This is a genomic window from Paenibacillus sp. FSL H7-0943, assembly GCF_037963265.1.
GTDB lineage: Bacteria > Bacillota > Bacilli > Paenibacillales > Paenibacillaceae > Paenibacillus_AQ > Paenibacillus_AQ odorifer.
In genome coordinates this window covers 1,384,115-1,441,785 of the sequence record NZ_CP150148.1, presented here as the reverse complement: position 1 = coordinate 1,441,785, position 57,671 = coordinate 1,384,115, and the positions used below count along the sequence as shown (strand labels likewise).

Below are 57,671 nucleotides of genomic sequence, written 5' to 3'. Positions count from 1 at the left end.
CTCCCTAAAATCATTAGATTTTTTCAAGGTAAACCTTCGATTAGGGAAAACCTCCCTGAAAATCACTCGAATATGGCTATAACCGTGCTTATTTAGGTTTTATTAGGGAGGAAATCCCCAATAACCTCAATTTCGCGCTCTAACCGGTTAATTTCAGGGAGTTTTTCCCTAATTAATTCCTGATCAAGATTTTTGCAGCACCAAAGGCAACTCGCTAAATTCCTTATAATTCGTGAAAATATAACTAGGCTTATCATCCGTAGCCGGCTGTCTGCCTCTCGGATTATACCAGCAGACCTTCCAGCCAGCCGCAAGCGCTCCTACTACATCATTAGCCCAGGTATCACCTATATAAAGTGAATGGTCTGGTGAAGTACCAGACTTCTGATTTACATGCAAAAAGAGTTGCGGATCTGGTTTGGCCAGACCTACAGCGTCAGAAATAAAAATCATCTCCTCGGGGATCATCTGATCCAGACCTAATCCGCGAATCTTTTTCATTTGATGATCCTTGGGTCCATTCGTAATGATGCCTACTTTATGACCAGCAGTAATGAACCTTTCCAATTGCTCCCGGACTCCATCTATCATTTGAATGGTGTACTGACGGCCAATGTAAGCCGCTTGTACCGCCGTGGCTTGATCACGATCGAGCTGTAAACCATACTCTGCAAAAGCAAGCTCCAATCGGCGTACCCTAGTCTCCTCCAACGGAATTTCTCCACGTAAATACATAGGCCATAATACATCACTATGATGTCTTACTTTATAAAATAATTCCGCAAAGTCCAGACTGCTCTCATCCGGTTTAAGTACTTGACGCACCGCTTCTTTAAAAGGAATCAAATGATCATATAAGGTATCATCAAGGTCAAAAAAGATTGCCAGCTTATTACTTGTATCCACTTTAACGCCCCTTACTCGTCTTTCTCTCTAGCTTTAGAAAAAAAGGTTATAGGTATAAAAATCATCATCCCGAATGTAGCCATGCGCTTCATATAAACGCTGTGCCCCCACATTCGCCGTCATTGTTGTCAGGGACAAGCCCTTCGTATTCGTTGCGAGCGCATGAGCTCTGGCACTTTCCAGCAGCTTGGAGCCGAGCCCATGACCTCGCAGTTCCGTAGTTACATATAGATCATTCAATATCCAGAGACGCTCCATAGAGACCGATGAAAAAGAGGGATAGAGCTGGGTGAAGCCCCACGCTCGTTTCTCCTCGCCTTCTCCCTCCACCGCAATAAAGATTACCGAATCGTTCAGCTTCAATCGATCTGATAAAAAAGCACGTGCACCATCCAGATCAGAGACTGCCCCATAAAATACCCGATACTCATCAAACAATGGGATAAGCCGTTCCAAATCATCATAGATCACACGTTCAATACGATAGTTGTTCATCCTCAACGCTCACTTTCCGGCTTGGGCCGTTTTAACGTTATTGTATATTTCAGCCGTACCGTGCACCATGGAGCGAACGCCAGATCATTTGGACAATTATTCTTATTCTTTGGAATCGTAGAACACATGCCGGGCACTGACTTTACCCACTTCGATATCCAAAATTCCGAAGGAATACAGTTTCTCACGTCGTTTATCCGTTGGCGATCCTGGATTAAAGAGCAGAATCCCATTCTCTTCCCGCAATAAAGGCTGATGCGAATGACCGAATAAAATACAATCCACCTTATCGTTCGCAAAAGCAAGCAACGCATTCCCGTCCGTTCCTTTGCGGGAGTGTGGCGTATGACCATGGACCATTCCGATCCGGACTCCCTCAAGCGTTAGCAGCTTACGCTCCCCGAAACGCTCGATGATCTCTATTCCATCGTTATTCCCAGCAATCCCTTCCACTGGAGCCAATTCAGCCAACAAATCGTAGATTCCCATACTCACCCAATCTCCAAGATGTAGAATCAAGTCTACATTCCGGAATTCAGCAACAAGTGCTTTGGGCAGAGACTTAGCCATTCTTGTCATATGTGTATCTGATACCACGCCTACTTTCATATAACTCAGCTCCTAATCTATCATACTCATCTCATATTCAAATAATTGTACGATTTGCTTAAACGAGAAGCAAGTTCTGTGACTTCTCCCACATAGAAAAGCCGGGTACACCCCACTAACACAGGGCATATCCGGCTGCCATTAAGTAATTCCAAAGAAATCATTTATGCTTACTACCTTCTACAGTATTTAGCATCCCAACTCAGTTCTCTCTATCCTGCCAATTCCATAATCTTACTTCTTCAACATGAATATTACTGACCCATTTTTCTTCCTTTAACTTGAGCAACTCTTTAACCGGACCGGTTACGACAGCTCCATACAGCCTAACTCCGTTCTTCTCCAGATAACTAATGGAGTCATCCAGATCAATAAACGGAATTACCTTGTTGGCGATCGATTTATGCTCCTGCATTAAGTGCAGTGTCTTAAGGAAGTTCGCATTACGAAGTTCACCATCCCCATATGAGTCAACAGATGGAGAAACACTCGTGCGGCTAGTCACCCCTCCAAACCAACCCCACTTTTTCTTTGACTCTTGTGTCACCTTCATATCATCGGCATGCCAGATGGGCGTACTTGGAAATCCTAAGGGATCATTTATTACTGGCTCTTGTGTCCTTGGACCTGTATCTGCTGCGAACCATAAAAGCTCAAGATTTTTATGCTGAAACTTCTTCAATAGCTCATCTGTCGTAAAAAATTGTTCAAAAGACAAATAGGCTTCTCCTACCGTACCTTCAGGGAGCTTTTCTAGTTTTTCCCACTCACTGCTGTCATCCATCCTATTTTCTGCAGACTGGTTCTCAGTGGGATAGATAAAGTAATTACCTGTCCCACTGCGTTCATATGTCCATGAATAACTATATATTCTGGGCCAGCCCAATAGAAACTTCATCGAATAATCTCCAACATTAATCCGCGCATCACCAATTTGTTTTATTATTTCACCCTGCAGATTCATACTAAAAAACGGTCCGGAATCGCTACTCAAATGGACGATTGTATTCGGCTGTGAAACAGCAATTGCGGAAGAAACGACATCACGGTAAGTCTCTCCTCTTTCTCCAGTGCCATAAAATACCGCTGTGATGATACTGCTGACGATCAAAAAAATCAAAAATGCAGAAATCACCGTCAAAGTATTTGATATGCGTGCTTTCCACTTGCCCCGGCGGATGATCTTTTTTTCTTTGCCGGGTCTGTTTCTTTTACCCTTTCCGAATTTTATGCTCTTCTCCTCATCTGAAGCCGGCTTTTCTTCACTCATGAGTTCATCCAGATAAGCCTGGTAAGCTTCCATCTTCTCTAGCTCACGTTCAACCTCATCCCTATCCTTATCAGCAAGAGTGCCTTCACCATACCTTCTTAACTTCTCCTTAAACTCTTCACTCATGTTCATTTCTCCTCCGCTCTGCCTCACGCAGCTTCTGTCTGGCCCGAAAGATCAATATCTTATATTGGGACAAGCCCACATCCATAATGTCCGATGCTTCCCGATAACTCAGCCCATGAAAATCATGCAGCAGCAGTGCATTTCTCTGATTGTCCGGTAGCTCACCTACTGCTATCCTCATCTCTTCCCAACGTTCCTGATGAAGCAGTGTGCTTTCTGTGGTATCTGGATGAGCAAGCTTTTTGAAATAATCCTCACTCTGAACTGTACTGCGGCCTTCCTTTCGCTTGTAATCTACGAAGGCGTTATAAGCGACACGGAACAACCATGGCTTAATCTTCTCTTCTTTACAATCCTCCAAATGTAGATAAGCGCGATAAAAGGTTTCTTGCATCAAATCTTCAGCCGCATAATGATCACCACAAAGGGAGCGCAAATAGCGGTAAATATCCATCACATACATCTGATATATTTCATCCAATGACTTTCGCTTCATGCACTCCCCCCTTAACCTAACCACGTATCCCAGCCTGAAAAGTTACAGATAAATTTAGCAACTAGTATGAATATACCAGTAATTCCATGGAAAAAAGCGAAAAAAAGCCTGCTGGCAGGGAGTATTACTCCTGCCAACAGGCTTTTTAATTCACCAAGTTACTCTGCTTACAGAACAACTTCAACTTCTTTGAGCATTTCGCTAACGGATATTAAACCGCCACCGGACAAATACCAGTAGTTAGGATCCAAGTAAATGATTTTACCGTTTTTAAAGGCATTTGTGTTCTTCACTAGATCGTTTTCAACTGCTTTTTTAGCTGAGCCGGCTTCGCCGCCATCACTCTTCACAGCCGCATCTCTGTCCACTACAAACAGATAATCCGGATTCTTATCCGCTACATATTCGTAGGATACGCTTTGTCCGTGAGTGGATACTTCAATTTTATCATCAGCCTGTGCAAATCCGAACACATCATGGATAATCCCAAAACGGGAACCTGCACCGTAAGCACTGATTTTTCCTTCATTCGCAAGAATAACAAGTGCTTTTTTGCCATCAGCTGTTGCCTTCGTATTCAAAGCTTTGATGGAATCATTGATAGTCGCAAGCTCAGTTTCTACTTCTGCTTCTTTTCCAAAAATTTGACCCAGCATTTTCACATTATTCGTAAAAGATTCCATGTAGTTTGCATTATCTACAGCCACATACAGAGTAGGTGCAATTTTGCTGAATTCTTCATAAGAATCCTGTTGTCTGCCGGAAATGATGATCAGGTCCGGAGAAAGACTGTTTATTTTTTCGAAGTCAGGCTCTTTCAAACCCCCAACATTCTCATATTTAGCATCGTTATATTTAGAGAGATAAGCCGGTACATTACTTTGAGGCACTCCAGTCACCTCTACACCCAGTTTATCCAGCGTATCCAGTGTACCGAAGTCAAAAACAACCACTTTTTGCGGATTGCTTTTGATAGTTGTTTCGCCAAGCGCATGCTTGAAAGTAAGCTCTGTCGGTGCTGTAGTAGCTTCCGTTGTTGGTGCAGTAGTAGCCTCCGAATTGCCTGCCGCTGCTGTGTTGTTATTTGAAGTTGCTGCATTATTGGAGCCACAAGCCGCCAAGATTACCGCAAGAAATACTGTCATAATCAGTAAAGATAAGTTCTTCTTCAATGTATTCACCCCTAATTTTTATAGTGAAGCTATTTGAATTATTCGCGTATGCGTTAAGAAGCTGGCGCCTTTCACTTCTTACGTTACGTCATAATAATATCCACATAGTAATAGTTACCTTTTTAGAAATAGACACCGATTTTTCGGCCTCCTATAGTTTCAATAGGAATGTCCATGTCATATACCTCTTTAAGAACTGCAGAATCTATAATTTCATCCGCTGTACCCGAGGAAGCTACTCTTCCATTTTTAAGCGCAACAATGTAGTCAGAGTAACAAGATGCAAAGTTAATATCGTGGATAACGAGCACAATCGTCTTCCCCTTCTCGTCCACCAAACGGCGAAGCACCTTCATAATTTGGACGGAATGCTTCATATCAAGGTTGTTGAGCGGTTCATCGAGCAGAATGTACTCTGTATCCTGAGCCATAACCATGGCAATATATGCCCGCTGGCGTTGTCCTCCACTGAGCTGATCAATATATTTATCCTGCATCTCTTGGAGATCCATGTAAGCAATCGCTTCGTCAACGAACGCCCGATCCTCCGGACTCAGCTTCCCCTGTGAATACGGGAATCTCCCAAAAGAAACGAGCTCCTTCACAGTGAGGCGTACGCTAATATGATTGGATTGCTTTAACACCGATATTTTACGAGCAAGCTCATTACTTTTGCAGGTACCGATTTCCTTACCTTCGATCAGCACCTCTCCCGCGTCTTTGGAGATAAGTCTGCTGATCATGGAGAGCAGTGTACTTTTACCCGCACCATTTGGTCCGATAAACGAGGTGATTGCGCCTTTTTTGATGGACAAGGACACATCATCAACGACGGTTACTCCGCCATAACGTTTGGTTAAATTTTTAACTTCTACCACGACTTATTCTCCTTTAACAGCAGATAGACGAAGTAGACGCCGCCTGCAAAATTGATAATCACACTAACCGTAGTATTGAATCCAAAAACACGTTCGACCAGGAACTGCCCGCCGACAAGCGCAACAATGCTCAGCAGAATCGTTCCAGGAATCAGATAGGCATGCTTATAGGTACGGAACAGCTGGTGTCCCACATTAGCTACCAACAAACCTAAGAAAGTGATTGGCCCCACTAGAGCCGTCGAGATCGAAACGTAGATAGATACAATAACTAGCAGCCTTTTGACCACATAGTCATAATTGATGCCCAGATTAATGGCTTCATCTTTTCCAAGCGAAATAACATCCAAATACTTAACAAATCGCAAGAAATACAACGTAGTTAGCGTCAGAACAATGGTGGAAAGAATCAATAGGTCACTGCTGACATTGTTGAAGCTGGCGAACATTTTCCCCTGTAGAATCAGGAATTCGTTCGGATCAATAAGCACTTCCATAAAAGAAGACGCGCTCTGGAACATCGTCCCCATGATCAGCCCTACCAGCAGCAGGAAATAAATATTTTGTCCTTCCCTACGGAACATTAGCTTATACAATACGCCTGAAAACAGGACCATGAGACACGCAGAGAACAAGAAGTTGATGTTTTTATTCATAAAGGTCATATTCGATGAACCTAAGGCATATACACCGAACGTCTGGATTAACATGTACAGGGAATCGAGCCCGAGAATACTTGGTGTCAAAATACGATTGTTCGTGATGCTCTGAAAAACTACGGTAGAGACAGCTATCACAGCTCCGGTAATCAGAATGGCCGCCAGCTTTCTTCCCCGGCTGGGCAGAACGTAGTCCCAATTTCCCAAAGCATGATACGTCATAAACAAGACGATGAGGGCAACAGCACTTATAGATAATATAGTTAGTTTTGTCTTCATCTCTAGTTCGCCTTTCTTCTCATCAGCAAGTAGATAAACAGACCACTACCGATGACGCCTACCGTGAGACTGATTGATATTTCATATGGATAGATAATGAGCCTGCCCAGAATATCGCAGAACAGGAGGAACACCGCTCCGAGAATGGCTGTATGCGCCAGACTTTTTTTGAGGTTATCCCCTATGTACAACGTTACAATGTTAGGTACTACCAGACCCAGAAATGGAATCGTACCTACGGTTAAAATGACAACAGAAGAGATTAACGCTACAATTACCAATCCCACGTTGACAACCGCTTTGTAATTCATGCCAAGATTAACGGAGAAATCCTCGCCCATACCGGCTACCGTAAATTTATTAGCGAAGAGATACGCCAGGATGACAAGTGGAATGCTGATATAAATCAATTCGTATTGGCCTTTGATAATCGTTGAGAAATCTCCAAGCATCCAAGACGAGATATTCTGAATCAAATCATTTTTATACGCAAAAAAAGTGGTAATCGAGCCTACAATGTTGCCGAACATGAGTCCGACCAGCGGGATAAAAATACTATCCTTGAACTTGATCCGATCCAAGATTCTCATAAAAATAAAGGTGCCCAATAGTGCAAAAACAAAAGCAACCAGCAATTTCTGCATTGGCGTTGCGCCTGTGAATAACATGAGGGATACGAGAATACCAAATTTCGCGGAATCCATCGTCCCTGCCGTAGTCGGGGAGACGAATTTATTGCGTGACAGCTGTTGCATAATTAATCCGGCAATACTCATGCTGACTCCAGCGATAATCAATGCGGCTAACCGGGGAATCCGGCTTACCAGCAAGGTCTGTGCTTGAGATTCCGTAAGATGAAAGAGATCTAATGGGGATATATCTTTAACGCCTATAAACAAAGATATAAATGAAAATACTATTAGAAGTAGGGACAAATATTTTAGTTTCATGAGTTGTTCCTTATCTGTTTAATAGTTTACACATGCGATTTTATGATAATGATTTTCATTCGCAATGTTTTAAATTATACCTAAGCCCACTTTGAGGGTCAACCCTTTCATATACTTAAATTTAAAATAATTAAGACTTAGGCTTATCTGCTTAAGTTACATAAAAAAAGACACCCTAACGGGTGCCTCTTTAATCTCTGCCATATTTTTAGCGCTAAGCTATAGGATTTATTTATATTTCTTCCAATCCTGATTACTGTTCTCCAGCAGATGTGCAAAATCATTATCCAACCGCTTCTGCTCAGCCTTGCGCTGATCTTCCACTGCCTTACGGGCAGCTTCTTTACGGTCATTTTCCTCCGCTTTCAACGCATCAGATTGCGCCTTCAGCTTTCCTAGAACATCACTGCTTAGCAGATCTTTTAACGTAGCAGGGCCATCATTCGTAGCGGCTCTTGGTGTGGTAGGCATTTTCTTTTTTTTAGCCACTGTCCATCATCCTTTCTAGTACTGAATTAAATTGGAATTTGTTTAAGTTATTGGTCTTTTCGTTTATAATGTTTACTAAGAGGTGAGCCCTATGAAGTCCAATGATTTATGTCCCCGGCTACAAAAAAGTATGGATATTATCGGCAGGCGTTGGACTGGTTTAATTATCTACCAGCTCCTTCAAGGACCCCAACGTTTCAATGTAATTGAAGCGGCATTGCCCATCAGTGGAAGACTGCTCTCCGAACGGCTCAAAGAGCTGGAACAGGAAGGGATCGTTCTTCGAGAAGTGTTCCCAGAGACCCCCGTGCGGATCCAATATTCTTTGACGGATAAAGGTCTTGCCCTGGAATCAGTCATCCGAGACTTACAGAGTTGGTCCAAAGAATGGGTCGATTGTGACACCGATAATCTAAATTCAACTCTCAAAATGTAAGCGTTTTATATGAGGCATTAGATTTTAAGGCCGACAATGACTAAATCACGCTCTATACCGTCAAGTTCAGCCACACCAGGCAGCATTCCCCACTCTTCAAAACCAAACTTTTTCAACAAACCAAGGCTTGGATCATTATGTCCAAACACAAAGCCGACTAGATTCTTAATTCCGAGACTAGGGGCTTTCTCAATGGCCTCTGTCAGAAGAATTCTGCCCGCACCACCACCACGGAACTTTTCATTCACGTATACACTGATTTCTGCTGTTGCATTATACGCTGGACGACCATAGAAGGATTGAAAACTGAACCATGCAGCAATTTCATCTCCTTGCTTCAGTACCCATAAGGGACGGTGATGGCTATTATGCTCAAGAAACCATTTCTCCCGGTCTGCAACAGTAACGGGTTCCAGATCTGCAGTTACCACCCTCCCAGCAATCGTTGAGTTATAAATATCTACAATAGCTGCTAAGTCTGCAGATGTTGCATCTTCAATTCTGCTGTTCTCCCAATTCATCCCTTAATTCCTCCAAATGTGTTAATTAACTCAGGCCGACCTGCTCCTGGCTCCATTGCCACAGCCGTTCGGCCTCTATTGTATTCTGCGCTCTGGGAGACAGTTGTTTAATCTTTCTTCGATAATAATATTGACCGGTTACCTCTCCAAGATCGGGATCTGTAGCCAAATAAATCGCTGTATCGGCACCTTGTTCAGGTGTTAAGAAAAAGTATGAGAGTAACTTAAGTACCGACTTGCCAAAACCAGTCTCCCGGTTTACACCTATATTCGTCCCCACTGCTCCTGGATGCAGGCAATTCACCGTCACCCTTGTTCCGTGAAGACGCGAAGCCAGCTCCCGCGTGAACAGAATATTGGCTAGCTTGGATCGGGCATAGGCTTTTGCAGGATTAAAACGGCGAGCGAGGGTTGGATCTTCATAATGGAGCGCACCTATCTTGTAAGCACCGGAGGCAACCACAATGATACGGCCTTGCTCTGCTGCCTGCAACGACTTAAGTAACAAATTGGTAAGTAGAAAATGCCCCAAATGATTTACGCCAAGATCCATCTCAAAGCCGTCCTTCGTAAGCTGACGCTTAATCGTGACTACCCCGGCGTTATTGATAAGTATGTCTAGCATCGGATATTTCATAGTGAATTCCTCAGCAAAGCTGCGAATGCTCTCAAGTGAAGCCAGATCACACAACATGAGCTCGATATCCTCGGAGTGGCTCTTTTGTTTGGCGGCAGCAAGTGCTTCTTCTCCCCGCTGGCGATTACGACAAACCATAATAACTTTAGCTCCCTTGCGAGCCAGTTCAACTGTTGTGGCCAGCCCCATACCGGAATTCGCTCCGGTAACAAGTGCGATTGTTCCTCTCATTGCAAGAATCACTCCTCTCTCAACAACCGTACCCGAATAAGCTTCAGCCTAACCTTAGGAGAAGTATATTTAAAGATATGTTACACCAACTAGTAGGGTTAAGAAAAGCTTCATGTCATGATTAGCCAACGATAGTTATAGTTCGTCAGGTGCGTCTGGTCTATTTTTGATCTATAATAGGAATATTGCAGTTCTAATCGTGAAGTTGAAAGGGGAACACCAACTATGAATAATGCTCTGACAAGCCTAGAGCAGCAAATGGCGGGCGAAGGTCTGGATGCCCTGCTCGTAACAGATCCCAAGCATGTCTACTACTTAACCGGCTTCGCCAGCGATCCGCATGAACGTTTTCTCGGTCTGCTGCTGATACGCGGAGAAGAGCCTATGCTCATTCTGCCTGCATTGGATGCAGAAGCAGCTCAAGCAGCCTCTTCGGTCACCAAAATCCTAACTCACACTGACACTGATAATCCCTATAACCTGCTAAAAGATTGTTTCGGCAGCAGTAAGCTAGGTACTCTCGGCATAGAAAAAGAACATTTCTCAGTAGCCCGTTTTGAGCACCTAACCGCTGCTGTTCCAGCTGAAAGGTTTAGTGATATTGGTCCATTGCTGCGCAGCATGCGCTCCAAAAAGACCCCGGATGAAGTTAAGCGCATGAAACATGCCGCTGAGCTAGTTGAGGAAGCCTTGCGCCGCGTTCTTACCCACGTAAAAACAGGCGTTACAGAAAACGATCTAGTAGCGGAGCTAGAATATCTAATGAAAAAGGTTGGCGCTTCCGGCCCTTCCTTCGACACTATGGTGCTTTCTGGTCCGAAAACTGCCCTGCCTCACGGTGTTCCGGGCAACCGGGTCATTCAACCCGGCGACTTCCTGATGTTTGATATCGGGGTGTATGCCGATGGTTATGCTTCTGATATTACACGTACCTTTGCTATTGAATCCGTAGACGACAAGCTAGTCACTATCTATAACACTGTGCTGGCTGCCAACGAAGCTGGGATCGCTGCCTCCAATCCTGGAGCACCTTTCGGCTCAGTCGACAAAGCTGCACGTGATGTAATTGAAGAAGCTGGATTCGGAGAATATTTCTTACACCGTGTCGGACACGGACTGGGCATGGATGTTCATGAATATCCATCACTTCACGGACAGAACGACGACATTATCGAAATCGGCAATGTGTTCACCGTTGAGCCGGGAATTTATGTGCCTGGACTAGCGGGTGTACGTATCGAAGATGATCTGATTATTACAGCTGAAGGTGCAGAGACCTTAACAAGCTTCCCTAAGGAACTGACTATTCTTCATTTGTAGAAAAGAATTACAAGCCATAGCCAAAAACACAGAGCAGCGATTCCTCCAATAATGAGAGAATCGCCGCTCTGTGTTTTTTTAAATTCAAACCTGTGTTCCCCACATCCCGCGAACCAACTTAGCCTCTTTCACCATCCTGCCGATCAGCTCCGCGACTGTAGGAATATCTTGGATCATTCCTGTCACTTGACCTGCCCAGCCGATGCCCTCTTCTTTGATATCATCATAGATCCAGCGCTTGTTGGCTGCACCACTGATATACTCTTTTAATGCTTCATAGGTCGGTGTCACGCGCTCGATTTCAAGAATTTGATCAATGTAGTCACTACGTAACACTCGTGCGGGTGCTCCAATAGAACGTTTGATTACAACCGTATCCGACTCTGAGCTTTCTACTAAAGCTTTTTTATAAGAAGCGGCCGCATGAACACATTCCACTGTAGCAACGAAACGAGTGCCCATTTCGATTCCTTCAGCCCCAAGTGCATGAGCAGCCATCCATCCACGGCCATCTCCGATCCCTCCGGAAGCAATCACAGGAATATTAACCGCATCAACCACTTGCGGAACGAGCACCATGGTTCCAACATCGTCACGCCCTAAATGGCCCCCTCCCTCATGCCCAACAACAATAACCGCAGAAGCCCCTAATTGTTCAGCTTTTTGGGCTTGTCTGCGTGAGGAGACGAGCACAAGTGTTTTAATATCGGTGGGCTGTAACATTTCCAGTATAGGGGCTGGATTCCCTCCAGTGAGGCTCACCACGGGAACCTGCTCTTCGATGGCGACCTGCACCCGGTCTTCATAACCAATCCCATGCATGCCGATAGCAAAATTAACACCAAATGGTTTGTCCGTTAGTGTTCGTACCCGACGTATTTCTGCACGTAAGGCCTCCGCATCCGGAAGACTCATTGCCGTGACCTGACCCAGTCCACCGATATTTGAAACCGCAGCCGCAAGGTCTGCATAACCTAAATAAGCAAGTCCTCCTTGAATAATAGGATATTCTATGTGTAATAACTCCGTAATACGGGTATTCCATTTCATCTTCATCTACACCTTTCCTATCTTTAAGCAAAGTAGAATCACGGCAATTAAAAGGGCAGCTCCCCCTGCCAGATAATCTATTTGCTGAAATTGCAGTCTTTTAAAAGAAGTCCTTCCTTTACCATTCCCATAAGCACGCGCATCAATTGCATAGCTCAGCTGTTCAGCACGTTGAATCGTTGTGAAGAGCAGAGGAATAATGATCGGAATGTACGCATATATCCGTTTAGGCAGTGATAATACTGTGAGATCATAACCTCTAGCCTTTTGTGCGAGAAGGATACGATCAAGCTCCTCCTTGATGGTAGGGATAAAACGGATCGCAATCACTATCATTAAAGAGAACTGCTCTACGGGTACCCCCAATTTGGACAGAGGGGCAAGCAGCTTCTCCAGACCATAAGCTAAGTCTAGCGGTTTAGTAGTTAATGTCAGAATTGAGGCTAACAAGATGAGCAATATAATCCGCCATACAAAACGTAATCCTATCCGCAATCCCTCTTCAGTCACCTCGATAAAAAACCATGACCAGAGAATCGTCCCCTTGGTGAACACAGCATTGTAAACAAAAGTAAATAATAAAATAAATAATACCGGCCGTAGCCCTCGCCAAAAAAAATGCACAGGAACTTTAGACAGTAGTAACAATCCCAATACAAAAAAGGTTGCAACAACATAACTAAGCCCCGTACCAAGCATCATAAAGCTAAGCATGAGCATCACGATACTTACAAGCTTTGTACGAGGATCTAAACGATGAACAATCGAATGCGTCTCCACATATTGACCGACTAATACGGAATCAGCCATGCCCTTGCCCCCTCGAATGCCAAATCGGCAAAATCGCTTCGAAGATATCCTGCTCTTTACAGCTGGCAACTTCAATCTTCTGACCAGATAATTCCTCCACTAGCTTCAAGAGCTGTACGGGTTCAGGCAAGGATAGTCCAAGTTCCAGCAGTAATTCTTCCTTTTCCAGAAACAATGTTCTGGTATCATGATGCCCTTTTAACTGACCTTCATGAAAAACCATGACCTCATCTGAGAATTCGGCAACATCACCCATCTGATGCGAAACGAAGAGGATGGTGCGATTGTCTTGTTGCTGCCATTCCTTTAGTAGCCTCAGCAAAGACACTTGGCTAGCTGGATCGAGACCCGCTGTCGGTTCATCCAATATCAGCAGCTTCGGATTTGTCATCAGCACGGAGGCAATGGCCACACGGCGCTTTTCTCCACCGCTTAATTGGAATGGATTTAACGGGAGAATCCCCTCTGGCAAACCCACTTGCGGCAAGATCATTTCAATCGCCTCTGTAATTTGCTGACGTGAAGCACCCTGCTGATTCAGAGCAAAAGCAAGCTCCTTATGCACCGTTGTTTCGAATAGCTGATGCTCCGGATATTGAAAAACGAAACCCAACTCGGGGACAACCTTTAAGCGTCCTTTAGCATCTCTGCTGGCAGGCTGCTGGTTAATCCAATAATCTCCTTTTGCGGTGGGAATCAAGCCCTTCAGCACTTTGACAAAGGTAGACTTTCCTGCGCCTGTTGGACCGATAATAGAAATCCATTTGCCTTCAGGAATAGTGCAGTTTATATTGCGCAAAGCCACATGATCGGCATAGTTCACACTTAGATTTTTTAATTGGTAGACCATTGTGATCGAATTATCCCCTTCCAATCGGCTGTTAGCGGTGCTGCTGAATGGAGCAATGTATGTACACGCACTGCGAAGGGCAGTTGTAATTGATAGTCCGCAACAGGCATGGTTTCAAAAAAAGTCAGTGGATCGCCATCAAACTCAAGTCGTCCTTGGTGCAGGAGCAATACGCGTTCTGCTGCAAACACTTCCTCCATATGGTGGGTGATATGAATAAGCGTCAGGCCTTGACGATGCAGCTCTTGCATGATGGAAAGAACCTGCTGTCTTCCCTGGGGATCAAGCATTGAGGTAGCCTCGTCAAAAATAATGACTTGCGGGCGCATCGCCAATATAGCTGCGATAGCGACACGTTGCTTTTGGCCTCCAGATAGCTGATGTGGCATAGCTTCCAGATAATCCTCCATATGAACGGCCTGTAAGGCATGATCCAATCGGCTGCGCATTTCCTCCCTCGGCACACGGATATTCTCCAAACCAAAAAGCACCTCATCCATAACGGTTGTGGTGATAAATTGATCCTCTGGATTCTGAAAAACAAAACCGATTTGCTGATGAATCTCCGCAAGATCCGTTGGTTTTGCTGTGTCCAAGCTCTTAAATTGTACAGTCCCTTTTCGCGGCAGCAGCAGTCCGTCCATGAGCTTTGCAATAGTGGATTTGCCAGAACCATTCGCCCCGACTATCGCCACAAACTCCCCTGCGTCTATCGTAAAGCTAATATCCTCCAGAAGAGGTTGTCCTTTTTTATAATAAAAACAAACTTGATCGAAGGTAAGCATTTATTCAGTCCCCTTTTGACGGTGCCAAGCAGCAAAAAATGCCTCAATGCTACTCTCGGAAAATGCAGGTGCAGGCTTCTCCCATTTTGTCACTTTTGATCCATTCACAGCAAAGATTTCACCGGTTAAATCCGCGTCGGACTCCCTCAACAATGCAGTCACGAAGGAAGCAATAGCCTCAGCGTCACCTATTCTCCAAAAATCAGGCAAAGGTTCATTACGACTGGCATGTTTCTCCTTCAAATGGTCAATTATAGGTCTGGTCATATCCGTTAATGCCGCTGGAGAAATCGCATTGACCCTAATCTGGTCACGTTTCAGCTCTGCTGCGAGCGTCCACATCATGCCCAGTATTCCAGCCTTGGCTGCACTATAATTCACCTGACCTACGGAACCTGCTAGTCCAGCAGCAGAGGTCATCAACAGGATATCCCCACCTGTTTCACGCATATGTGGTAATACTCGTTGAATGCAATAATAAGTGCCATTTAAATGCACATCCAGAACATTCTTCCACTGTTCATCCGTCATACGTTGACATTTCTGATCCTGCACAATTCCCGCGTTAGCTATCAATACCTCGATACGACCGTATCGGGCAATGACCTCATCTACCATGGCAGTGACTGCGACGGAATCGGCTACATTAGCAGCGTACCCTAGCGCCTCTCCGCCTGCCTGGCGGATCTCGCGCACAACCTCATCAATTAAGACTTGTTTCGTACCATTTACAACCACTATATAACCTGACTTGCCAAGCTGCATGGCGATACTACGTCCGATCCCTCTTGTTGCTCCAGTAATTAAGGCCACTTTATTCATCGCTACACCTCTTTCACTGCAAAAGCTCCCGCAGCAATAACATCGCCAGCTTCTGTTGTAAGGATCACTTTCACAAAGCAATCGTCCGCTGCAAAATCAAAAATCACGACACTATCGACCTCTATTGGCTTATGAAATTTCATATCATATTGAGTGATCCACTGTGTAGGGTGCTCAGCAATATACAAAGATTGGGCTAATCCCATAAGATACATCCCATGTGCGATGGGTCGCTCCAAACCAGCCTTGGCTGCGGCCTCTGCATCTAGATGTATAGGCTCCAAATCTTGGGAAGCAGCTGCATATTGCCGGATAGCCTCAGCTGTTATGCACTTTTTCATCATGATCATCACCTACCCGAATTAACACCGTTTCTGCGGTGACTATTAGCTTACCCTCACACCTACAAACCAGCGTATGTGTGTAAAAAGTCAGTTTACCCTGTCTGCCTTCTTTTTGCACCTCGCCCGTTAACGCTAATTCACAATCCAAAATCATCCCCGCCGTAATCGGAGCTTGATATGAAAATTTCTGAGTGCCGTGAAGCAAGGGTTCACCGATGATTAACCAAGGAATATCGAAGTCTTGCCAGAAAATAATAGGCATCGTCGCAGGAGCGATCAGCTTTCCATTTATCGTCTGCAAGGGTGCTTCAATACTCTGTGCGTAGTCCGAAATCCATTCAGCAGTCATATGGATCTGATGTCGGACACTGTTCATTCTATAACCTCCACGAGTGTTGCCAGACCTATCCCGCCGCCGATTCCCAGAGTAGCAAGCCCTCGTTGGTAAGGGGCATGTTGCATTTCAGCACATAAGCGAGTCATTAAAATAGCCCCGGAAGCTCCGTATGGATGGCCTATTGCTAATGCCCCCCCGCCAAGATTGACCTTTTCCTGTGGAATTTGAAGCTCGTTCAGTGATGCCAATACTTGTGAAGCAAAAGCTTCGTTAAACTCTACGATATCTAAATCGGCAACGGTAAGCTTTTGGCGTTTTAACACCTTTTGCACAGCTGGTACAGGCCCCATACCCAAATAATTCGGATCTACACCCGCAGCTTGCGCATCCACGACCCGCAAAATAGGGGTAAGCTTAAGCTGCTGGCATTTCTCACGAGACATCATTAATAGAAGCGCTGCGCCATCATTAATAGGACAGGCATTTCCAGCAGTGACGGTACCCTTTTCTTCAAAAATTGGCGGCAGCTTTTGCAGCTTGTCCAGACTCGTATTTGCCCGAGGACATTCGTCGGTGCTCACCCACTGCCCCTCTACCTGAAGAGGTACTATCTCCTGCTGAAACCGGTCACTTTGCTGAGCATGAACCGCCTTTTGATGGCTTTTTAAGGCATATTGATCCTGCTCTTCTCGAGAAATCCCGTATTTCCTAGCTACATTCTCTGCAGCAATTCCCATATCCGGATCACCGTAAGAGCTAGGCGTAAAATGTGCACGGGTATACAGCTGTGGAACCCCCATTAACGTCTGTGGTTTAGCCATTTTCCATGGAGCACGGCTCGTACTTTCGACACCACCTGCTAAATAAATCTCACCAGCGCCGCTTTGAATCAGTCTTGCTGCTATATTAATTGCCTCTAGCCCAGATCCGCACTGACGATCCACGGTGACACCCGGAACCGAAACAGGCAGCCCCGCTTCAAGCGCAGCTACCCGGGCAATATTACCTCCTGGGCCCACAACATTCCCAATAATGACATCATCAATCAGTTCTTTAGGCAAGTTCGTTTCGGCTACAATATGCTGAATAAGCGGCGCCAGTAATGCCTCCGGCTCAAGTGTACTTAATAAGCCACCCATTCTGCCAACCGGTGTACGTTTTGCCATGACAATTACTGCTTCTATCATATCATCGCTCTTTTCACATAGTCTTTCATCGCTTGCCGGGCAATTTTCCCGCTACTTGTATAGATAAATTCATCCACGGTTAGCAGCTGCTTCGGCGCTTTGTAGCTCGCTAAATACTGGCGGCAATAATTCTTAATTTCTTCGACAGATAAATGCTGTTCTCCGCTCCACTTCACGAGGGCTATCAGCTGTTCTCCCCAGTAATCGTCAGGCACGCCAAGCACCATCACTTCATCTATTTCCGGAAGAAACTCCAGCACCCTCTCTATTTCTTCCGGATAAACGTTCAGCCCTCCGGATATGATTTTATTCTTCAAACGTCCCGCCATATATAAATAACCAGCTTCATCCTGATAAACATAGTCTTCTAAAACAAGCCATCCCTCTCTAAAAGCTGCTGCTGTCTCATTAGGCAATTGATGGTAGCCTAAAAATATCATATCACTACGCACATATAGCTGCCCAATCTCCCCAGGAGGGACTTCCCGGAACTGGTCATCACGAATGGAAATTTGCACCCCGGGATAAGGTTTGCCTACAGAGGTCGGATTATGCTCGGTCAGAACATCCAAATAACTAATATAGCTCGCTTCTGAAGAACCGTAGGATTCATAAAGCCGCGCTCCACCAAACACTTCCATGCCCCTTTTCTTGGACAACTCCGACCACTTTGCACCTGAGCTAATAATCGCATCAATCTGTATCTGCCCAGGTACAGCCTGCTGCATCATGGATTCGATCATTGTTGGTACGACGAACAGCACCACGCCCGCAATTTGCTGGCACAACTCTAACACCTGCGTGGCACTAAATTTTTGTGTGATATGAAAGGTTGCTCCACCATATAGACTCTGCATTACGGCGAATAAGGATAGGGAATGCACAAATGGACCTGGTGCCAAAACATCCTTCATAGCGTCCAATTCAAAAGCAATATTCGAGACCTCAAAGCTTTTTAACCATGATAAATGGGTACGCATATAACCTTTGGGCAATCCGGTTGTGCCTGAAGTAAAGCCAATAAATAATAATTCATTCGTCTCATCCAACTCAGCCTCCGGCTTCAGGGCAGCCAGCCACTGATCATAGGAACCTGTTCGTTCATTTGAGAAGGTCAGAGTTGGGATCGTTTGATCCTTGAAAACCAGATTCTTTGCGGCTTCCGGCTCGGCAAAAATCATTGTCGGCTGGCACTGCTCTATAATAACCTGCAGTTCATTAGCACTCCATTTGGGATCTAAGGGAATGGGAACACAGCCCGCATAAATCGCCCCCAAAAAAACCTCAACAAATTCAATACGATTCGTAGATAAAATCGCGATTTTGTCATGCCTCAGACCCTTTTGCTGTAAGCCATTCGCGATTCTCCGCATCGTTTTTACTAATGTGGCATAGGTATGACTTGCTTGGTCATGGGTTAAGGCAATGCTGTCGGGCTGCTGTGCTGCATGACGCAGTATAGGAATTACTAGATTCATCCTGATCACACCTGTTCGTAATTTCTGTGACTACCGATTATATACATTCTCTTCAATCGGACTGCCCCGCAAGTCCAGCCCAAACTAAAGGATATGTGATAAGCGCCATCGCAGGCGCTCCTGTTAAACTAACCCGCTAGAATTGTTACGATAGCTTATTTTAGCTTTATATTATTTTTATGTACACATCTTTCATGTAACGATTAAGTCCATCTTACAACGAAAAAACAGCCAGCACGCATCGATTATGATCGGTACGCGCTGGCTGTATTGTTGTTTAGTCCTTCTTTTGAACGGATGATGGTGAACCCTCTTCAGCAAAAGTAAAGGTTCGGGCGATATATAAGATAGGTGTGCTTACTGCGGTTAGTAAGAACTTCGCTAGATAAGTCGTAAGCAAAATTTCAAGCCATACATTCCAGTCATACAAGCCCGCAAACGCAATGGTACAGAAAATAAGTGTATCCACAAAGGAGCTAATCATCGTACTACCGTTGGAACGAATCCACAGCTGACTTGAGGTGCTGTAATATTTACGAATCCAAGAGTACAACCGAACATCTAGGAACTGACTAATGAAGTAAGCAGTAAGACTACCCAAAGCTAGTCGAGGCATCAGCCCAAAAATCGTCTCCAAAGAAGACTGAGCGATATCGGTCTCCTGCGGCTTAAATACTAATACCATCTGCATAATGACAGTAGTCATAAGCAAGGTGAAGAAACCAAACCAGACCGCTTTACGTGCTTCCGCTCTTCCGTACTTCTCATTAAGTAAATCGCTGGTCATATATAAAGTGACATACATCGTATTTCCGAGTGTCATCACAATATCAAATGGCATAGCAATCGTCTTAGCTACCTGAATGTTAGCAATTACAGTAGCAATACCTACCCAGGCATACATTCCACTTTTCCCGAACAAGCGGTAACAGAGTAGAAAAAAAGCAAAATTGACAATAACAAATAAAACTCCCCACAGCAAATTAAACATATTACTGAAATTCCTCCTAGTTTTGTTTACGCGGGATGGTTACGAACCGCGGCTTACAATATTAAATTTTCGGAACAAAACATTAATACTCTATCACAATAGCGCTTAACAATCCATAAAAATAATATTTTTATATGAAATTGGTAGTTCCATTTCTTTTTTTTCGCCAATTATCTAAAATAGTCAGCAATAATTCATTTTTTTCAGAAAAAAATGCTCTATAGGACAAAACTTTCACTATTCATCCAGAGGTTAATTCTATAGAATAGTATCAAACACCTTATTCCCGATCCATTTAGTAGAAATATGACATAACTATGGAATATATCTCGGGTCGCCAATTTCCAGCAGTTGGCATGGAGTATCTAGTGAAGACCAAAAAAGAAATGACCTCACCGTCCATAAAAAAAGGAGAGAACGATATGTTTCGTATCAAGCATTCGATCAGTCGCAAATTTACGCGTTTATTATTTGTTGTTCTGTTGCTCACGTCTCTTTTGTTAAGCACCAGCTTCTATTTTATCTCTATCAGTATCTTCAACAGCTATGTTATGCCGCAGATTAACAAAATCCTTACTGCCGCTGCTCAGGACGTATATAAGAATCTCAACGTAATGCACGCCCAGCAAACCCTAAATAAGAACGATCAGTCTGCCACCAATCTCGAGTTCTATTTTCAGGAAAAGAGGAAACAACATGGAGTGGAAACCATTTTTCTGGTCAATCTGAAAGGGAAAGAAGCTGAGATTCTATCCGCAGATCACGATGCAAAATTGCAACGGGCAGAAAGTGTCACCGTATCCTCTGCAATGCAACAAGCCTCTAAAGGAAAAACTGGACTAAGCGATACATATAGCGACGCACATGGTATACATAAAACAGCTTATATCGGTATTCCCGGAAGTACGATGGTTATCGGTGTAAGCAGTGACGTAAGCTTCATTCAAGAAAAAACAGACAGTATTCTATGGACAAGTGCCGGAATCACACTTCTGACGTTGATCATCGGCCTAACTGGTGCATGGTTCATGAGTGTGCGTATAACACGTCCAATCTCAAAACTGGCAGCTTATAGTGCCCGGCTCGCAGAGGGAGATTTCACCGAAGAATTATCAGTTAAAGGAAATGACGAAGTTGCACAGTTGTCCGTAAGCTTCCAAGCGATGACCCAACGCCTGAAAGAAATGATTGGACATGTACTGGTAACCTCTAATACTGTCGTTGCGGATTCCAACTCTTTAAAAGAACGTGTTGAGGTTCTCAATGATATGGCGGAACACTCCAGCTCATCGGTAATAGAAATCGGCAAAGGTAGTACGACTATCGCTAGCAGTGCATCAGATAACTCGAGAGCAATGGAAGAAATCAATTTAGGCATTCAAAGTATTGCCTCAGCAGCGAATGAAGTCACGGAGCAAATCAGTGAGGCTTCCGCTGAAGCAAGTGGCGGTAATGAAATTGCTCAAAGCGCTGTGCTGCAAATGCGCCAGGTTGAACGTGCTTCCCTACAGTCGCTGGATCAATTACAAATCATGAATGAGCGTTCAGTAATGATCGGAGAAGTCGTTCACAGTATTACTGAAATTACGAAACAGATCCAAATGCTGTCGCTGAATGCTTCAATTGAAGCTGCACGCGCAGGAGAGCATGGACGCGGCTTTGCTGTTGTTGCGGGAGAAGTACGCAAGCTGTCTGAACAATCCCGTAACGCAAACGAACAGATCCGTGACTTCCTACTTGGGCTTCAAGAAGATATGAGCCGCTCCGTTACCGAGATGAACCACGTGAATTCTGAGGTTGCCTCTGGAGTCGGCAAAGTAGCAGAAGCAGGTGATGCCTTTAATCACCTCCTGATTCTTATCCAAAGCATCAATCACAGCATCCAATCCGTATCTGCGGCTACACAGCAAATCTCAGCAAGTACAGAAGAAGTCAGTGCTTCCGTCGAAGAAACTGCACAAATTACATCAAGATCGCAAGAAAGTGCGGACACACTCGCTGCTAACTCAGAGCGGCAGCGCGTCGAACTGGAAGGCCATGCAGAAACCGTTAAACATCTGTATGAGCAAGCCAAGAAACTCCAAGAAGCTGTGCAGCAATTTAAGATTTAACGCTTGTAAATTAAAACCCCCGTTCACACGAAAGTGTTGAACGGGGGTTTTTAGTTTGCGATGGCTCGCTTAGACTTGGGGGCATACGCTAGGCTTGCGCGAAGCTCTCGCTTAGAATCGGCGCGTCATGTGCTGCTGGCTTGCGCGATACTCTCGTTTAGACTCGGCACGCCATTTGCTGCTGGCTTGCGCGATACTCTCGTTTAGACTCGGCGCGTCATTTGGCGTTGGCTTGCGCGATACTCTCGCTTAGACTCGGCGCGTCATTTACTGCTGGCTTGCGCGATACTCTCGCTTAGACTCGGCGCGTCATTTGCTGCTGGCTTGCGCGATACTCTCGCTTAGACTCGGCGCGTCATTTGCTGCTGGCTTGCGGACTCAGATGCCGCTATTACTCGAAAAACTGCCATTTGGAGACTTTTTCGGACTCGAGAGACGCTATTGCCTCATAATCAACCCAGACTCAGCCTATTTCGCTCAAATAGCGCCTCTGGTGTCCGAAAACGCTCCAAATTAACCCTTTTATCGCAAATAAGATCTCCTGAGTCCGGAGCCAAGTTACCTACAGCAAATTACTCAAAGTTCCTCCGTGGCGCTACCAACAGCAAATTACTCAAAGTTCCTCCGTGGCACTACCAACAGCAAATTACTCAAAGTTCCTCCGTGGATGCTACCTACTGCAAATTACTCAAAGTTCATCCGTCGATGCTACCTACAGCAAATTACTCAAAGTTCATCCGTCGATGCTACCTACAGCAATAGACTCGGCTACATGCGCTAGCTTGCGCGAAGCTCTCACTTAGACTCAGCACGCCATTTGCTGCTGGCTTGCGGACTCAGATGCCGCTATTACTCGAAAAACTGCCATTTGGAGGCTTTTTCGGACTCGAGAGACGCTATTGCCTCATAATCAACCCAGACTCAGCCTATTTTGTTCAAATAGCGCCTCTGATGTCCGAAAACGCTCCAAATTAACCCTTTTATCGCAAATAAGGTCTCCTGAGTCCGGAGCCAAGTTACTCACTTAGTAAAAACTAGGTTACTCAGCTTTTTTCAGCTTTTATGACTAAGCAAACCTCACTCAACCTAGTGCCGCGGTGCCCAGAGGATAACCGATACACCGATCACACAAATAACAGCTCCGACCCAGTCGTATACGTCTGGTGTCTTCTTGTCTACAAGCCATCCCCATAAGACCGCGAGTACGATAAACACCCCGCCGTAAGCCGCATACACTCTACCGAAGGAAGGGAATTTCTGCAACGTAGGGATAATCCCATACGCTATCAGAATCAAAGACCCCACTAAACCGTACCAAAGTGGCCGTGATTCTCTCAACCATAACCATACTAAATATCCGCCACCGATCTCAGCAAGCCCAGCAATTATAAACAGCAGAATGGCAAATAACATGTCATCCCTCTTCCCTATCTATCTCATAAAAACGCAAAGGTTGCTCACAACAAATTGTACTCAAGGTTCACCCGTAGAGCTCCTACAACAAACCACTCAAGGTTCCCCCGTGGAGCTCACATTAAATTGTGCTGGAGCAGCAATAACACTAGCAGCAGCACAACCTCCAGCAGCTCGTTCAGCGCGCCGTACACATCGCCGGTGAGCCCGCCGAGCCGGCTGCTGATCCGCCGTGCAGCCGCGGTGCCGCAGGCCAAGGCCGCGACCGGCAGCAGCAGAGCTGCCGCCAGATGCAGCGGCCACGCGGCTAAGCCAGCGCCGAGCGCCAGTGGCGCAGCGGCGGCGGCCAGCGAGAGCAGCGCGGCGACTGCCAGCGCGCGCCGCTCATGCGAGGAAGCTAGGCCGGCGAAGTTCGCGGCCAGCCCCTCGTCTCCACGGGCAATGGGATAACGCACCATTGCCCGTACCATATACCAGCGGCTCCAGACCGCTGGTACCAAGAGCAGCGGCAGCTCGTAGTAGGCGAGGCCTTCGATTAGAGCTGCCAACAAAGATGCTTTAAACAGCAGGAGCAGCACGCAGGCGAGTACGCCCATCGCACCCACACGGCTGTCCTTCATAATCTCCAGGGCTCGCTCCCGTGGCCGATAGCTGAGCAGACCATCCGCGCTGTCCATCCAGCCATCAAGATGCAACCCGCCAGTGAGGCCTACCCACAGAATCAGAGTGAGCACAGCTGCTGGCCAAGCAGGTAAAAGCAATCCCGTCAGGGCTGCTCCAGCAGCTACACACAGCCCAATTGCTGCGCCTACCATGGGATAGAAGATTACACTCCGGCGCAGCAGTTCAGGAGAGAATCCCGGATCACCTTTTACAGGAAATCGGGATAAGAACTGAAAGGCAGCTACGGCTGCATCCCTACGCTCCCTCATAAACGATACTCCCTGCTCTTCAGCTCAATTGGAATTCCAACAGTTACTAGAAAGACCTGTTCGCATTGCCGAGCGATCAGGGCGTTCATTCGTCCCGCCAGATCACGATACAATCGGCCAAGCGCATACTCCGGAACAATCCCGTCGCCAACCTCATTAGTGACCAGAATAAGCGTCCCTTGAAAAGAACGCACACTGTCTTCAAGCCTTGTTATTTCACTCTCAACAAGCTCTTGTCTATTTTCAAAACCTTCCACAGCCAATAATGCATTGGATAACCATAAGGTTAAACAATCTACGAGCACCGCTTTTTCACCCGATAATCGCTTTAGCAGATCTGGTAAATCATACGGTTCCTCAAGCGTCTCCCAAGCGTAACCACTTTCCATTCGTTGATGCTGATGCAGAGCAATCCGTTCCTTCATTTCGTCGTCAAAAGCCTGTCCGGTTGCTACATAGAAGGCCTGATCTGCCAGTGACTGTATCAGTTTTTCTGCAAAACCACTTTTCCCGCTACGTGCGCCTCCCGTTACAAGAATGCTCATCGTTGACCAGCTCCAGAGATGCCTGCACTTTCAAAGGTTGCCATTTCGCTCAAAATGCGGCAGATCGCCTCGATTAAATGAAGGCATAATACTCCCCCTGTTCCCTCACCCAATCGCAGACCGAGGTTAAGCAGCGGTTCAAGCCCAAGCTGCTCCAGCATTAACTTGTGTCCCCGTTCTCCTGATACATGAGACGCTATCATATAAGCGATGGATTCAGGTGCAAGGGCTTTTGCCACAAGCGCTGCCGCCCCCGAAATAAAACCATCCAAAATGATAGGTGTCCGATTAGCAGCGGCACCAAGAATCAGTCCCGCCAAGCCAGCGATTTCCAGTCCGCCAACTTTAGATAACACATCCAACGGATCTGCTGAATTCGGCTGATTTACCTTTAAGGCGCGTTCCACCACTGCAATTTTATGTAGTAAACGTTCATCATCAATTCCCGTTCCTCGTCCCACAGCTACTTCAGGGGCTATTCCTTTGAGAACACATAGAATGGCAGCACTAGCCGTAGTATTCCCAATGCCCATTTCGCCTGTTATAAAAATCTCCGTGCCGTTCTTAACCGCTTCCTGCGCAACTCTTATCCCAACAAGAAGAGCATTCATGGCATCCTCACGACTCATCGCAGGTCCCACAGCCATATTATCCGTTCCCCGGCGCACTTTACGATCAATCAGATCGACATGACTAAGATCGCCGTTTATGCCGACATCAACAAACTGTACCTCTGCCCCAGCTTGACGTGCCAATACATTCACAGCCGCTCCACCGCTGAGAAAGTTATGGGCCATCTGTAGCGTGACTTCCTGTGGAAATGCGCTAACCCCTTCGCAGCACACCCCATGATCAGCAGCCATCACAACAACTGTTCGTTTGGTGAAACTAGGCTGCTCCGTACCCGAAATTCCAGCGAGCTTAACGGCCAGAGGTTCCAATTGTCCCAAACTGCCCGGAGGTTTGGTCAGAATGTTCAGCCGATGCTCCGCCTTGAGGATGGACTGATCATCAGCCGGAGTGATTTGTTTAATTACGTCTTGAATATCTGAAAGCATATAATTACGACCTCCTATTAAATGTATCCGTATAACCTATTCTATCTCATATTCGCAGAAAAGCCCCCATCTATGATAGAGGGGGACTTCTAGAATTACAACTTCACTTTCATAAAATCTTCGATTCTCTCCAGCGCCTCCGTCAATTTTTGTAAGGAAGCGGCATAGGAGCAGCGAATATAACCCTCTCCGCCTGCTCCAAACACATGACCCGGAACCGCAGCGACACCGACCTCCCTGAGCAGCTGCAAAGCGAAGTCTTCTGATTTCATTCCGGTGTGAGCGATGGAAGGAAAGGCATAAAATGCACCCGCAGGTTCATGGCAAGGTAGTCCTATGGATCGAAATCCACTAACCAGCAGCTTTCTCCGCTCATCGAAGCATTGCTTCATATGTTCCTTATGCTGCATTCCATTGCGCAATGATTCAATCGCAGCAATTTGACCGAGCACTGGGGCACACATCGCAGTGTATTGATGGATTTTTAGCATCGCAGCAATTAATTCTCGATCGCCACAAGCATAACCCACTCTCCAGCCAGTCATTGCAAAAGCTTTGGAGAAGCCGCTAATCACAATCGTCCTTTCCAGCATCCCGGGAAGAGAGGCGATGCTGACATGCTGACTGTCATACGTAAGCTCGGCATAAATTTCATCTGAAATGACCAGTAGGTTATTCTCTTTTACAATCTGTGCAATAGGCAGCCAATCTTCATAAGTCATTACTGCACCTGTAGGATTAGTCGGAAAATTCACCATAAGAAGCTTGGAACGCGGAGTAATCACCTTCCGTAACGCTTCAGCAGTAAGCTTAAACCCCTGCTCGGCCGATGATTCTACCTCCACCGTAACCCCCCCGTTCAAATGGGTAATCGGCGAATATGCGATATAGCTCGGAGAAGGGACGATAATCTCATCCCCAGGTGTAATGAAAGCTCGTAATGCCAAATCCACAGCCTCGCTGCTTCCCACCGTAACCATAATCTCATCGTTTGGCTCATAGCGAAGCTTGAAACTTGTGTGCAGATAAGAAGCGATCTCCTCTCTAAGCTCCAGTAAACCGGAATTTGGCGTATACATCGTTTCCCCATTATTCAAGGCACGAATACAGGCAGCTCTTACATGCTCCGGTGTAACGAAATCCGGTTCCCCTACACCCAGCGATATAATATCCTGATTCCCCGCACTTAGGTCAAAAAAAGCCCGAATCCCCGAGGGTGCAATCTCCCGCACACGTGGAGCAATCCATTCATTATGCATGGCTGTACACCTCTTCTTTTGCACTCTTTTCCGTTAGGGAAAGGGAGATGATTTCGTCCAGCAGTCCGCTGAAGGTGTAGCCTGCCGCTTGCGCGCTTTTGGGTAAAAGACTGGCCTTCGTCATGCCTGGTAACGTATTCACCTCCAGCACATAAGGAATCCCCTCTTTAAGCAGCATATCAACCCGTGCATACACGCTACATTTTAGTGCTTTGTAACAGCTCAAGGCAGCCTCGCGTACCCGCTCATGCACCTCAGCAGGCAATTCAATGACCCGTTCATCTGCTCCGCCTTCTTCATACTTAGCACTGTAATCGAACCACTCGGCATTTGCTGAGGTTATTCCCAGAATAGGCAGCAGCTCTCCGTTTAGAATAGAACAGGTGATTTCTTGGCCTTGAATGTAGCTTTCAATCAAAATCGACTGATCACAGGCAAAAGCCTTCTGCACTGCGCACAACAGCTCCTCGCTGCTGCTCACTTTTTCCATTCCGATACTCGAGCCGCCTGAACATGGCTTCACCATAACAGGATATCCGAGCCGTTCCACCGCTTCAGCCGAATAATCCTTCATGCTGTCCCAGCATAGCCAATCTGCTGTATTGACGCCTGCGCAGCGCATAAGCTTTTTGGAGAGATCTTTATCCATGCAAATGCTGCTAGACAAAACCCCGCTGCCCGTATACGGAATCCCCATCGTCTCCAGCGTTCCCTGAACCGTACCATCCTCGCCGTAAGCTCCATGAAGTGCAAGCAGTGCGACATCGATCCCTTTTGCCTGCTCAATAAGCTCCTCACGCTTGGTGATCACAATTGGAATAATTTCATATTTATTGGGGTCTAGATTCTTCAATATTTCTCTACCGCTATTCATGGATACCTCATACTCTGAGGATACCCCGCCCATAATTACGCCTACCTTCATCTTCATCTCAAGCACCTCTTTATCCCATTAGTTGTCGAGCTGTTCTGCCAATAATCTCGATCCCCTTGCGGATATCCTCATCCGTCACTCTGGAGAAACCGATCCGTATCGTATTTTGACCCTTACCGTCTGTGAAGAATATATCTCCTGCTGTAAAAATAACCCCTTGCTCATGACAGGCCGCCAACAGCGTCCTTGTATTAAAGCCCTCCGCGAAGGTTACAAAAAGATGCAGGCCACCGTCCCCTGACAGCGCCGTATAAGGAATACAATCCTTGCAGCATTGCAGGGTTAATTCATACTTTCGTTTGTATTCCGCTCTGGCTTTTTTCAAATACTTTTCTAAATGACCACCCAATAAATACTGATACAAAATGGATTGATCCAGCGTCGAGGTATGAATGGTACGGGCGCGCTTGACGCTTTCGAGGGAATTGATCAACTCCTGATCCGCCAGCACCCAACCTACACGTAGTCCCGGAAATAATACCTTGGAGAAGCTGCCGAGATAAATCACGCTGTTGCCGCTGCCTGCTGCTGCGATAAGTGGAGCCACATGTGAGCCCGAATATCGTAATTCCTCGTTAAAACCATCCTCAATCACCGGGACTTGGTAGCGATTCATCAGCTTCATTAGCCGCTGTCTTTTCTCTGGAGACATTACAATTCCGGTCGGATTATGATAAGAAGGGACGAAGTATGCACAGTCAAAAGCTTGCTGTTGCAATGCTTTCTCCAGCTCCGCCAAATCAATCCCATCACGCTCCATCGAAATCCCGGTGATCTCAAAACCGTTCAGCTTCAAATTTTTGATCGCTGTATGATGCGTCGGATTCTCACAAATGACCGAACCATTTTTTTTACTCAGAGCAGACAATACAATATCGAACCCTTCAGTAAAGCCATTGGTGATCAATATATCCTTGCCTTTCATTTCAACGCCCTTGTGCTCCATATACTGCTTCAAATAGTCTATTAAAGGCTTATACCCTTTGGCATAGCCGTAATTTAGCAGAACGTTGCCTTCTACCGACATCCGATCCATAAAGGACCGCTTCACATTATCCAGATCAAAAAGACTCTCATCAGGCGCTATGCTGGTGAAGGAGATCGTCCCCTTCTCCGCTCGAATCCCGCGCTTCATGATATCCAGTTCCTCTGCCAGCACCGCGTGATCATTGAGACGTGACTTCCAGTCCATCGTCCAGGAAGAGATCGTTTCACTGCCAGGCGGCGTAGCAGCAACATAACTTCCTTGCCCTTGCACAGCATAAGCAAAGCCATCATCCTCAAGCCCTGCATAAGCAGAGATTACGGAGTTGCGGCTAACCTTAAGCAATGTGCTGAGCTCTCGTGTGGAGGGCAGCTTTTGATTGCCTTGCAGACCGCCTTTTATGATTAAGTGCTTCATATAGTCTTTAATTTGTATATACACCGGCCGTCCGGCTATGAGCTTAAAATCCTTAAACATCTCTCAATCGCCCCCATGACTATCATGGCACAATCACTCGCTTAAAAAAAGAACCACAGCCATGGGATTTTAATCCGGCTGTGGTTCTATAGGAGGACAAATGCCAAAAAAATCAAGTTACAGATCTATGCTCAATCACAAGCTCCCCTTCTCCAGAAGGGATCTCAAAACCATTTAAAAACCGGGTTAATATGTCCTCAGTAATCGGAAATGCGGCATTGGCGTCAAAACGTTCACTCCGGATAAGCAGTCTCTGACGCAATTCATCCGGCTGAACCTTTAAGTGAATCAGTTCCCACACGCCACCATAACTCTCAATGAGCTGCTTGTAATCGTTCCGTCTCTGACGTTGCCAGAAGCTGAAATCGATAACAACATGATGTTTTGCCTGAAGCAGATGCACCAGCTCCCCCCGCAGCTTTATCTCCGACTCTTCTTTATAAGACTCATAATTGTCCTCTGGATAATCCACCCCGAAACGGCCGTGCGTGGCCCAAATATCTTCATCTATCGAAAGTCTGGCGAATCCCTCTTTCTCCAGCTTTTTAGCAAAGGTTGTTTTACCCGACCCCGCTACACCGCACATCATCACTACGCTGGAAGCAACACTCGTACTCTTTTGCTGAAGCAATTTTTCAATAACCAACTTTTCGGTCAGCATTATAAATGCATCTCCCTTCCAATTGATGGTATACTCATCGTTACAAAATACTTTCTCAAGGGATTGTGATAAGGATATGGTGAAATCAGTCCAGCAGACCTCCTAAAATGAAAAACGAAATAATTTTAGGAGGTCATAATAAATGATTTTTAACCCGATTGTCATTGATAACTGGAGTAGAAAACCCTATTTTGAACATTATTTAAACAATGTCAGATGCACCTACAGCATGACCGTAAATATTGATATCACCCTTCTACTGTCAGAGCTCAAGCTAAAGGGGATTAAGCTGTACCCAGCACTAATCCACATGATAACTACGGTGGTGAACCGTCATAGTGAATTCCGCACATGTTTTGATTCTGAAGGTGGATTAGGTTATTGGGATAGCTTGTCCCCTAGTTTTACAATTTTCCATGATGATGATAAGACTTTCTCAAGCATCTGGACTTCGTACGGTGAACAGTTTAATGATTTCTATAACCGTTATCTCGATGATATGAAAATGTACGGAAGCGTGAAACAATTTATCGCTAAAGCAAACGAACCGCCGAACACCTTCCCTATTTCCAGCATTCCGTGGGTCAGCTTCACAAGCTTTAACCTGAACGTGTATAACGAAGGAACCTACCTACTTCCCATCTTTACGATAGGGAAATATTTTCAGCAAGACAAAAAAATACTATTACCCATCTCGGGGCAATTCCACCATGCCGTGTGCGACGGTTACCATGCCAGCATGCTGTATAATGAATTACAATCACGTGCAGATACCTATAAGGAATGGTTACCTATTACCTAATATCTAATTAACCATGTTATTCTGCTGACAGCAAACGATAGTTCAAACATAAAGGGTTCCACCTATTAGGTTTTCCTAATGACGTGGAAACCTTTTTTCATGTAATCATCCTTTTTCCAAAATATGAGCTTTATCAGCTGACCATTGTCCATGCTGCCAGAGTATTTTTAGTACCATTACATTCCCTGGAGAAGGAGCCACTGCACTGTAGAATGTGAGACCAGGAACTAACTGTGCAAGTAAATTCCTGATAACACCCCCATGCGTCACTACCAATACTCTATTCGATGTAACCTCACTTTTTTTCTCCTTGATAGCACAGCATCCAAATGCAGCCACAGCAGCTTGACCTAGGTCCAACAGGAAACTACGCAACCGAGCATCGAATGCTGTCCACGATTCTCCTTCTGGCGGTGTAACCTTTGAAGGATCATCAATCCAACGTCTATATAGAGAGTTATCTTTCAGTTGCTCATAAGTGCAGCCTTCCCAAGCTCCGAAGTTCATTTCACGAAGCCGCTGATCATAAACAGCGTCCTGCTCTAGTGAAGGTGCTACGAAAGCCAAGGTCTCCCGACATCTTAGCAAATCGGAACAGAACACACGCCAAAAACCACCTGATAACTCAGTCTGCAGGCAGATCTGCTGCTGAGGTTGGGATAGCCGCTCACTTGCTTCAGGAAGCAATGGAAGATCCGTATGTCCCAGGTAACGATGCTCAACATTCCATTTCGTCTGCCCGTGTCGGATAAGCACTAGCTCAAGCTCTATAGAGGGAATTGCCATACCGACGCTCAGCCTCCAATCCATATCCATGCCACAACCGCGCAAAGACCTACAAATATTGAAGAGCAGAGCATCATCATCCGCGAGGTCTGGATGATATCATCCGGTTCCATCGTACGTACCGGATCACCCATATAAGCCCGAAAAGAAGCGACGCCATGATACATATTTTCGCCTCCGAGTCGGATGCCGAGTGCGCCAGCCACAGCTGATTCTGGATAACCGCTGTTAGGGCTTGGATGTAGATGTGCATCCCGCTTCACCATTTGCAGGCATCTGCGCCAATCCAGACGAAGCATCCCTGCACATAGAGCCAAAAGCAATGCCGTAATTCGTGCCGGGATAAAGTTAGCAACATCATCGAGCCGGGCAGATGCCCAGCCGAGATCACGGTATTTATCGTTCTTATAACCAACCATTGAATCGAGTGTATTGACCGCCCGATAAGCCATAGCAAGCGGTGCACCGCCAATCAGCGCGTAGAAAAGTGGAGAAATAATCGCATCGACGATGTTTTCTGCTACGGTCTCCACCGTTCCACGGACAATTTCCGGGGCGTCTAGCGAAGTCGTATCACGTCCCACGATCATCCCCAACGCCTTGCGGGCAGCAGGGATATCGCCCTTCTGCAATTCCACGTACACCGCCATTCCTGCATCCTTTAGTCCCTTGGAGGCAATCGTGGTTGAAATCAACCAAACCTCGGCTATCCAGACGAGCCACGGTGAGATATATGACAGCAGCCATAGCAGGATGGCTGTCAGTGCCCAAGCACCGCCCGCCACACATAGCGGAAGTAACACCCCTGCTCTGCGCAGGCTTTGCGGGCGGGACCATAAACGACGGATCGCCCGCTCCAGAGCCGTGATTGCTTTGCCCATACCAATTACGGGATGAGGCAGGTTACGCGGATCACCTACGATCCGGTCAATCACATAAGCTGCAAGCAACACCAAAGCGATTGTCACAAGCAATCACCTCTGAACAAGCTTCTACTTCTCCAGCTATCCATTCTCATTAGCTATCCTTCCTTGCCTGCACCGACAGCAGGCTGCCCGTCACAGCGCTATATACAAGCCGGCCGATAGCGCCTCCAAGATCGGTTGCTGTGCCGGCATATACATGCTCGGCGCTGTATCGCCCGCTTTGGCTCACAGCGAGTACAATAGCATCCGTAGTCGTGCCGGTTGCGATCAGGCCATTCTCGGGATCGGTAATCCCGAGATCTGCCAGCGCGGCAGCTTTGGCTTCGACAGCTGTCTGCACAGCATTGACCATGGCCGCCGGTGTCAGGCGGCCATCAATGCAGAGCATGATGTTAATCGTACCCGGCCGATACACAGCCAGCACATTGCGTTCCACACCTGCGCGCGCAGCATTTCCTGCGGCGGCTGTAACGCAAACAAAAATCCCCGCTGAACCCGTGTCCTCTTCAGCTACCGCTGCATGCTCTAGCGGCACAGCCGTCATCAGACCAGCACAGCCGGATAAAGGATAACCCCAATCGTGCAGCTTATTCTCCATATCCTGGACAGGATCACTACATTCGTAATTGCGATCTACATATAAATTGACGGCTCGCTGCAGCCGATTCATTCCTCCGCCGTAGAACGCGCTCGATAAACCATCGGCTTCTGCTGGCAGCTCCAGCAGAAGATGCTTATCCTTCCATTGCAGAGCAAGCCCTGGCCAGACGGCCGGACGATACTCCCTGATTCCCCCTGTAAGATTAAATGGAATCTTCACTTCCACCATAACCGATCCCGCTCCTTTCACCGCTCATTTCTTTCATTGAATACTTACAACCATCCGCGAAAGGATGCCCCGCCAATCGCACTGTCAGCTCGCTCCGCACATAGAGTCATTAAAGACTACATGCACCTGTCACTTAGTCGCTAGAATCTCCGCCATCTGCAGCAAAAGGCGGGCATTATCCTCATGTCCCTTAACGGCAACTCGAATATGCTCAGCACCTAACCCTGCATACATAGCGCAGCTGCGCACTAGTATACCTACGCGGCCAAGCCTAGTCTGAAACTCAGCCGCGCTCCACGGTGATGGCAAGCCACAGAGCAGAAAGTTGGCTTCTCCCGGTGGGACATCGCAGCCCAGCTGCATAAGACCCTGCCGCAGTTTTTCGCGTTCTGCTGCAATAAGCTCACGCGTACGCTGTTCATAGTCACGTCCACTTGTAAGGCAGGCTTCCCCTGCGAGCAGCGCCAAGCCGTTCACACTCCAGGTGACCTGCTTTCCGCTCATCGCCTTCGCCAGCTTCGGATGTGAAATCGCAAACCCGAGACGCAAGCCGGGAATCGCATAAAACTTCGTCATCGACCGCACCAGAACCGTATGCGGAAACCGCTCCAGCTCCGGCAGGAGTGTATTTCGCTCTGACTCCGGGATAAAGTCAATAAAAGCTTCATCCACAGCTAAATAAGTCCCGCAGCTTTCAGCCTTCTGCGCTAACAAGCGCAGTTCCTCCACAGCATACTGAACGCCATTGGGATTATTCGGCTGTCCGAGAAATAACAGTTCCACCTGTTCCAGCAGCCCGGCAATCTCCTCCACTCCAGCGCGGAAATGCTGTTCCTTTGTCCCCTGAACCGATAATACTTCAGCGCCAAATTGTATGGAAAGCTGCCGATACTCAGAGAAACAAGGCTCCACGATGCCAACCTTTTGCGGAGCTATCGCCAGCAGCAGCAAAGCCATAGATTCCGCTGCTCCGTTGCCCACGGTTAACCAGCTATTATCTACGCCAAGATTTTCCGCCAGTAGGCGTTTAAAGCATCGGTGTCCAGGGTCCGGATATGCCACCACCGTTGACAGTGCTGTTCTGAGCAGCTCCAAAACTTGCGGTGGGGGACCGAGCGGATTGATGTTGGCACTATAGTCGAGAAATGTGCCCCCAGCTTCTCCATAGAGCTCCGCTGCCGTCAGCAAATCACCGCCATGCCCATATTTTTCAAGCATAATTACACTCCCTCTATCTACTTTCTCTAGCACGATATGTATGTCATTGCCACCATTATTGCCTCTTTGCCGGAAGAACGTCAATGCTTTCGCAGAAGGAATCAGCTAAATCCCCCGCTTCCCTCAAACCGACATGAATCTCAACAATGTGATCTCTTTTGTTAAAAAACCGCTTTTGGTTTAAAATGAAGGTTGTAATCAATTTTGCTGCGACGGAGGAATTCACTATGCTTTTTATTGATAACACAGGGATTACTGACGCATCCATCAATTTGGCGATTGAGGAATATGCGCTGAAGCACTTGCCGATGGACGAGAGTTACCTGCTTTTTTATATCAACAGCCCATCCATCATCATAGGGAAACATCAGAATACTATCGAAGAAATTAACCAAGAGTATGTAAAAGATAATAATATTCAGGTCGTACGTCGTCTATCCGGCGGTGGAGCTGTTTATCACGATCTTGGAAATTTGAACTTCAGCTTTATTACCAAGGATGACGGCCAATCCTTTCATAACTTTTTGAAATTTACCCAACCGGTCATCGATTACCTGCAAAGCATGGGTGTTAACGCCGAGCTAAGCGGACGGAATGACCTGCAAGTTGGTGAGCAAAAGATTTCCGGTAACGCTCAGTTCTCCACACGCGGACGTATGTTCAGCCATGGTACCTTGATGTTCAATCTTAATTTAGATGATGTACAAGCCTCTCTAAAAGTGAATCCAGAGAAGTTTAAATCAAAGAGCACCAAATCCGTACGCAGTCGTGTAGCGAATATCAAAGAGCTGCTGGGTACAGATATGACGATCGAGGAGTTCCGCGCCGGCCTGCTGCGTTCGATCTTTGGTATGGATCCTTCTGAGGTTCCTCAGTACAAGCTGCAACAAGCCGACTGGGACAAAATTAATGAGATCTCCAAGGAGCACTACCAGAACTGGGACTGGAACTACGGTCTGTCACCAAAAAGCAACGTTAAGCACACGCGCAAATTCCCTGCCGGAATTATTGATATTCGGATGGATATTGAAGATTCCCTCATTAAAGACATCAAAATCTATGGTGACTTCTTCGGAGTCGGTGACGTAGTAGATGTTGAAAATGCACTTCGTGGCAAACGTTATGACGAGGCTGAGGTTAGAGAAGCATTAGCTGATCTCGATTTGAAGCATTATTTCGGTCGTATTGAGCCGGAGGATTTTATCGGATTGGTCTTCCTAGAGGAATAGGATGAATTCACTGGTCATGATTTGAATCAAAAAGAGGACTCCTGCGCATTCGCCAGAAGTCCTCTTTTGCATGAATTAATACTCTTCGCTTTATCCTTTTACAGCAGATCCAACTGTCATTGCTCTTTCTACCTGCTCACTAAAGAACAAATAGACAATAACCATTGGCAGACTCGCCATCGTCATAACCGCCCCCATGCCACCCCAGTCAGTGCTGTATTGGCCTTGGAAGAACAATAGACCCAGCGGCAGTGTTTTCATCCCCTCATCAGAGATCAGAATATAAGCCAGCAAAAATTCATTCCAGTTGTTCAGGAATTGAAAAATGGCTACTGTTGCGACAGCTGGCGTTACAACCGGCACAATAATCTGCAGAAACATCCGGTATACATTCGCGCCGTCCATACAAGCGGATTCCTCCAGCTCCCCAGGAATACCCTTCATAAAGCCGTAGAATACCAGACAAGAGAACGGCAATCCAATGGCGACATAAGGAACAATCAGTCCACCGTAGGTATTAGTCAGATGTAAGTCCCGCACGAGTATAGCAAGTGGAATCATAATTACCTGCAGCGGCATGAACATTCCGATCGTCATATACAATCTGACCCCTTCACGGAATCTCCACCGCAGCCGGGAAATTGCGAATGAGAACATCAGCGATAATATGATAATAAGTAGCGTTGAAATCGTAGAGACTACCAAGCTATTCGTAAAATATCGCGGTATATTGAACTGTGACCAAGCGGCCACATAGTTTTCAATCCGGAAATTAGTCGGAAATCCGAAAGGGTTGGTGACAAAAATCTCATCGTTATTTTTCAGAGAATAAGAAATCATCCATAATAGCGGATAGATGGAAATGATAAAATAAATCCATAAGGGAAGCTGTATGAGCAATGCTCTCACTTTTTTCATAACGTTCCTTTTCCTTTCCGGCGTACTGCCTTATGCTTCATTTCGGTCAAATGTCTTGTTGATAATAATGGTGGCCAGAAGCGACAGAAGGACAAGCACAACCGATACCGCACAGGCATAGCCGTAATTGCTTTCCAAGAAAGCATAACGATAAATCATAAAGGTAAGCGTATAATTGCTCGTTCCCGGTCCGCCGTTAGTCATAATCAACATTTGTACAAAAGCACCGATTCCTGAAGTAATGGCAATGATCAGACAGAATTTGAACGTCTCCTTCATCATTGGAATCGTCACCTTACGATGCGCCATCCACTTGGAGCAACCGTCAATCGTGGCAGCTTCCATGTACTGCTCAGGGACAGATTTAACCCCCGCATATAAAAGACTGAACTGGTAACCCATGAACTGCCAGGCATTAACAAAGGCAATCGCAATTATGGATGTGGTTGGAGAAGTGAGCCAGTTTTGTTGATAAGGAATATGCAAAATTTCAAAAAGTCTATTGATCAATCCGTTATTCGGATCGTAGATGGCAATCCATAGCTGACAAACAACCGTAACCGACAGAACTACGGGGATAAAATAAGCTGTTTTCAACAACTTACGCCCTTTGATTCGCGGATCGGCACAGGCAAGCGCAAGAATGGTTCCCAATCCGATCTGAAATACAGCGAGCACCAGTGCAAAAATAAGGCCGTTACGAAGGGATGTCAAAAGCAATGGATCATCAAACATCTCTACATAGTTGGACAATCCGTTAAAAGTAGCCGTACTGAGCCCGTCCCACTCGAAAAAGCTACGATAAAAGGATTGAAGCACCGGATAGATAATCACTACGCTATAAATCAACAGAGCGGGAAGCAGAAACAGCATTATGGCTTTCTTATTACCTAAGTATTTATGCATGCGGTAAGATTCCACTCCTTCCTTACCAAGCTGCTCACCCGATATAAGGGCTCGATCCGGGTGAGCTGCAGGGCATGGACCAATTTTTATTTATTTTATTTCTCTAATTATTTATTTTCTTTGTTCAGCACTCGGTTCATGTTATCCGTGAACTGCTTAGCCGAGAATCCTTCGATCAACATATTTTGTGTATTGTCGTCCAGTGCATTTTTAATTTGAACACTGCTTACCGCATTGGCGTAACCCTTCACGTTTGGCAGCACTTCTTCAGCGATTCTTTTCATCATGGCAGGCACTTCACCGGTCATTTCTTTATCCACTTTAGTCGCTACGATCGGGCTACCCAGCTGTGTATATTTGTATTCGCTATATTTTTGTGCGATAAAACTAGCTACTTTCACTGCGGTCTCAACATTCTTGCTGCTAGGAGAAACGGCAAAGCCACCAGGACCTCCTGCACCGTTAATGTACATTTTGTTGTTCTCATAAGTCGCTTCGTCCTTAGCTGGCCAGTACATCCAATCCACTTTATCCCCAAGCTTCTCAGCACTGCTGTAGATTTCCCACTGACCGTTGACGAACATGCCAGCTTTTCCTTGGTAGAACAAAGATGAAGCTTGATCATAATTGGTATTCGTAGCATTGACGTCGAACAAGCCTGCTTCTTCCAGCTTCTTCATTTGTTCTGCTGCTGTTACATAAGGCGAAGGCAATGTTGTCGTTCCCTTCGTTTCGAGTGGGCCGAACCCTTTCGTCTCCTCACGAGTCACAAGTCCGCTATAAAAAGAAGTAGTGATCCATTTCTCCTTCGCGAAAATTGAGAGCGGTGTATACCCTGCTGTAGAAAGCTTCTTAGCCGCTTCAGCCAGCTGATCGATCGTCTTGATCGGCATCTCGATGCCTACCTCTTTAAAGATATCCTTGTTGTAAAACAACATTTGGAATTCGATTCCCGTATATGGGAATGCGTATACATGACCGTCTGGGGCAATCAGACGGGACTCATTCCCTGTGTTTAGATTCGCTTTGAAATCTTTGGTGGCTTGGTATTCATCAAGCAGCTCGACATTTTTAGATTTGGCGAAGGTTTGCAGCGTAGGCCAGTCTGTTTCATAAATATCCGGCATGTTCCCAGTCGCGGCATATGTTTTCAGCTTCTGGTAGCCGTCTTGAACAGCCTCATCCAGTACAATCTCCACCCTCGGCATTTCCTTTTTTAATTCCTCTACGGCATAATCAAATGGCTTTGAAGTATCTTCGTCAAAATGCTGTGCATAAATTTTTATTTGAATTTTCTTATCGGTGTTCCCAGCGGTCGTATTGGAATCTTCAGAGGTTGAACCACCGTTTCCGGCATTGTTACCACCACAGGCTGTAAGTGAGAAAGCTAAGGATAAAACAGTTGCAACCCCCAGTGTTCTGAATAGCTTGTTGCTCATAATGAATCCCCTTTCTGATGCTCTATTTAGTGGAGCTAGTTGAATCCGCTATTTGTTAGCGTTTTCATCGTCCTGTTTCTATTATATTTGAGCCTTGAAGACCCAAAAAGAGCCATATCGGGCACAATCGGTAATAAACAGGACAAAATGAAAGCGGCCTCACCAGAGAGCCGCCACCAAATTTGTTTATTAAATTTCATTATTAACGCCAATATGGCGGGAACGGGCAGCCAGCTGCTCAAATTCAGACGGCGGCATGCCATAGTGTTTTTTAAAGCATTTACTGAAATAATTCGGATCATTATAGCCCACTTTACCGGCGATTTCAGACAGTCTCACATTTCCTCCAGCAAGCAGTTCCTTGGCCTGCTTCATACGAGTATAGGTAATGAAATCAAGTACAGAGATTCCACCTTCTTTTCGAAAAACCTTCCGTAAATAGCTGGTATCTACATATACGCCATTCGCCACCTGGTCAACCGTCAGCTCACAATCGGAATAATGCTCCCGGATGTACTCTTTGGCGGCAATGAATAAATTGTACGACTTAGAGGGGCGGTGCTCACGACCTTGATCAATGACTTTACTGTACAAGCCTTTTATCCAGCTTTCGGTCTCATCCCAGTTATCCATCTCCCGTAGCCGCTGCTCTGATGAACCTGCTGGTTTCCAGAGACTTTCCGGATTGATCCCTCTTTCTCCAGCATAGGCAAGGCAAAGGGATACTATACTCATTAAAAGAGTAAAGGAATAGCTGCCTCCCCCTTTCTGGCGTCGTAGAATCTCAATTAATTTGCTTATGTCCTTCGCCGCTGCATCGCCATCCCCCATCTTTAACGCCATCAGCATGGCATCCTGAATTCCAAGATGAGTGATTTCTTTGGATGGAAAGGAGAACTCCTCTATCCCTTCAGAGGAATTCTGCTCGTCCATTTGGAGTGGAAAGAGCTTACTAGAAGCCGTCCCTTCTGCAATTATTTCCGGCTTACCAGCTTTGCGTGCACCTATTTTATGTGACTGAAGGCGCTGCTTCACCTTGATCATCATCTCGTTAAACTCTTGCTGGTTAAACGGTTTCAATAAATAATCTTGTACACCTAAGCGAATCGCTTTTTGCGCATAATCAAATTCATTGTGCCCTGTTACAAAAACAATCAGCATATCAGGAGCATTGGCCTGTAACCGGGTAACCAGCTCCATACCGTCCATATAGGGCATGCTAATGTCCACTAAAGCCAAATCAGGTTTCGTCCGTTCCGCTTCTTCCAGCGCTTCTCTGCCATTTGACGCTTCACCACAGACACTGAAATCATATTTACTCCAATCCAGCTTGGTCCGCATATAATAACGAAACAGCGGCTCGTCATCTACAACCATCACTTTATACATCTATGCTGCCCCCCTGCGCTTCCGTTCCGGGAATCGTCATTTTCATAACAGTACCCTTTCCCAGTCTACTTTCCACCGATAGGCCATATGGTTCTCCAAAATACAGCTTAATCCGTTCATGAACGCTGTATATACCAATGGATGCCGGTTTTCCTTCTCGTGAGCGGTATTCTACAATCCGGGACACCTGTTCCTCGGACATGCCAACACCGTTATCCTCCACGGTAATGATAACTTCTCTTCCGTGTGTATAAGCCTCTATTGAGATAAGCCCCTGACTACCCTTTGTTTTTAATCCATGGTAGATTGCATTCTCTATGAGTGGCTGTAGGGACAATTTGGGTACCTTGACTCCTTCGAGAGATTTCGGGATATTAATCTCGTAACGTAATACGTCGGGGTTGCGAACCTGCATAATAGCCAAATAATCAGCTGCAATTGATACTTCCTCGGACAGTGGAATAACCTCGTTTCCTTTGCTAAGAACAACCCGATAGAAGTCTGCCAGTGCCTTGGTCGTATCCCGAGCCGCTTCATTAAGCTCCAAATCGTTGAGTACATAAATCGTATCCAGTGTGTTGTACAGAAAATGTGGTTTAATCTGGGCATGAATCAGAGCTAGTTCATATTCACGTTTCCGGACTTGTTCATTCGTAATCGTCCGCATCAGCTCCTGAATACGACCAACCATGGAATTGAATACGGTGGAGATCAGCCCCGTCTCATCCTCTGTAGTCACTGGTGAGGTGACATTCAGATCGCCTTCCCTTACTTTACGCATCGCCTTCGTCACCTGAAGAAGCGGATTTACGATAATCTGTGACAGCTTTCCTGCAAGCAGCAGAGACAGTAACAGGCATCCTATTCCCACGAATATAGTTAACGTTATATTGCGATGAATATCAGCGGTTAACTTTTGCAGCGAAATGGTATTCACAAGCTTCCAATTCAGCTTATCATAATACGTCACAGTGACCAGCTCTCGCCCGCTCCCCCTGCCGATAATTTCCGAGACAGAGCTTCCCGTCTTCCTAAGACTATCGTTCAGTCTGTCCTCAGGCTTCAGTAGGAGCTTTGATTTATCAGGTGTAGACACGGTCCTTTGCGTTCCGTCTACTACAAAATATTTCTTGTCCGAAGAGGTTTCTCTAGCGGTTTCCAGAAAAGCAGAGAGAGCATCTTCTTTTACGTTCACAAATAATGTACCTATTAGGTTGCCCGTTTTAAGATTGTACACGACTTTACTTAGTGTGAGCACCGGAACTGCCGGATCACTAACCAGATAATCTCTCTGTTCCATGGGAAGCCAACGGTTAACCCCGTAGCTGCCTTTTTCTTTAGCCTTCTCCAGCATATCGCTGGTGAATACCTTCTGTTCGTTAGGATTACCGTAGGCGTAAGAGGAATAAATCTGGCCTTCCGTATCCACAAACACAGCAGAATCAACATCCGGAAAAATAATCAGATCGATAGAAAGCTGGCTCTGCATTAAATTGCGAAACCGCGTCTGCTCCACTGTCGAGGATAACAACGGACGTTCAGCATACATCCGATGGATGTCGGTAGTTATAATGTTAGCACTACTCTCCGTATTTTTTACAATCGTATCTATTTGCTGCATGATGAGCTTGGATTCATCTTTAAAATTGTACTTAGCCTTTTCGATCATCGAACGGCTGAACATCTGTCCTGAGAGCAAGCCTAAAGCAAGCAATGGAAAAATGATCAACGGTATAAAAATAAGGATAATTTTATTACGAATCTGCAATCTTCCAAACCACTTCACTAAGGAATCCCCCCGCATAACAGCCGCCTCCTGTGTGTTCTAGCGGTAATTCATTATGTGCTTCATATCCGTAAATCTCAAGGAGAAAGTATAAATACATATACAACTAGGGCTAGTGTCAGCAGGATAAAAACATTCTCTACAGCTCCACCTTTTTTCGTGCCTGTACTCATTAGCTTTAGACGCAGCTTAAATGGAATGGGCGGCAGGGGCGTAATTCCCCTTTGGGTGAGAGAGTCGGCTAATAGATGAAGCGCATAAGACATGCCGCCTGCTATCCATAGACTGCCACCATCCTGTATACCCGATGAAGCAAAATACAATAAAGTGCTCCAGCCTGCAACAGCATATAAGGTATGAGTCAATCCACGATGCGGGACAAGTGATGTAACTACGAGTATACAAGCTACTATGTAGTTCCAAGGGTCATATGCCCCTCCGTATGCAAATACCGCAGTAGCGATTAGTACCATCACCAGATGCCGCAGCTTTCTTCCCGGCAGGAAAGTCACACTCCCCACAAGTAGGGCCAGTACAATATTCCAAGGACTTTCAACGATTCCTGCAAAATAAAGATAAATCGCTGCTCCTATCAAAGCAACCTGTAGTACCCTGAGCAGAAAGTCAGGAATCGCCTTGCGTACCAGTAACGAATTCGGTTCATCAATGTCTGGCAGGAGCGAGCTTAATGCGGCGACGGCAATAACCGGGATTGTAATCTCATGGGCCATCAAACTCATTACAGATAGGGTAACCCCGGTGCTGATAATTAAATGGGATCTGCCCATCATAGTGAAACCGCTCCTTTCTAAGATGCAAAAACAAGAACAAATGTGCGGTTATCGAAGTATATCAAGACCCGGTTTTTTTGTCTACATAAAACGCTGAAATCGCTTAGTATATAAGCCTTTACGCGATTTCTATCTTGTCCTCCCCATGAATATACGATACAATTTGGACAACTTGACCTTGTCGTCTACATAGAGACGGCAGCTGCTGAAGAAAGGATGACCTAAGTAGTGAAGCGTTCCCGTATAGCCGATTTTAGCCTGCTATTGGTGGCGATGATGTGGGGATGTACCTTTCTGATTGTACAAAATGCTGTCAAGGTGTTGCCACCGCTCGCGTTTAATAGTATCCGCTTTATGGGCGCTGCCCTGTTGCTGGCTCTAATCACAGTTATTTTTTACCGCAAGGATTGGAAACAGCTTAGTTTCCGCATGGTACGCGATTCTCTGCTGCTTGGCCTTTTTTTGTTTATGGGCTATGGCTTTCAGACGATGGGACTTCTATATACAACAACCTCTAATACCGGCTTTATTACCGGGCTATCGGTTGTCCTAGTTCCCTTTCTGTCTCTTGCCCTATTGAAGCATGCGATTTCACGATACACTTGGTTCAGTGCGGCACTCGCCGCAATCGGGCTTTATCTGTTGACCTTCACGGGCTCTGCATTATCCTTGAATAAAGGCGATGCCTTGATTCTTCTGTGTGCCATAGCTTTTGCGTTACAGGTAGCCTATACTGGCGTTTATGCACCTCATTATCCGGCGTTGCCGCTAGCTACTCTGCAGCTTGCTTTCGTTGGGCTGTTCAGTATTGCTGCCTCGCTTATTTTTGAAGGGGCAACACCGCTCGCCCACAGCGGGGAGCTGATTAAGGACCCAGATGTGCTTTGGGCTCTGCTGATCTCCATCGGGCCAACCAGCGCTTTTGCCTTCTGGATTCAAACCGCCTGTCAGAAATATACTACCCCATCACGGGTAGCCATTATTTATGCCACAGAACCGGTATTTGCCGTTCTGACGGGTTTAGCCTTTGGCGGGGAAACACTCGGGTTGTCCGCTCTGCTCGGTTGTGGTTGTATTCTGGGGGCTATGCTTATGGCAGAGCTGAGCCCGGAACCGGGTCAGAATCAACATAAGAAGAGTTATTTTTCCAAATTACATCTATTTAGAAAGAGATAAGGAGAGAGACAAATGTACAAATTGATCGCGATTGATATTGATGACACTCTGATTAATGATGACAAGGAAGTAACACCTGCTACCCAAACTGCGCTTGAAGAGGCTGTTGCCGCAGGTGTTGTTGTAACCCTTGCTACAGGCCGTGCTTACGCTTCCGCTCAAGCCATTGCCCGTCAAACTGGACTAAACGTACCTATCATTACTTACCAGGGTGCACTCGTTAAGAACTTGCTCGATGAAAAAGTACTGTATGAGCGTTACGTCCCGCAAGATGCAGTCCGCAAGCTGTTCACTTACTGCGTGGAGCATAATCTGCATCTGCAAACTTACATTGACGACAAGCTATATGCCCGTGAAGACAACCAAAAGATCAAAGACTATACGGACTTGAATAAAACGCAATATTTTATTGAGCCTGACTGGGAAAAGCTTGTCCCGCAAAAAACACCAAAAATGCTAATTATCGATGATCCTGATTTCTTGGATGAACTGGCTCCAATCCTGCATGAATTGCTTGGTGATTCCGTGCATATTACCAAATCCAAACCACACTTCCTGGAAATCATGCATCATGAAGGAACCAAGGGCATTGCACTTGAATTCCTAGCCAAACATTACGGCTGTGAGCTTTCCGAGACCATCGCTGTAGGTGATTCTTGGAACGACCATGAGATGCTGGAAGCTGCCGGACTTGGCGTCGCTATGGAGAATGCTATTCCTGCTCTGAAAGAAATTGCTGATTTCGTGACCTTAAGCAACAATGACGATGGCGTGAAATATGCGATTGATAAATTCATTCTTAATAAAGTGAACTAAACTTCCTTAAGCAAAAGGGTGCAGCAACGCCATATTTCATGACGTTGTTGCACCCTTTTTTATTCCAAAACTCAAACTCCTGTAGAAGCTAATTCCACTTTCTCGGGTCCCATTCCACTCTCTTCTTCCTGCTCTAGCTGAGAATAGTACAAATCATTATATCTTCCTTCAGCAGCAAGCAGTACATCATGCGTTCCACTCTCCACAATTTCACCATTCTCCATCACGAGAATGATATCAGCGTTCTGAATCGTAGATAAACGGTGCGCGATAACAAGTGTAGTTTTGTCTCCCATTAGTTTACGAATGGCCTGCTGCACCAGTTTTTCTGATTCATTGTCAAGTGCAGCAGTAGCTTCATCCAACAGTAGAATAGGAGCGTTTCTCAGAATTGCTCTTGCAATGGAAAGCCGCTGACGTTGTCCCCCGGACAGTCGTGAGCCTTCCTCACCAATATCAGTATCCAGTCCCTCAGGCAATTTCATTACAAAATCATAGGCATTCGCTTTTCGCAAAGCTTCCAGAATTTCTTGCTCATCCGCCTCTGGATTTCCATTCCGGATATTATCACGAATGCTTCCTGTATAAAGACCTGCCTCTTGCGGCACATAGGAAAAATAACTTCTAAGCTTAGCCAGACTCATCTCGTTGATCCGCTGCCCATTGATTATTACTTCGCCCTCATCGGGTTCATACAATCCCAGCAATAGTTTGAAAAGCGTAGATTTACCTCCACCACTCGGTCCCACAACCGCCATCTGTGTTCCTTTTTGAAGCTCTAAGCTGATCTTGTTTATACTTTGTCTCTCTGCTCCCGGATACGAGAATGAGATCGACGACATAACCATACTCTCAAATTCTGGTTGCTTAGTCTTCACTTCTGGAAGGGTCTCAACCTCCACCGGGCTATCCAACACCTCAAAGATCCGTCCCGCCGCCCCAAGTGATTGCTGCATCGAATTGATCAGTCCCGGCAATGACGAGAACGGCATCACTAAATAATTCATGAGCTGGATGAAAGCAATCATCGCACCGACCTCAAGTGATCCTTTTGCCACAAAATAACCAGCCACGACCAGCGCCAGAAGAAACGTAAAGTTTCCCAAAAAAGAGGAGAATGAGCCAGTAGCTCCCTCAATTCTTCCCCGCTTCAATTCTTCAGAAGTAATATTCTCACTATGCTCCTGATACTGCTTCATTAGTCTGCGTTCAATGCTAAAGGATTTAAACACCATACTACTGCCTAGAATGTCATGTAAAAAGGAAGTAATCTTGCTCATATTAGTCTGAATCTTCACACTGTTCTCACGCATCGCTGAACCAAAGATTTTTCCCGTAAGGAACATCAAAGGCCCCATTGCAAAACAGATCAATGCCAGTAGCCAGTTAATATAGAGCAAATAACCAAATGCCGCGAGGGCTAGTAAAGGGTTACGGATTAGATCAATCATTACCTCGCCTGTAGCATTACCAACAGATTGATTATCATTAGTAAAGCGGGACAATAAATCCCCGGAATGATTACGGTCAAAATAAGACTGAGGAAGAGCTAAGGCATGCCGCATCATATCCAACCGCAGCTCATTTCTGATCTTAGCTGCGATTTTATTTTTGAGATATCGATCGATGAAACCATTAATTGCACTCACTAATAAGTAGATTAATCCGAAAATAACCAGCCCTTTAAAAGCTTTCACATCGAGTCTAACCGCAGCATCCGTAATTACTGAGAGCAGCCAAGCAATCGTTAAATCCAGAACAATCCCAAATAAAGTCGTAAATAATAAAATCGTATATAAGAGCTTGTGCCTTAACATATATGTACTTAATCTTGAAAATACGCCTTTCTGCTTCAAAGAACCAGCCCTCTCACTTAAAATTCTATACCTCTAACCTTAGCGAACACCTTACTGTCATGCCGTTCCCCGTCATACCCAAGACTCGCACTGCGCAGGATCCCTTCCAGTGTAAAACCCGCACGTTCGGCTACCGCGGCACTTTTGGTATTTCGTGCACTACAAAAGATTTCGAGACGATTCGCCCCTAGTTCCCGTATGGCAAAATTGGTGATTTCATTTACGGCTTCTGTCATATATCCTTTGCCTGCACAGGCGCTCCGGATCCAATAACCAATCTCAAAATTGCGGAGTTCCCAGTTTAGATGATGCAGGCTAATGCAGCCGATAAAACCCTCCGTATCCCTTCTAAAAATACGCATATGTAGCTTATCCCTTTTTAGAAACTCCAGTCTGCCTTCTCTAGTAACTTTCTCTGATTCTTCTAATGTGGGTATTACTTGAGCAAAAGCCATCCAAGGTCTCAATTCATCTATACTTTCACGGATAGCCTCATTCATGCTAACTCCATCTCCCCATAAAGGGGCACGAATGAGCAGCCTCTCTGTTTCAAAACTCTCGGGAAAATCAAGCAGGATTGGATCCTTGGAGTCAGCCACTTCATACTCCTCCTCTGGCGATGATAATTATTCTAAATATGTAAAAATAATACGATATGCTTTTTGATTATATAGTATATATCGGGATCTGAATACTGAATGCAATAGAAATCACAAAAGGAACATCAACAGGCTGAAGTTGCCCGAATGATGTCCCTTTTTGATTTAGTGAATATCTCAACTAAAGCGGACCACTCCATTTATTGGCTTGAAGAGTTCATTAAACATATTCAACAAGGCGGAATATAACAGGTTAAATAGGATCAAGAAAACTCCCTTCCAGCAAAAGGGAGTTTTCTTTTTATCTAAATTTCAGCTGATCTCCGAAGATCCTAAGGGTATTCTCATCCCCGTCTCGGCCAGCGTAACATTTTCCGGTAAAATATATGATTTTCTCATATCCACATCATGCGACATATGGGTATAGATTGCCTTTTGAGGCTTCACAGTTTGCAGCAGCTCCGCTGCTTCCGTCATATCGTATACAGAACGAGTCGATAACTCCGCTGCTTCGTAATAGAAGCTTGTACCTAATACCAGCAAGTCAGCTCCATGCATCAGGCGTATCTCTTCAGCTCCAAGAGAAATGGAATCTGGACAATACACCCATACATAGCCCTCCTTCTCCAGACGAAAAGCATACGAGTATCCATTCTTGCCATGGTTCACTTTCCAGGTATCTATTGTCCAGCCGTCTAGCTCTATGCCTTCATCACAAGGAATCATCTCGATCTGATTGCGCAGCCATGGATATTGCCGCTCTATTATCGGGATCACTTCTGCTGGGGCAAAGAGCTGGCCCTTATATCCCATCCAGCGGCAAGAATCCGCCCATTCCGGCAGCCCACCAATATGATCAAAATGAGCGTGTGTCACCAGCAGTCTGCGCATATTCCGTACTCCCTGCGCCTCCATCTGACGCCGCCAGTCAGGCCCACAATCGATCACTAAAAAGTCACTGCCATTATCTATAAGTACAGAAGAGCGCAGGCGAATATTTTCACCCTGTTCCCTTGCCTCTGTACAGGTCTCACAGCTGCAATATACCCGAGGAACCCCCATGGCATCTCCTGTACCCAAAAATACCAACGTATCCATCTATTATCTCTCCTTCAGGTTCTCTTCAACGAAGTAATATATCTAAATTACCCTCTCTCTATCTTAAAGAGACCCACCAAAAAAAGCCATCCCCACCACAGATGAACTGCTGGGATGACTCTTTTGTTATACCTCTACCTTATATTCCGGCAAGTACCTGATACCAAATTCCACGCTTGGAATAAAGTGAGCTTCGCACCTCATCCCAGCCTCCTAAATAGTTAATATCAAAGAGGCCCGCCGGATCAGGGTAATCGCTTTTGTGCTCAGCATAGACTTGTTTATCCACGGGACGAAAGCCATATTTTGCAAAGATCTCTTGTGCCTGTGGGGTTATCAAAAAATCAACCAGTGCTTCTGATGCTATGCGTGTCCCATGCTCATCCGCATATTTCTCTACAACAGCCGCCGGATTCTCAATCAGAATTGTATTTTTAGGAATAATGACTTCGTATTTGACTCCCTGAGCAATCCGAGCCAGCAGTTCATTCTCATAGGTGACAATTACATCCCCCACTCCATACTCGAAGGCTGCCATAGAAGCGCGGCCACTCTTATCCAGAGACTCTACATTGGCATGGATGCTTTCCAAAAAAGCTTTGGCTGCTGCTGGATCCTTTGCCCCCTTCTGCTCCTCTGACAGCTTCAGACCAGCCCCATAGATCGCGTTGATATCCCATTGCGCACCACCAGAGGTCTTCGGGTTTGGATATAACACTTTAATCCCTTGCTTGGCTAAGTCCGCAAAATCGCGAATGCCTTTGGGATTTCCTTCGCGGGTACCAAGAGCTACTACTGAACGTGTTACCATGCCTTGTTCACCCTGCTCTTTCCATGTTGGCGCTACGAGTCCAGCCTTAACTAGCTTCTCGACATCACCTTCCATGGCTAGCAGCGTCACATCCGCTTCAAATCCACCTACAATCGCTCTCGCCTGTGTCCCTGAAGCCTCATAAGACTCCTGAAAATTAATATCCTGACCCGTATCTGCCTTCCACTTGGCAGCAAATAACGGCAAAATATCCTGCATCGCATCCTTAGCCACACTGTATGCGCCAATTACCAGCGTAACATCCCCTTGCTTCGAAGGCTCTGCCATCGTCGTAGCTGCCTTCTCATTCCCGCAACCGACTACTGTCAGCGTGAGTATGGCCAGCATTAGGGCAGCAAAACATCCGTGCAGTTGTCTGCTCCTTTTGATATTCATTGCGGCCCACATCCTTCGAGGTAATGATTTTTAATATTTCCTTGAAAGTAGCTCTATGGCTGAAACTTAAAATTCAAGTATCCAACGTTCGGTATTTGCCGTAATTACGCGGAATGTTTGGACTTTCGGCCGCTGTTGTTCCCAGATTTATTAATTTTATATCCTCAGCGGATTAAATCCGGAAACAAAGGCGGTCGCTCCGCTCCTACAGTTCCAAACTTCCACTTCATTACTTCTGGCCTTCACATCAGTTCCTCTAATCCTAGCGAATCACATTCGCTACTATCAAAAAAAATTGAAAATCATTTTATTTATTTTTAAATAAAAATCGGCATTGGATCTTCTTTCAGGTTGTTCTCCTGGATCCAGCTGCGCTCATCATTAAACAGATAAGCCCGATGTACCAGTACTGAGATTTCCTGACCCGGCTGCAAGGTTTCTTTCTCCAACGAACGGTAGGTGACCAGCTTGTGGCCATTTACTTCAACCTCAACGAGCCATTCGCTGCCGCGGAAATGCAGATGTTTCACAACACCTTTTTCCGTGGCAGAAGCCATCTTGAACTCATGCAGGTTACCCACTTCAATATATTCAGGACGAATCAGCGCTTTGGTAGGTTTTCCGTCCCCCGCACCTGTAAAGCCTTTAACCTCAGAAGCGTTCTCAATCAGCGTAGATTCGCCGATAAATGTTGCCACGAACGGTGTTTTGGGTTCCTTGTAAATATCCCACGGGGTACCCTTTTGTTCCAAACGTCCTTGATTAATGATCATAATTTCATCCGCTACTTCAATCGCTTCATCTTGGTCATGGGTTACAAAAATAGAGGTGATACCTACACGCTCAATCAGTTCACGCAGCCAAGCGCGCAGCTCCTGGCGGATCTTCGCATCAATAGCGGCAAAAGGTTCATCTAAAAGCAGCAGCTGTGGTTCAGGCGCAAGCGCACGTGCAAAAGCCACACGCTGACGTTGTCCCCCTGATAGCTGATGCGGATAACGTTTCTCGAACCCTTTTAACCCTGTAAGCTCCACAAGTTCCATAACACGATCGCGGATAGCTGTTTTGTTTGCCTTTTTAACCTTTAAGCCAAAAGCGATATTATCAAATACAGTCATATGTTTGAAGAGTGCATAGTTCTGGAAAACGAAGCCGATCCCACGTTCTTGAGGAGGAAGATTGTTCACCGTCTGACCATGAAAAATAATCTCTCCGGTATCCGGTGACTCCAGTCCCGCCAGCATACGTAGAATTGAGGTTTTCCCGCCTCCACTTGGGCCGAGCAATCCAATCAGGTGACCTTTTGTAATGGTGAAATTGACGTCCTTGACCGCATGAAAATCTCCAAAATGCTTGTTTAACCCCCGCACTTCTACATGCATATTACTGCACTTCCTTTCTTCTCTTGGTCCATTCCATCAACAGCAGCAGACCTGCGGAAAATGCAGCCAGAACTAGCGCTATTCCTCCAGCAGCCGTCACATTAAAATTCTCAACATCCTGATAGACTAAAGTTGTCGCCGTCTGGGTTTTGTTCATAATATTCCCCGAAACCACGAGCACCGCGCCGAACTCTCCAAGTGAACGTGCCACCGTAAGAATGACACCATACACAACCGCCCAACGAATCGAAGGCCAAGTTACCTTCCAAAAAATAGTCCAGCTACGAGCGCCCAATGTCGAAGCCGCTTCCTCCTGCTGTGAACCAATCTCCTGAAGCACCGGCATAACCTCACGCACCATTAAAGGAAAGGTAACAAATAAAGTGGCAATGATCATCCCGGGAATCGCATAAACGATCTTTAGTCCAATCCCCTCAAAAATCGCTCCCAAGGTACTATCGGGACCCAGCAACAGGACAATCATCAATCCTCCGATTACAGGGGATACCGCGTAAGGCAAATCCACAATACTGTTCAATAATCCTTTTAGACGCTTGCCGATCCAGTTCGCCCGAACAAGATACAGAGCCATCATAATACCGAACAATGTATTTAATAACGTAACTACTATCACAACAAGCCCAGTCATCATAAGCGCATGCAGCGCTTCGGGCCTAGTCAGAGCATTCCAGAAACCACCAAATCCTTCACTAAAAGCACCCATAGCCATTTTCCCTAATGGAGCAGCAATCAGCAGAAAAAACACTAAATAAGTAAGAGCAATCCATAATTTCCTCATGAGCGTCTCCCCCGCATCTGCAGCATATTAATCAGCCAAAGAATAAGAAAGGATAAGGTCAAGAGAATAACAGAAACCGCAGCGGCGGAGACTGGATTATCACTTTCAACTTCACCAAAAATAAAAACAGAAGATACAAGCGTACGGCCCGGAATATTACCTGCGACGAGGACCACTGCACCAAATTCCGCAAGCGCTCTTGAAAATGCGAGCATCCCACCACTGATCATCCCAGGCGCCATTGATGGAAGAATAACTTGCCAGAATACCCTTGCCCCCTTGGCACCCATTGTATATGCTGCTTCCTCTTCGGATGGATCCAACTCCTCCAGCAAGGGCTGAACCGCTCGAATCACGAATGGAAACGTCACGAACACCATAGCAATTACGATAGCCGGTTGATGAAAAACAATTTCAAATCCTAGTGCCTCAGCTGCTTTGCCGATAAGGCTACCTGGTCCAAGCAGCAGTAGAATCATCAAACCTCCGACCGCTGTTGGAAGTGCAAAAGGTAAATCGACCAGACTGTTTAGCAGCGCTTTACCAGCAAATTGATAACGAATAAGGACCCAAGCAATCATAGTTCCTAAGAAGACATTAATTAAAGTAGCGATAATCGCCAGCTTTAAGGTTAGCAGCACCGACTTCCAAGCAATTGGGTCGCTGACGCTTTCCACAAAATTGCCAAAACCAAGAGAAAAAGAGTTGTAATAGACCCCGAGTATGGGCAACACGATTAATACTACAAAATAGAGCAAAATTGTAGTTCGGAAACCCCAAGTCCAGCCTTTGTGTCTAAGCAGCGAATTCAATGATTTTTGCCCTCCCACCTCCGGATAACCGGTCGGTATACTAACCAAAATCCTCATTAATTATTCCTATTTATATACTTGGTTTTATATTATTACTACTTTACCAAATCCTTCTCACCGCCGTCAATTACTTTCAAGTGAATTTGGGTTAAAATATATGTATCAAAGGTACACTAAAAAATGGCACCTTACAGGAAGGGGAATGATTATGTTGCATACTCTGGAGATCACTACTACAAAGCGGGATGAATTACGTGATATTACTCGGGAAGTCATTTCTTATGTAAAAAAAAGTGGAATTCAAGATGGATTGATTGTAGTTTATTGTCCTCATACCACTGCTGGTATTGCTATTAATGAAAATGCAGATCCTGATGTGAAGCATGATGTTCTGATGCGTTTGGATGAGGTCTACCCTTGGGAGCATCCGAAGTATCGGCATGCGGAAGGCAATACTGCCTCTCATCTTAAATCTATTACTACCGGGCCTTCCCAGACCCTGATCATCCACGAAGGTGAATTAATTCTCGGTCGTTGGCAAGGTATTTATTTCTGTGAGTTCGATGGCCCTAGACGCCGGCAATGTTTCTTAAAAATAGTAGAGGGATAATAAACATACAAATGGCCGCTTCCGTTATCGCTGCGGAGCGGCCATTTAGACTATAACTAGAGTCTAGTAATACTTTCATCAAGCAGAGAAGCAGTGTTATACCAATGCACAGCTTTAAAGTGAAGATCTATAAAAAAAACAGCATGTTAAAGGCTGCGACATAAAACCTTTATATGAGCTAACGCTGCCTCTTTCACATCGTCAAATGATACTTTATCCTGGATATAATAAGAAATAAATCCGTGTGCAGACAAGAACATTGTTAACGGCACATTCTGCCAGTCCTCAGACACATATCCTTCTTCCTTCATATGACGGCGCACAATACTTGAGAATAAATCAAAACATCGTCCCTGTTCTGCTCTACAATAAGCTAGCAATTCCTCATCGCGAATCATGAACATAATTTCATATTGATAGGGATGATCTATTCCAAATCTAATAAATTCCATAATCAGCTGTTCTACCCTTGTCATTCCTTCTTCAGGCGGTTTATTCATTACTTGGCTGAGTAAAGCAGCCACATGATTAAAATCCTCTACAACAATAGCGTAGAACAACTCCGCCTTTTCCTTGAAATGATAATAGAGAGAGCCGTGGCTATATCCCAAATGCTGACCAATACTTCGCATTGAAATCGCCCGATACCCTTTGGTTATAAACAGATGCCTAGCGGCCTCTAGAATCCTTTCCCTCGACAACTCCTGCTCCACTGCTCTCCTTGCCATATACTAATCCCCTTCGCTGTAGTAAATCCGCCGCCCTTCTGTTATCAGGGCTTGCCCTTGGGTTAGATCTGTCATCCATGCCATAAAAGTGTCACCCTCATCATTTCGCGGCAAACATAACAACGTTACCTTGTCGGTGAACAAAGTCTCGCCAGTCTGAATCCCTCTTCCTCGAAGTTCGTTCTCAACCTTGCCCAGCCAAGTGTACTCGATCTCTACGAATACCTCTCGTCTTAGTACACGGGTGATTACTTCTCCTGCTTCAAGCGCAAGCACTGCTCCATCCGTATAAGCTCTAATCAGCCCACCAGCACCCAGCATAATGCCTCCGAAATAACGGGTAACTACGATTGCGACATTTTTAACTCCCTGATTGCGGATTACTTCCAAAATCGGTTTGCCGGCTGTACCACTCGGCTCCCCGTCGTCCGATTGCCTCTGGATTTCGTCTCTCTCCCCAATCACATAAGCAGAACAGTTATGCGTTGCGTTCCAATGTTTCTTCTTGATGTCCTCGATAAACAACAAAGCTTCTTCTTCATTCTCCACTGGCATAACATGACCAATGAAGCGGGATTTACGGATCACAACTTCCTTTGAGCCGGAAGAGCGGACCGTTTGATATTGTTCTAACATAATTATTCCAGTCCTTATTTACATATGATGTCTTCATATAATGTCAGGAGCAGTCCCGGTATTGGATTACCTATGGACTGCTCCTGGTGACTTACATTAGTATGAATGTTCTGTGATTAATAGCCATTGTAAAACCTACTGCAATACTATTCAGTAAGTCTTGCTTCCAGCTCTGCTTTTTCTTTTTCGTAACCTGGTTTGCCAAGCAATGCGAACATGTTTTTCTTGTATGCTTCTACGCCTGGTTGGTCAAATGGGTTAACACCGAGCAAGTATCCGCTGATACCGCAGGCTTTTTCAAAGAAGTACACCAAATATCCAAAGGTGTATGGTGTTTGATCAGGAATAGTAACGATAAGGTTAGGTACTTGACCATCTGTATGTGCAAGCATTGTACCTTGGAAAGCTTTCTTATTCACGAAATCCATAGTCTTACCTGTTAAGAAGTTCAAGCCGTCCAGATCATCCGGATCATTCTCAATCGTAACATGATGAGCTACTTGATCTACTTGGATAACCGTTTCAAAAATGTTGCGGTTACCTTCTTGGATAAATTGACCCATGGAGTGTAGATCTGTGGAGAAATCAACGGAAGAAGGATAAATTCCTTTGAAGTCCTTACCTTCACTTTCGCCAAACAATTGTTTCCACCACTCAGATACAAAGTGTAAGGAAGGCTCATAGTTGACGAGGATTTCAGTTGTTTTACCTTTACGGTATAGAGCGTTACGAACTGCAGCATATTGATAAGCTTGGTTAGTAGCTACATCTGGATTGTTGAACTCATCCGCAGCGGCAGCAGCACCTTGCATCATTTCTTCAATGTTAATGCCAGCTACAGCAATCGGCAGCAAGCCTACAGGTGTCAATACGGAGTAACGTCCGCCTACATCATCTGGAATGATGAAGGATTCATAACCTTCTTCAGTTGCCAATTTCTTAAGGGCACCTTTTTCCTTGTCTGTAGTAGCGTAAATGCGTTTACGAGCTTCTTCCTTGCCGTATTTCTTCTCCAGAGCAGCGCGGAAAATTCGGAAAGCAATCGCTGGCTCAGTAGTAGTTCCAGATTTGGAGATTACGTTCACGGAGAAGTCTTTACCTTCTACTAGATCAAGCAGATGCGTGATGTATGTAGAGCTAATGTTATTACCAGCGAAATAAACTTCTGGAGTTTTGCGTTTATCTTTAGAAAGGTTATTGTAGAAAGAATGCGATAGCGCCTCAATAGCTGCGCGTGCTCCCAGATAAGAACCTCCGATACCAATTACAATCAGTACCTCGGAATCGCTTTGGATCTTCTTAGCAGCTTGTTGAATGCGAGCGAATTCTTCCTTATCGTAAGCTGTCGGCAGATCGATCCATCCAAGGTAGTCAGAACCTACACCAGTTTTGTTATGCAACTGTTCGTGTGCTAGCTTAACTGGGGCGGCAAGGTTGTCGATTTCTTGTTGGTTAAAAAACGAAAGAGCTTTTGTGTAGTCAAAATTAATCTTCTTAGACATCGGTAATGGTAACCTCCTGTTTTATCTCTTTAAATTTAAAACCGCTTGTTACAACTTTATAATTAGGATACTTTAATTTGCCTTGACTGGCAAGGTCTTAGGGCACATAGAGGGCATTAGAACCAAGTTTTCCAAAGTTCCTTGGAAGCGTTTCCTGTATCAAAAGACATAGGTGTGCTGTGGTGCTGGACAAAGTGCCGTGATAGAATAAAGAAAACGGAAGGTGGCTATATAAATGAAACAAATCGGTTTTATCGGACTCGGAACAATGGGTGCGCCTATGGCCTCCAATTTACTACGTGGCGGCTTTCAGGTTACGGTATACAACCGTACGGCAGCCAAGTGTAAACCTCTTGAAGCAGAAGGTGCCCAGACTGCTCTCACGCCCCGCGAAGCGGCTGAGGGTAAGGATGTTATTATTACCATGATCAGCAATGATGATTCGGTTCGTGAAGTGTTTTATGGTCAAGATGGTATACTTGATGCTGTGAAGCCTGGTGGACTAATTATTGATTCCAGCACAATTTCACCCGGACTAGTTCGTGAGATTGCCGCTGCTGTAGAAGCGCGCGGTGGACATTTCCTAGACGCGCCAGTAACTGGAAGCAAACCAGCAGCGATTGAAGGAACCTTAGTGTTCATGGTCGGCGGTAGTGCTGAGGTCATAGAACAACATCGTGATATCTTTGATACTTTGGGTAAGAAGCTGCTACATATGGGTGAGAACGGCAGCGGCGCTGTGGCCAAGCTGGCTCACAATGCTATGGTTGGTATTCATAATGTTGCCCTAGCCGAAGGATTCGCCATTGCTGTTAAATCAGGCGTACCAGCAGACAAGTTCCTGGAACTGGTACAACTTGGTTCTGCGGGCAGCAAACAAGCTGAGCTTAAAGGCCGTAAAATCATAGAAGATGATTTCAGCAATCAA

General features: G+C 45.6%; 59 protein-coding genes and 1 riboswitch (1 of these 60 cut by a window edge). Of the genes, 9 read left to right on the top strand and 50 right to left on the bottom strand.

The features are described 5' to 3' along the window. Positions 1 to 183: 183 nt before the first annotated feature. From NSQ55_RS06350 to NSQ55_RS06305, 10 genes are all read right to left on the bottom strand, one after another. Positions 184 to 906, bottom strand: a complete 723-nt coding sequence (locus tag NSQ55_RS06350; protein ID WP_339172051.1) for an HAD family hydrolase — start codon at positions 904 to 906, stop codon at positions 184 to 186. Between the two features lie 33 nt (positions 907 to 939). Next, entirely contained in the window at positions 940 to 1,401 is a 462-nt protein-coding gene (locus NSQ55_RS06345; RefSeq protein WP_076185717.1) for a GNAT family N-acetyltransferase, read from the bottom strand. 102 nt (positions 1,402 to 1,503) lie between these two features. Then, complete coding sequence (locus NSQ55_RS06340; RefSeq protein WP_339172048.1) at positions 1,504 to 2,010, bottom strand: metallophosphoesterase; 507 nt, start codon at positions 2,008 to 2,010, stop codon at positions 1,504 to 1,506. 202 nt (positions 2,011 to 2,212) lie between these two features. Continuing rightward, entirely contained in the window at positions 2,213 to 3,406 is a 1,194-nt protein-coding gene (locus tag NSQ55_RS06335; protein WP_076308061.1) for an anti-sigma factor, read from the bottom strand. Continuing rightward, the gene (locus tag NSQ55_RS06330; protein ID WP_036681849.1) at positions 3,399 to 3,902 is read right to left on the bottom strand and encodes a sigma-70 family RNA polymerase sigma factor; all 504 of its coding nucleotides are present in this window, start codon (positions 3,900 to 3,902) and stop codon (positions 3,399 to 3,401) included. Before NSQ55_RS06330 ends, NSQ55_RS06335 begins: the two co-directional genes overlap by 8 nt. 167 nt (positions 3,903 to 4,069) lie before the next feature. Next, the gene (locus tag NSQ55_RS06325) at positions 4,070 to 5,074 is read right to left on the bottom strand and encodes a siderophore ABC transporter substrate-binding protein (RefSeq protein WP_282579687.1); all 1,005 of its coding nucleotides are present in this window, start codon (positions 5,072 to 5,074) and stop codon (positions 4,070 to 4,072) included. A gap of 122 nt (positions 5,075 to 5,196) precedes the next feature. Further along, positions 5,197 to 5,952, bottom strand: a complete 756-nt coding sequence (locus NSQ55_RS06320) for an ABC transporter ATP-binding protein (RefSeq protein WP_036681845.1) — start codon at positions 5,950 to 5,952, stop codon at positions 5,197 to 5,199. Then, a complete protein-coding gene (locus NSQ55_RS06315) occupies positions 5,946 to 6,890 on the bottom strand; it encodes an iron chelate uptake ABC transporter family permease subunit (RefSeq protein ID WP_036681842.1) in 945 nt (314 codons plus the stop codon). The genes NSQ55_RS06320 and NSQ55_RS06315 overlap by 7 nt, the downstream gene beginning before the upstream one ends. Before the next feature lie 2 nt (positions 6,891 to 6,892). Beyond that, a complete protein-coding gene (locus NSQ55_RS06310; RefSeq protein ID WP_036681839.1) occupies positions 6,893 to 7,840 on the bottom strand; it encodes an ABC transporter permease in 948 nt (315 codons plus the stop codon). 228 nt (positions 7,841 to 8,068) lie between these two features. Beyond that, positions 8,069 to 8,329 (bottom strand): YqkE family protein, encoded by a 261-nt coding sequence (locus tag NSQ55_RS06305; protein WP_036681837.1) that lies wholly within the window; start codon positions 8,327 to 8,329, stop codon positions 8,069 to 8,071. Positions 8,330 to 8,420: 91 nt separating this feature from the next. On the opposite strand from NSQ55_RS06305, the gene NSQ55_RS06300 reads away from it, so the two are divergent. After that, positions 8,421 to 8,765 carry a helix-turn-helix domain-containing protein gene (locus NSQ55_RS06300; protein WP_076128100.1) on the top strand — a complete coding sequence of 115 codons (345 nt, stop codon included), beginning with the start codon at positions 8,421 to 8,423 and terminating at the stop codon, positions 8,763 to 8,765. 17 nt (positions 8,766 to 8,782) lie between these two features. On the opposite strand, the gene NSQ55_RS06295 is transcribed toward NSQ55_RS06300, so the two are convergent. Together NSQ55_RS06295 and NSQ55_RS06290 are read right to left on the bottom strand one after the other, a co-directional pair. Then, positions 8,783 to 9,286, bottom strand: a complete 504-nt coding sequence (locus tag NSQ55_RS06295; RefSeq protein WP_076142169.1) for a GNAT family N-acetyltransferase — start codon at positions 9,284 to 9,286, stop codon at positions 8,783 to 8,785. A 25-nt stretch (positions 9,287 to 9,311) separates the two neighbouring features. Next, entirely contained in the window at positions 9,312 to 10,154 is an 843-nt protein-coding gene (locus tag NSQ55_RS06290) for an SDR family oxidoreductase (protein ID WP_076185723.1), read from the bottom strand. A gap of 225 nt (positions 10,155 to 10,379) precedes the next feature. Between NSQ55_RS06290 and NSQ55_RS06285 the strand changes: the two genes are divergently transcribed. Then, positions 10,380 to 11,474, top strand: coding sequence for a Xaa-Pro peptidase family protein (locus tag NSQ55_RS06285; protein ID WP_076128106.1), 1,095 nt, complete (start codon positions 10,380 to 10,382; stop codon positions 11,472 to 11,474). An 84-nt stretch (positions 11,475 to 11,558) separates the two neighbouring features. Here the strand turns inward: NSQ55_RS06285 and NSQ55_RS06280 are convergent, their stop codons facing one another. The 10 genes from NSQ55_RS06280 to NSQ55_RS06235 all read right to left on the bottom strand — a co-directional run bounded on the left by NSQ55_RS06280 (position 11,559) and on the right by NSQ55_RS06235 (position 20,128). Continuing rightward, complete coding sequence (locus tag NSQ55_RS06280; protein ID WP_076142180.1) at positions 11,559 to 12,524, bottom strand: nitronate monooxygenase family protein; 966 nt, start codon at positions 12,522 to 12,524, stop codon at positions 11,559 to 11,561. A 6-nt stretch (positions 12,525 to 12,530) separates the two neighbouring features. Then, the gene (locus NSQ55_RS06275; protein WP_339172038.1) at positions 12,531 to 13,334 is read right to left on the bottom strand and encodes an energy-coupling factor transporter transmembrane component T; all 804 of its coding nucleotides are present in this window, start codon (positions 13,332 to 13,334) and stop codon (positions 12,531 to 12,533) included. Continuing rightward, positions 13,327 to 14,184 (bottom strand): ATP-binding cassette domain-containing protein, encoded by an 858-nt coding sequence (locus tag NSQ55_RS06270; RefSeq protein WP_339172036.1) that lies wholly within the window; start codon positions 14,182 to 14,184, stop codon positions 13,327 to 13,329. Before NSQ55_RS06270 ends, NSQ55_RS06275 begins: the two co-directional genes overlap by 8 nt. Further along, complete coding sequence (locus NSQ55_RS06265; protein ID WP_076128113.1) at positions 14,169 to 14,969, bottom strand: energy-coupling factor transporter ATPase; 801 nt, start codon at positions 14,967 to 14,969, stop codon at positions 14,169 to 14,171. Before NSQ55_RS06265 ends, NSQ55_RS06270 begins: the two co-directional genes overlap by 16 nt. Further along, the gene (locus NSQ55_RS06260) at positions 14,970 to 15,791 is read right to left on the bottom strand and encodes an SDR family NAD(P)-dependent oxidoreductase (RefSeq protein ID WP_339172033.1); all 822 of its coding nucleotides are present in this window, start codon (positions 15,789 to 15,791) and stop codon (positions 14,970 to 14,972) included. A gap of 2 nt (positions 15,792 to 15,793) precedes the next feature. Beyond that, positions 15,794 to 16,135: a MaoC family dehydratase gene (locus NSQ55_RS06255; protein WP_339172030.1), complete on the bottom strand. Its 342-nt coding sequence runs from the start codon at positions 16,133 to 16,135 to the stop codon at positions 15,794 to 15,796. Then, positions 16,110 to 16,511, bottom strand: coding sequence for a MaoC family dehydratase N-terminal domain-containing protein (locus NSQ55_RS06250; RefSeq protein ID WP_339172027.1), 402 nt, complete (start codon positions 16,509 to 16,511; stop codon positions 16,110 to 16,112). The genes NSQ55_RS06255 and NSQ55_RS06250 overlap by 26 nt, the downstream gene beginning before the upstream one ends. After that, complete coding sequence (locus tag NSQ55_RS06245; protein ID WP_339172025.1) at positions 16,508 to 17,659, bottom strand: thiolase family protein; 1,152 nt, start codon at positions 17,657 to 17,659, stop codon at positions 16,508 to 16,510. Before NSQ55_RS06245 ends, NSQ55_RS06250 begins: the two co-directional genes overlap by 4 nt. Then, positions 17,656 to 19,137, bottom strand: a complete 1,482-nt coding sequence (locus NSQ55_RS06240) for an AMP-binding protein (RefSeq protein ID WP_339172022.1) — start codon at positions 19,135 to 19,137, stop codon at positions 17,656 to 17,658. The genes NSQ55_RS06245 and NSQ55_RS06240 overlap by 4 nt, the downstream gene beginning before the upstream one ends. A gap of 277 nt (positions 19,138 to 19,414) precedes the next feature. Beyond that, complete coding sequence (locus NSQ55_RS06235; protein ID WP_076128125.1) at positions 19,415 to 20,128, bottom strand: queuosine precursor transporter; 714 nt, start codon at positions 20,126 to 20,128, stop codon at positions 19,415 to 19,417. A gap of 10 nt (positions 20,129 to 20,138) precedes the next feature. Continuing rightward, a riboswitch (PreQ1 riboswitch) is annotated at positions 20,139 to 20,184 on the bottom strand. A 366-nt stretch (positions 20,185 to 20,550) separates the two neighbouring features. Here NSQ55_RS06235 and NSQ55_RS06230 point away from each other — a divergent pair. Beyond that, positions 20,551 to 22,239, top strand: a complete 1,689-nt coding sequence (locus tag NSQ55_RS06230) for a methyl-accepting chemotaxis protein (protein ID WP_076185737.1) — start codon at positions 20,551 to 20,553, stop codon at positions 22,237 to 22,239. 1,086 nt (positions 22,240 to 23,325) lie between these two features. On the opposite strand, the gene NSQ55_RS06225 is transcribed toward NSQ55_RS06230, so the two are convergent. The 8 genes from NSQ55_RS06225 to NSQ55_RS06190 form a co-directional block, all read right to left on the bottom strand. Beyond that, positions 23,326 to 23,652, bottom strand: coding sequence for a YnfA family protein (locus tag NSQ55_RS06225; protein ID WP_076128128.1), 327 nt, complete (start codon positions 23,650 to 23,652; stop codon positions 23,326 to 23,328). 116 nt (positions 23,653 to 23,768) lie between these two features. Further along, a complete protein-coding gene (cobS, locus tag NSQ55_RS06220; RefSeq protein WP_339172016.1) occupies positions 23,769 to 24,584 on the bottom strand; it encodes an adenosylcobinamide-GDP ribazoletransferase in 816 nt (271 codons plus the stop codon). Continuing rightward, a complete protein-coding gene (cobU, locus tag NSQ55_RS06215) occupies positions 24,581 to 25,129 on the bottom strand; it encodes a bifunctional adenosylcobinamide kinase/adenosylcobinamide-phosphate guanylyltransferase (RefSeq protein ID WP_076137512.1) in 549 nt (182 codons plus the stop codon). Before cobU ends, cobS begins: the two co-directional genes overlap by 4 nt. Then, positions 25,126 to 26,187 carry a nicotinate-nucleotide--dimethylbenzimidazole phosphoribosyltransferase gene (gene cobT, locus NSQ55_RS06210; RefSeq protein WP_339172012.1) on the bottom strand — a complete coding sequence of 354 codons (1,062 nt, stop codon included), beginning with the start codon at positions 26,185 to 26,187 and terminating at the stop codon, positions 25,126 to 25,128. Before cobT ends, cobU begins: the two co-directional genes overlap by 4 nt. A gap of 95 nt (positions 26,188 to 26,282) precedes the next feature. Beyond that, positions 26,283 to 27,446 (bottom strand): aminotransferase class I/II-fold pyridoxal phosphate-dependent enzyme, encoded by a 1,164-nt coding sequence (locus tag NSQ55_RS06205; protein ID WP_076128136.1) that lies wholly within the window; start codon positions 27,444 to 27,446, stop codon positions 26,283 to 26,285. Continuing rightward, positions 27,439 to 28,371 (bottom strand): D-alanine--D-alanine ligase, encoded by a 933-nt coding sequence (locus tag NSQ55_RS06200; protein ID WP_076280087.1) that lies wholly within the window; start codon positions 28,369 to 28,371, stop codon positions 27,439 to 27,441. Before NSQ55_RS06200 ends, NSQ55_RS06205 begins: the two co-directional genes overlap by 8 nt. A gap of 19 nt (positions 28,372 to 28,390) precedes the next feature. Further along, on the bottom strand, positions 28,391 to 29,842 hold the full coding sequence (locus tag NSQ55_RS06195) for a PLP-dependent aminotransferase family protein (RefSeq protein WP_076277713.1): 1,452 nt from the start codon (positions 29,840 to 29,842) through the stop codon (positions 28,391 to 28,393). A 112-nt stretch (positions 29,843 to 29,954) separates the two neighbouring features. Next, on the bottom strand, positions 29,955 to 30,503 hold the full coding sequence (locus NSQ55_RS06190; protein ID WP_339172006.1) for an ATP-binding protein: 549 nt from the start codon (positions 30,501 to 30,503) through the stop codon (positions 29,955 to 29,957). 142 nt (positions 30,504 to 30,645) lie between these two features. On the opposite strand from NSQ55_RS06190, the gene catA reads away from it, so the two are divergent. Continuing rightward, positions 30,646 to 31,305, top strand: coding sequence for a type A chloramphenicol O-acetyltransferase (gene catA / locus NSQ55_RS06185; protein WP_076128143.1), 660 nt, complete (start codon positions 30,646 to 30,648; stop codon positions 31,303 to 31,305). Between the two features lie 105 nt (positions 31,306 to 31,410). Here catA and NSQ55_RS06180 read toward each other — a convergent pair whose 3' ends face one another. The 4 genes from NSQ55_RS06180 to NSQ55_RS06165 all read right to left on the bottom strand — a co-directional run bounded on the left by NSQ55_RS06180 (position 31,411) and on the right by NSQ55_RS06165 (position 35,064). Next, entirely contained in the window at positions 31,411 to 32,091 is a 681-nt protein-coding gene (locus tag NSQ55_RS06180; RefSeq protein WP_076128145.1) for a histidine phosphatase family protein, read from the bottom strand. An 8-nt stretch (positions 32,092 to 32,099) separates the two neighbouring features. Beyond that, entirely contained in the window at positions 32,100 to 33,059 is a 960-nt protein-coding gene (gene cbiB, locus NSQ55_RS06175; protein WP_339172003.1) for an adenosylcobinamide-phosphate synthase CbiB, read from the bottom strand. Positions 33,060 to 33,108: 49 nt separating this feature from the next. After that, complete coding sequence (locus tag NSQ55_RS06170; protein WP_248547970.1) at positions 33,109 to 33,846, bottom strand: adenosylcobinamide amidohydrolase; 738 nt, start codon at positions 33,844 to 33,846, stop codon at positions 33,109 to 33,111. A gap of 129 nt (positions 33,847 to 33,975) precedes the next feature. Then, on the bottom strand, positions 33,976 to 35,064 hold the full coding sequence (locus NSQ55_RS06165; RefSeq protein ID WP_339171996.1) for a threonine-phosphate decarboxylase: 1,089 nt from the start codon (positions 35,062 to 35,064) through the stop codon (positions 33,976 to 33,978). Positions 35,065 to 35,291: 227 nt separating this feature from the next. Here NSQ55_RS06165 and NSQ55_RS06160 point away from each other — a divergent pair, with 227 nt between their 5' ends. Further along, positions 35,292 to 36,293 (top strand): lipoate--protein ligase, encoded by a 1,002-nt coding sequence (locus NSQ55_RS06160; protein WP_076128152.1) that lies wholly within the window; start codon positions 35,292 to 35,294, stop codon positions 36,291 to 36,293. A gap of 90 nt (positions 36,294 to 36,383) precedes the next feature. On the opposite strand, the gene NSQ55_RS06155 is transcribed toward NSQ55_RS06160, so the two are convergent. The 6 genes from NSQ55_RS06155 to NSQ55_RS06130 form a co-directional block, all read right to left on the bottom strand. Beyond that, complete coding sequence (locus NSQ55_RS06155) at positions 36,384 to 37,211, bottom strand: carbohydrate ABC transporter permease (RefSeq protein WP_036681776.1); 828 nt, start codon at positions 37,209 to 37,211, stop codon at positions 36,384 to 36,386. Positions 37,212 to 37,241: 30 nt separating this feature from the next. Continuing rightward, the gene (locus NSQ55_RS06150; RefSeq protein ID WP_038569153.1) at positions 37,242 to 38,117 is read right to left on the bottom strand and encodes a sugar ABC transporter permease; all 876 of its coding nucleotides are present in this window, start codon (positions 38,115 to 38,117) and stop codon (positions 37,242 to 37,244) included. Positions 38,118 to 38,224: 107 nt separating this feature from the next. Next, a complete protein-coding gene (locus NSQ55_RS06145) occupies positions 38,225 to 39,556 on the bottom strand; it encodes an extracellular solute-binding protein (RefSeq protein ID WP_339171991.1) in 1,332 nt (443 codons plus the stop codon). A 189-nt stretch (positions 39,557 to 39,745) separates the two neighbouring features. Continuing rightward, positions 39,746 to 40,945: a response regulator gene (locus NSQ55_RS06140; protein WP_076128155.1), complete on the bottom strand. Its 1,200-nt coding sequence runs from the start codon at positions 40,943 to 40,945 to the stop codon at positions 39,746 to 39,748. Then, complete coding sequence (locus tag NSQ55_RS06135; protein WP_339171989.1) at positions 40,938 to 42,749, bottom strand: sensor histidine kinase; 1,812 nt, start codon at positions 42,747 to 42,749, stop codon at positions 40,938 to 40,940. Before NSQ55_RS06135 ends, NSQ55_RS06140 begins: the two co-directional genes overlap by 8 nt. 59 nt (positions 42,750 to 42,808) lie before the next feature. After that, positions 42,809 to 43,522: a metal-dependent hydrolase gene (locus NSQ55_RS06130; protein WP_076128159.1), complete on the bottom strand. Its 714-nt coding sequence runs from the start codon at positions 43,520 to 43,522 to the stop codon at positions 42,809 to 42,811. Between the two features lie 228 nt (positions 43,523 to 43,750). Between NSQ55_RS06130 and NSQ55_RS06125 the strand changes: the two genes are divergently transcribed. Together NSQ55_RS06125 and NSQ55_RS06120 are read left to right on the top strand one after the other, a co-directional pair. Then, complete coding sequence (locus tag NSQ55_RS06125; protein WP_052096830.1) at positions 43,751 to 44,698, top strand: DMT family transporter; 948 nt, start codon at positions 43,751 to 43,753, stop codon at positions 44,696 to 44,698. 12 nt (positions 44,699 to 44,710) lie between these two features. After that, the gene (locus tag NSQ55_RS06120; RefSeq protein WP_038569149.1) at positions 44,711 to 45,514 is read left to right on the top strand and encodes a Cof-type HAD-IIB family hydrolase; all 804 of its coding nucleotides are present in this window, start codon (positions 44,711 to 44,713) and stop codon (positions 45,512 to 45,514) included. Positions 45,515 to 45,585: 71 nt separating this feature from the next. Here the strand turns inward: NSQ55_RS06120 and NSQ55_RS06115 are convergent, their stop codons facing one another. The 7 genes from NSQ55_RS06115 to cysT all read right to left on the bottom strand — a co-directional run bounded on the left by NSQ55_RS06115 (position 45,586) and on the right by cysT (position 53,267). Then, the gene (locus NSQ55_RS06115; protein ID WP_339171984.1) at positions 45,586 to 47,370 is read right to left on the bottom strand and encodes an ABC transporter ATP-binding protein; all 1,785 of its coding nucleotides are present in this window, start codon (positions 47,368 to 47,370) and stop codon (positions 45,586 to 45,588) included. A 17-nt stretch (positions 47,371 to 47,387) separates the two neighbouring features. After that, on the bottom strand, positions 47,388 to 47,969 hold the full coding sequence (locus NSQ55_RS06110; protein ID WP_339171981.1) for a GNAT family N-acetyltransferase: 582 nt from the start codon (positions 47,967 to 47,969) through the stop codon (positions 47,388 to 47,390). Between the two features lie 312 nt (positions 47,970 to 48,281). Then, positions 48,282 to 49,067 carry an MBL fold metallo-hydrolase gene (locus NSQ55_RS06105; RefSeq protein WP_339171979.1) on the bottom strand — a complete coding sequence of 262 codons (786 nt, stop codon included), beginning with the start codon at positions 49,065 to 49,067 and terminating at the stop codon, positions 48,282 to 48,284. Positions 49,068 to 49,206: 139 nt separating this feature from the next. Then, positions 49,207 to 50,274 (bottom strand): sulfate ABC transporter substrate-binding protein, encoded by a 1,068-nt coding sequence (locus NSQ55_RS06100; protein WP_339171977.1) that lies wholly within the window; start codon positions 50,272 to 50,274, stop codon positions 49,207 to 49,209. 317 nt (positions 50,275 to 50,591) lie between these two features. Continuing rightward, positions 50,592 to 51,656: a sulfate ABC transporter ATP-binding protein gene (gene cysA / locus NSQ55_RS06095; protein ID WP_076104838.1), complete on the bottom strand. Its 1,065-nt coding sequence runs from the start codon at positions 51,654 to 51,656 to the stop codon at positions 50,592 to 50,594. 1 nt (position 51,657) lies between these two features. After that, a complete protein-coding gene (locus NSQ55_RS06090) occupies positions 51,658 to 52,455 on the bottom strand; it encodes a sulfate ABC transporter permease subunit (RefSeq protein ID WP_036681745.1) in 798 nt (265 codons plus the stop codon). Continuing rightward, on the bottom strand, positions 52,452 to 53,267 hold the full coding sequence (gene cysT / locus NSQ55_RS06085) for a sulfate ABC transporter permease subunit CysT (protein ID WP_076142155.1): 816 nt from the start codon (positions 53,265 to 53,267) through the stop codon (positions 52,452 to 52,454). The genes NSQ55_RS06090 and cysT overlap by 4 nt, the downstream gene beginning before the upstream one ends. Before the next feature lie 208 nt (positions 53,268 to 53,475). Here cysT and NSQ55_RS06080 point away from each other — a divergent pair, with 208 nt between their 5' ends. After that, a complete protein-coding gene (locus NSQ55_RS06080) occupies positions 53,476 to 53,877 on the top strand; it encodes a secondary thiamine-phosphate synthase enzyme YjbQ (protein WP_036681742.1) in 402 nt (133 codons plus the stop codon). Between the two features lie 146 nt (positions 53,878 to 54,023). On the opposite strand, the gene NSQ55_RS06075 is transcribed toward NSQ55_RS06080, so the two are convergent. From NSQ55_RS06075 to NSQ55_RS06065, 3 genes are all read right to left on the bottom strand, one after another. Continuing rightward, positions 54,024 to 54,605, bottom strand: coding sequence for a TetR/AcrR family transcriptional regulator (locus tag NSQ55_RS06075; RefSeq protein ID WP_036681739.1), 582 nt, complete (start codon positions 54,603 to 54,605; stop codon positions 54,024 to 54,026). A 3-nt stretch (positions 54,606 to 54,608) separates the two neighbouring features. After that, positions 54,609 to 55,241 (bottom strand): YigZ family protein, encoded by a 633-nt coding sequence (locus NSQ55_RS06070; protein ID WP_038569136.1) that lies wholly within the window; start codon positions 55,239 to 55,241, stop codon positions 54,609 to 54,611. Positions 55,242 to 55,387: 146 nt separating this feature from the next. Continuing rightward, the gene (locus NSQ55_RS06065) at positions 55,388 to 56,743 is read right to left on the bottom strand and encodes a glucose-6-phosphate isomerase (protein WP_036681734.1); all 1,356 of its coding nucleotides are present in this window, start codon (positions 56,741 to 56,743) and stop codon (positions 55,388 to 55,390) included. A gap of 235 nt (positions 56,744 to 56,978) precedes the next feature. On the opposite strand from NSQ55_RS06065, the gene NSQ55_RS06060 reads away from it, so the two are divergent. After that, a protein-coding gene (locus NSQ55_RS06060) for an NAD(P)-dependent oxidoreductase (protein WP_076218826.1) crosses the window boundary here: on the top strand, positions 56,979 to 57,671 show its 5' portion. It continues 210 nt past the right edge of the window; the window shows 693 of its 903 coding nt (coding positions 1-693); it begins with the start codon at positions 56,979 to 56,981; its stop codon lies off the right edge, out of view.

Coding starts and splice junctions, on each gene's coding strand:
- NSQ55_RS06345 (WP_076185717.1), bottom strand. CDS start 1,401: ATGAACAACTATCGTATTGAACGTGTGATCTATGATGATTTGGAACGG.
- NSQ55_RS06195 (WP_076277713.1), bottom strand. CDS start 29,842: ATGTTTAAGGATTTTAAGCTCATAGCCGGACGGCCGGTGTATATACAA.
- NSQ55_RS06230 (WP_076185737.1), top strand. CDS start 20,551: ATGTTTCGTATCAAGCATTCGATCAGTCGCAAATTTACGCGTTTATTA.
- NSQ55_RS06290 (WP_076185723.1), bottom strand. CDS start 10,154: ATGAGAGGAACAATCGCACTTGTTACCGGAGCGAATTCCGGTATGGGG.
- NSQ55_RS06140 (WP_076128155.1), bottom strand. CDS start 40,945: ATGTATAAAGTGATGGTTGTAGATGACGAGCCGCTGTTTCGTTATTAT.
- cobT (WP_339172012.1), bottom strand. CDS start 26,187: ATGCTTTCAGATATTCAAGACGTAATTAAACAAATCACTCCGGCTGAT.
- NSQ55_RS06340 (WP_339172048.1), bottom strand. CDS start 2,010: ATGAAAGTAGGCGTGGTATCAGATACACATATGACAAGAATGGCTAAG.
- NSQ55_RS06295 (WP_076142169.1), bottom strand. CDS start 9,286: ATGAATTGGGAGAACAGCAGAATTGAAGATGCAACATCTGCAGACTTA.
- NSQ55_RS06105 (WP_339171979.1), bottom strand. CDS start 49,067: ATGGATACGTTGGTATTTTTGGGTACAGGAGATGCCATGGGGGTTCCT.
- NSQ55_RS06270 (WP_339172036.1), bottom strand. CDS start 14,184: ATGGTCTACCAATTAAAAAATCTAAGTGTGAACTATGCCGATCATGTG.
- cysA (WP_076104838.1), bottom strand. CDS start 51,656: ATGCATGTAGAAGTGCGGGGGTTAAACAAGCATTTTGGAGATTTTCAT.
- NSQ55_RS06330 (WP_036681849.1), bottom strand. CDS start 3,902: ATGAAGCGAAAGTCATTGGATGAAATATATCAGATGTATGTGATGGAT.
- NSQ55_RS06180 (WP_076128145.1), bottom strand. CDS start 32,091: ATGGCAATTCCCTCTATAGAGCTTGAGCTAGTGCTTATCCGACACGGG.
- NSQ55_RS06335 (WP_076308061.1), bottom strand. CDS start 3,406: ATGAGTGAAGAGTTTAAGGAGAAGTTAAGAAGGTATGGTGAAGGCACT.
- NSQ55_RS06200 (WP_076280087.1), bottom strand. CDS start 28,371: ATGAAGGTAGGCGTAATTATGGGCGGGGTATCCTCAGAGTATGAGGTA.
- NSQ55_RS06260 (WP_339172033.1), bottom strand. CDS start 15,791: ATGAATAAAGTGGCCTTAATTACTGGAGCAACAAGAGGGATCGGACGT.
- NSQ55_RS06285 (WP_076128106.1), top strand. CDS start 10,380: ATGAATAATGCTCTGACAAGCCTAGAGCAGCAAATGGCGGGCGAAGGT.
- NSQ55_RS06145 (WP_339171991.1), bottom strand. CDS start 39,556: ATGAGCAACAAGCTATTCAGAACACTGGGGGTTGCAACTGTTTTATCC.
- NSQ55_RS06235 (WP_076128125.1), bottom strand. CDS start 20,128: ATGTTTAATTTGCTGTGGGGAGTTTTATTTGTTATTGTCAATTTTGCT.
- NSQ55_RS06165 (WP_339171996.1), bottom strand. CDS start 35,064: ATGCTTGAAAAATATGGGCATGGCGGTGATTTGCTGACGGCAGCGGAG.
- NSQ55_RS06250 (WP_339172027.1), bottom strand. CDS start 16,511: ATGAACAGTGTCCGACATCAGATCCATATGACTGCTGAATGGATTTCG.
- NSQ55_RS06170 (WP_248547970.1), bottom strand. CDS start 33,846: ATGGTGGAAGTGAAGATTCCATTTAATCTTACAGGGGGAATCAGGGAG.
- NSQ55_RS06280 (WP_076142180.1), bottom strand. CDS start 12,524: ATGAAATGGAATACCCGTATTACGGAGTTATTACACATAGAATATCCT.
- NSQ55_RS06190 (WP_339172006.1), bottom strand. CDS start 30,503: ATGCTGACCGAAAAGTTGGTTATTGAAAAATTGCTTCAGCAAAAGAGT.
- cobU (WP_076137512.1), bottom strand. CDS start 25,129: ATGAGCATTCTTGTAACGGGAGGCGCACGTAGCGGGAAAAGTGGTTTT.
- NSQ55_RS06245 (WP_339172025.1), bottom strand. CDS start 17,659: ATGATAGAAGCAGTAATTGTCATGGCAAAACGTACACCGGTTGGCAGA.
- NSQ55_RS06310 (WP_036681839.1), bottom strand. CDS start 7,840: ATGAAACTAAAATATTTGTCCCTACTTCTAATAGTATTTTCATTTATA.
- NSQ55_RS06225 (WP_076128128.1), bottom strand. CDS start 23,652: ATGTTATTTGCCATTCTGCTGTTTATAATTGCTGGGCTTGCTGAGATC.
- NSQ55_RS06130 (WP_076128159.1), bottom strand. CDS start 43,522: ATGATGGGCAGATCCCATTTAATTATCAGCACCGGGGTTACCCTATCT.
- NSQ55_RS06135 (WP_339171989.1), bottom strand. CDS start 42,749: ATGCGGGGGGATTCCTTAGTGAAGTGGTTTGGAAGATTGCAGATTCGT.
- NSQ55_RS06100 (WP_339171977.1), bottom strand. CDS start 50,274: ATGAATATCAAAAGGAGCAGACAACTGCACGGATGTTTTGCTGCCCTA.
- NSQ55_RS06160 (WP_076128152.1), top strand. CDS start 35,292: ATGCTTTTTATTGATAACACAGGGATTACTGACGCATCCATCAATTTG.
- NSQ55_RS06255 (WP_339172030.1), bottom strand. CDS start 16,135: ATGATGAAAAAGTGCATAACAGCTGAGGCTATCCGGCAATATGCAGCT.
- NSQ55_RS06240 (WP_339172022.1), bottom strand. CDS start 19,137: ATGAATCTAGTAATTCCTATACTGCGTCATGCAGCACAGCAGCCCGAC.
- cobS (WP_339172016.1), bottom strand. CDS start 24,584: ATGAGGGAGCGTAGGGATGCAGCCGTAGCTGCCTTTCAGTTCTTATCC.
- NSQ55_RS06090 (WP_036681745.1), bottom strand. CDS start 52,455: ATGAGGAAATTATGGATTGCTCTTACTTATTTAGTGTTTTTTCTGCTG.
- NSQ55_RS06275 (WP_339172038.1), bottom strand. CDS start 13,334: ATGGCTGATTCCGTATTAGTCGGTCAATATGTGGAGACGCATTCGATT.
- NSQ55_RS06205 (WP_076128136.1), bottom strand. CDS start 27,446: ATGCATAATGAATGGATTGCTCCACGTGTGCGGGAGATTGCACCCTCG.
- catA (WP_076128143.1), top strand. CDS start 30,646: ATGATTTTTAACCCGATTGTCATTGATAACTGGAGTAGAAAACCCTAT.
- NSQ55_RS06315 (WP_036681842.1), bottom strand. CDS start 6,890: ATGAAGACAAAACTAACTATATTATCTATAAGTGCTGTTGCCCTCATC.
- NSQ55_RS06150 (WP_038569153.1), bottom strand. CDS start 38,117: ATGCATAAATACTTAGGTAATAAGAAAGCCATAATGCTGTTTCTGCTT.
- NSQ55_RS06070 (WP_038569136.1), bottom strand. CDS start 55,241: ATGTTAGAACAATATCAAACGGTCCGCTCTTCCGGCTCAAAGGAAGTT.
- NSQ55_RS06300 (WP_076128100.1), top strand. CDS start 8,421: ATGAAGTCCAATGATTTATGTCCCCGGCTACAAAAAAGTATGGATATT.
- NSQ55_RS06120 (WP_038569149.1), top strand. CDS start 44,711: ATGTACAAATTGATCGCGATTGATATTGATGACACTCTGATTAATGAT.
- NSQ55_RS06065 (WP_036681734.1), bottom strand. CDS start 56,743: ATGTCTAAGAAGATTAATTTTGACTACACAAAAGCTCTTTCGTTTTTT.
- NSQ55_RS06265 (WP_076128113.1), bottom strand. CDS start 14,969: ATGCTTACCTTCGATCAAGTTTGTTTTTATTATAAAAAAGGACAACCT.
- NSQ55_RS06155 (WP_036681776.1), bottom strand. CDS start 37,211: ATGAAAAAAGTGAGAGCATTGCTCATACAGCTTCCCTTATGGATTTAT.
- NSQ55_RS06080 (WP_036681742.1), top strand. CDS start 53,476: ATGTTGCATACTCTGGAGATCACTACTACAAAGCGGGATGAATTACGT.
- NSQ55_RS06075 (WP_036681739.1), bottom strand. CDS start 54,605: ATGGCAAGGAGAGCAGTGGAGCAGGAGTTGTCGAGGGAAAGGATTCTA.